The organism is Rhodosalinus sp. K401 (genome assembly GCF_041365735.1).
In the GTDB taxonomy this organism is placed as follows: domain Bacteria; phylum Pseudomonadota; class Alphaproteobacteria; order Rhodobacterales; family Rhodobacteraceae; genus Rhodosalinus.
Window position 1 is genome coordinate 331,351 of the sequence record NZ_JBGFSI010000002.1, and the last position, 52,969, is coordinate 384,319.

Genomic DNA, 52,969 nt, shown 5'->3' on the forward strand with positions numbered 1-52,969 from the left:
CGGGCGGGGTGGAGGCGTTCTGCATCGGGTCGGAACTGCGCGGCCTCACGCAGATCCGGGACGACGCGGGCTTTCCCGCGGTCGCGCGGCTGCGCGCGCTCGCCGCCGAGGTGCGGGCGCTGCTCGGCCCGGAGGTGAAGATCGGCTATGCCGCCGACTGGTCGGAATACTGGGGTTACCAGCCGCCCGACGCGCCGGGCGACAGGCTCTTTCACCTCGATCCGCTCTGGGCCGACGAGGAAATCGATTTCGTGGGTATCGACAACTATCTGCCACTGTCGGACTGGCGCGACGGCACGGAGCACGCCGACGCGGGTGATGCGGGTGGTATTCACGATCTCGACTACCTGCGCGCGAACGTTGCGGGCGGCGAACTCTTCGACTGGTTCTATCACTCCGAGGAGGCGCGCGCCGCCCAGATCCGCACGCCGATCGAGGACGGCGCCCACGGCGAGGCCTGGATCTGGCGGCCCAAGGATATCCGGAGCTGGTGGGAGAACCCGCACCACGAGCGCATCGGGGGCGTGCGGCAGGCCACGCCCACGGGTTGGGTTCCCGGGTCCAAGCCGATCTGGTTCACGGAGTTCGGTTGCGCGGCGGTGGACAAGGGCACGAACCAGCCCAATCGCTTTCTCGACCCGAAATCCTCGGAATCCGGGCTGCCGCACTTCTCGGATGGGCGGCGCGACGAGGTGGTTCAGGCGAATTACTACCGGGCGACGCTCGCCCACTGGTCGGATCCCGCGGCGAATCCGGTCTCGGACATCTATGGCGGGCCGATGATCGACCTGTCCCGCTGTTTCGCGTGGAGCTGGGATGCCCGGCCCTGGCCGTGGTTTCCCGCCGCGCAGGATGTCTGGGCGGACGGGGTGAACTATGCGCGGGGCCATTGGCTCAACGGGCGCGCCTCGGGGCGCGGGCTGGGATCCGTGATCGGCGAGATCTGCGACCGGGCCGGGCTGCACGATTACGACGTGGACGCGGCGCACGGCCATGTGCGCGGCTACCTCGTGCCCGATGCGGGCACCGCGCGCGCCGCGCTTCAGCCGCTGCTTCTGCGCCACGGCATCGACGCCGTGGAACGCGACGGGCGCTTGCGCTTCCAGCCGCGAGACCGGGCGCGTCCGCTGGAGCTCGACCCGGACCGGCTTGCCGTGATCGAGAGCCTGGAGGGCCGCCTCGAGGAAACACGCGCCGCAGAGGCCGAGCAGGCCGGGCGGGTGCGGCTGCGGTTTGTGGCCCATGGCAGCGATTTCGAGATCGCCGCCGCAGAGGCCGTGTTACCCGACGATGCGACCCACGCGGTCAGCGAAAGCGAGATGCCGCTTGCGATGACGCGCGCCGAGGCGACGTCCACGGCGGAGCGCTGGCTTGCAGAGGCACGGGTCGCGCGCGACACGTGCCGCTTCGCCCTGCCGCCGTCGCGCTTTGCGCTCGGTCCGGGCGACGTGGTGCGCCTCGGCGACGGCGGGGGTGGCGCGCTCTGGCGGATCGACCGGACCGAGCAGGGCGCCGCGCTGCTGGTCGAGGCGGTGCGCGTGGAGCCCAGCGTCTACCTGCCGGCCGCGTTCGAGCCGGAGGCCCCCTCGCGCCTCGCGCCCTTCGTCGTCCCGGTGCCGGTGGAGTCGGTCTTCCTCGATCTGCCGCTCATGACCGGCGACGAGGCGCCCCATGTCCCGCATCTGGCGCTTCGCGCCGATCCCTGGCCCGGGACGGTCGCGGTGTGGGACGCGCCGTTCGACGCGGGCTACGCGCTGAATTCCGTCTTCGCGGTCCGCGCCGCGATGGGGGTCACGGAAACGGCGCTGCCCGCCGCGCCGCCCGGGCGGATCGACCGTGGCCCGGCGCTCGCCGTGCGCCTTGACGGCGGCGCGCTGGGCGATGTCACCGAGGAGGCGCTGCTCGCCGGCGCGAACCTCGTGGCGATCGGCGACGGGAGCCCGGCGCGATGGGAGCTCTTCCAGTTCCGCGCGGCGCGCATGCTCGGGCCCGACCGGTGGCTTCTGTCCGAGCGGCTTCGCGGGCAGGCGGGCAGCGACGGCGTGATGCCGCCAAGCTGGCCCGCGGGCTCGCGGATCGTCCTGATGAACGGGGCCGCGCAGCAGATCGCCCTGCCGCCCACCGCGCGCAACGTGGCGCGGCACTACCGCATCGGCCCCGCGCGGCGCGGCTATGACGATCCGAGCTATACCCATGTCGTGGCCGCCTTCGCCGGAGAGGGGCTGCGGCCCTATCGCCCCTGCCACCTGCGCGCCCGGGCCGAGGCCGGCGCATGGCATTTCCGCTGGGTCCGGCGCACGCGCATCGACGGCGACGGCTGGGAGGCGGCCGAGGTGCCGCTCGGGGAAGAGCGCGAACGCTACCTCGTCCGGATCGTCACCGGCACCGGCGTGCAGCGGGAGGTGACGGTGGACGCGCCCGAATGGGTGTATGCCGCCGCCGACATGGCCGCCGACGGGGTCGCGGCGCCCTTCGAGCTGCGCGTGGCGCAGGTCTCGGCGCGCTACGGTCCCGGGCCTTTCGCGGCGCTCACGGTGGGCGGCTGATGCGGGCCGTTCTCGTGGGCGACGTTTGGGCGGCGGCGCGGGCGCTTCGCGCGCTGCCGGGCCCGGCGCGCGCCCGGGCCTGCCGCCTGCTTCTGCAGGAAGCGGACGCGGCGCACCGCTACCACCGGCGCTTCGGCCGCGCGCATCCGCGCTGGGGCACGGGCTCGCTCATGGCACGGGCGGGTCAGGCGGGACCCCTGCCGCCCGCGCCGCCGCTGTCGGATCCCGACTGGTGCGACTGCCTGGCGGTGGTGCTGTCCGAACTCGCCGCGTTTCGCCGCGCCGGTCAGCCCGAGGCGCAGTCCACGCAACGCGCCGCCGCCGGGTCGAGGCGCAGCCGTCCGGCCGGGATCGCCTCGCCGCAGTCCTCGCAATAGCCGAATTCGCCCTCTTCGATCCGGGCGAGCGCGGCCGAAAGCCGCCGCCGTTCCGTGTCGCGGCGGAGCTGCTGGGCCTTGGCCATGGCCTGCGACTGAAGCGCGTCCTGCCGCGAGAGCCGCCCGACGGACTGCTGGTCCAGCGTGACCACCGACTGGCCGCCGGCGCCGAGCGCGTCCTCCGCGTCGAGTTCGGCGAGACGCGCCGCGATCAGGGCGCGGAACTCCTCGGGATCGGGATCCGGCATGGGTGTCGAGCCTCCGTTCAGGACTTTCCGAATGGCGGGCGAGGACCATTTTGTGTATCACGGACCGTATCAAGTGCCGAGGGAGGCCGCCATGGCGGAAACGCGCGCGAAGCTGAAGCAGCTCGACCCTGTCTGGGCCCGCATCACGTCCGAGGCGGAGGCGGCCGTCGCGGACGAGCCGCTTCTGGGCGGGGTGATCCATTCCAGCGTGCTGCACCACCCGACCTTGCCGCGCGCGCTCGCGTACCGGGTCTCGCTCAAGCTCGCCTCTGGCGAGATGTCAGAGCAGATCCTCCGCGAGATCTGCGACGAGGCCCACGCGGCCGAGCCCGCGCTCGCCCAGGCCGCGCGCGCCGACATCGCCGCCGTCTACGACCGCGATCCGGCCTGCCACCGCTTCCTGCAACCGCTTCTCTTCTTCAAGGGGTTCCAAGCCTTGCAATGCTACCGCGTGGCGCATTGGCTCTGGACGCAAGGTCGGCGCGACCTCGCCTATTTCTTCCAGATGCGCGTCTCCGAGGTGTTCTCGGTGGACATCCACCCCGCGGCGCGCGTCGGGCAGGGCATCATGATCGACCACGCCCATTCCATCGTGATCGGCGAGACGGCGATGGTGGGCGACAACGTCTCCATGCTCCATTCGGTGACACTGGGCGGCACCGGCAAGGAAGACCAGGACCGCCACCCGAAGATCGGCTCGGGCGTGCTGATCGGCGCGGGGGCCAAGGTTCTGGGCAACATCCGCGTCGGCGATTGCTGCCGGATCGCCGCGGGGTCCGTGGTGCTCGAAGACATACCGCCGAAGAAGACCGTGGCGGGCGTGCCCGCGCGGATCGTGGGTGAGGCCGGCTGCGCCCAGCCCTCCGTCACCATGGACCAGATCCTGCGCGGCGAGATCTGACCCCGCCGGATCCTTCGGCCCTGAACGCTGATCCCGGGGTGCGGGCTTCGACGTGCTGCGGGGCGCAGCCCCCCGGGCCGGCGTCGCCCATCAGCGGCTGACGCCCGGGGCGTCAGGCAAGCATGGCGAGCGGCGCCTCGAGGTGCCGGACGATGGCCGCCAGCAGCTCCGCGCCGAGCGCGCCGTCGATCACCCGGTGATCCACCGACAGCGTGACGGACATCACCGTCGCGGAGGAGAGGGCGCCGCCCGCGTCCACGACCGGCTTCGTCACGCCGGCGCCCACCGCGAGGATGGCGCCGTGGGGCGGGTTGATGACCGCGTCGAAATTCTCGATCCCGTACATCCCGAGATTGGAGATCGCGAAGCTGCCGCCCTGGTATTCCTGTGGCGCGAGTTTGCGGTCGCGGGCCCGGCCCGCGAGATCCTTCATCGCGGCCGAGAGCGCGGAGAGCGATTTGCTCTCGGCATCCCGGATCACCGGCGTGAAGAGCCCGCCCTCCACGGCGACGGCCACGGCCACGTCCGACGGCTTGAGCCGCAGGATGCGGTCGCCCGCCCAGACGGCGTTGGCTGCCGGCACCTCCTGAAGGGCCAGCGCGCAGGCCTTGATGATGAAGTCGTTGACCGAGAGCTTGACGCCGCGCGCCTCCAGGTCCGCGTTGAGACGCTTGCGCAGGTCGAGAAGGGCGTCTAGCCGGATCTCGCGGCGCAGGTAGAAATGCGGGATGGTCTGCTTGGCCTCGGTGAGGCGCTGGACGACCGTGCGGCGCATACCATCGAGGGCGATTTCCTCCGTCTCGCGGTCGGCATAGATCTTGCGGACCTGGTCGGCGTCGGGGCCTGTCGGCATGGCGGCGGCTGCCGGTTTCGGCGCGGCCTGTGCGGCCTCCGGCGCGGCGGCGTCAGCGGCCGCGGCGGGCTCCGCGCCCTCCACGTCGGCGCGGACGATCCGGCCATGCGGACCCGACCCCTCGATCCGGGTCAGGTCGAGACCCTTCGCCGCGGCGATGCGGCGGGCGAGCGGGGAGGCGAAGACGCGCCGCCCCTCGGCATCCTCGGGCGCGGCCGGGGCGGGCGTGTCGGGCAGCGCGTTCCCGGCGCTTGCCTGAGGGGCAGGGGCAGGGGCAGGGGCGGAACGCGGCGCGCTCTCCGGCTTGCCGGTTTCCGCCGGGGCCTCGGCGCCGCCCGCCTTGCCGCCCTTGCCGGCCGCCGGAGCGGCCTCGCTCAGGTCGTCGGCGCTTTCGCCTTCCTCGAGAAGCACCGCGATGGGCGTGTTGACCTTCACACCCTCGCTGCCCTCGGCCACGAGGATCTTGCCGACGGTGCCCTCGTCGACCGCCTCGAATTCCATGGTGGCCTTGTCGGTCTCGATCTCCGCCAGAAGGTCTCCTGCGGCGACGGTGTCCCCTTCCTTCACGAGCCACCTGGCGAGCGTGCCCTCCTCCATGGTGGGCGAAAGGGCGGGCATCAGGATCTCGGTGGGCATGCGCAGCGCTCCCTCAGCGGTAGGTGACCTGGCGCACCGCCTCGAGCACCTCGTCGGTGGTGACGAGGGCATGGCGCTCGAGGTTGGCGGCATAGGGCATCGGCACGTCCTTTCCGGCGACGGTCAGCACCGGCGCGTCGAGCCAGTCGAAGGCCTCGCGCATCAGCACGGCGGAGACGTGGCTGCCGATGGAGGCGACGGGCCAGCCCTCCTCCACGGTCACGCAGCGGTTGGTCTTCTTCACGCTCTCGATCACCGTGGCGGTGTCCATGGGCCGCAGCGTGCGCAGGTCCACCACCTCGGCGGATACGCCGTCCTCGGCCAGCTTCTCGGCCGCGTCCATGGCGTAGGTCATGCCGATGCCGAAGCTGACGATGGTCACGTCCTTGCCCTCGCGCCAGATCTTCGCCTTGCCGAAGGGGATGGTGAAATCGTCGAGCACCGGGACCTCGAAGCTCTTGCCATAGAGGATCTCGTTCTCGAGGAAGATCACCGGGTTGGGATCGCGGATCGCGGTCTTAAGAAGGCCCTTCGCGTCGGCGGCGGAATAGGGCATCGCGACCTTGAGGCCGGGAACATGCGCGTACCACGCCGCGTAATCCTGGCTGTGCTGGGCGGCGACGCGCGCCGCCGCGCCGTTCGGGCCGCGGAAGACGATGGGGCAGCCCATCTGCCCGCCCGACATGTAGAGCGTCTTGGCGGCCGAGTTGATGATCTGGTCCATCGCCTGCATGGCGAAGTTGAAGGTCATGAACTCCACGACCGGGCGCAGCCCGCCGAAGGCCGCGCCGACGCCGAGGCCGGTGAAGCCGTGCTCGGTGATCGGCGTGTCGATGACGCGTTTCGCGCCGAATTCGTCGAGGATGCCCTGGGTGATCTTGTAGGCGCCCTCGTACTCGGCGACCTCCTCGCCCATGACGAAGACCGACCCGTCGCGGCGCATCTCCTCGGCCATGGCGTCGCGCAGCGCCTCGCGCACGGTCTGCTTCCTGAACTCCGTGCCCTCGGGCACGTCTGGCTCTGCCGCGGGGGCGGGGGCGGACGCCTCGGGGCCCCCGGCCGGGGCCTCGGCGAGCTTCGCGGCAGCGGGCGCCGCCTTCGGCGCCTCCGCGGCCGGTCGGGCCTCGGCCACGTCCTCGGCGCTCTCGCCCTCGTCGAGCAGCACCGCGATGGGCGTGTTGACCTTCACCCCCTCGGTCCCCTCGGCCACGAGGATCCTGCCGACGGTGCCTTCGTCCACCGCCTCGAATTCCATGGTGGCCTTGTCGGTCTCGATCTCGGCGAGGATGTCGCCCGCGGCCACGCTGTCGCCCTCCTTGACGAGCCACTTGGCAAGGGTGCCTTCCTCCATCGTCGGCGAGAGGGCGGGCATCAGGATCTCGGTGCTCATGCGGTCGGGTCTCCCTCAGGCATCCTGCGGCGCGGTGTTGGCATAGATGTCGGTCCAGAGCTCGTCGAGCGCGGGCTCGGGGCTTTCGCGGGCGAAATCCGCCGCGGCGTTGACCACCGACTTGATCTCGCGGTCGATCGCCTTGAGGTCTTCCTCGCTGGCGTGGTCGCCGGACAGCAGCAGCTCGCGCACATGCTCGATGGCGTCGCGTTCCTCGCGCATCTTCTGCACCTCCTCGCGGGTGCGGTACTTCGCGGGATCGGACATGGAGTGGCCGCGGTAGCGGTAGGTCTTGATCTCGAGGATGTAGGGCCCCTTGCCGGACCGGCAGTGCGCCACCGCCTTGTCGCCGCCGGCCTTCACGGCGAGCACGTCCATGCCGTCCACCGCCTCCCCGGGGATGCCGAAGGCGGCGCCGCGGGTGTAGATGTCGGGCGTCGACGTCGCGCGCTTCTGCGAGGTGCCCATGGCGTACTGGTTGTTCTCCACGACGAAGATCACCGGCAGCTCCCAGAGCGCGGCCATGTTGAACGCCTCGTAGACCTGGCCCTGGTTGGCCGCGCCCTCGCCGAAATAGGTGAAGGTGACGCGGTCGGTCTCGTTGTACTTGTCGGCGAAGGCGAGCCCCGCGCCCAGCGGCACCTGCGCGGCGACGATCCCGTGCCCGCCGTAGAAATGTTTCTCTTTCGAGAACATGTGCATGGAGCCGCCCTTGCCCTTGGAATAGCCGCCCTCGCGGCCCGTGAGCTCGGCCATGACGCCCTTGGGGTCCATCCCGCAGGCCAGCATGTGGCCGTGGTCGCGGTAGGAGGTGATGCGCTTGTCGCCTTCCTCGGCGGCGGCCTCGAGGCCGACCACGACGGCCTCCTGCCCGATGTAGAGATGGCAGAAGCCGCCGATCAGGCCCATGCCGTAAAGCTGGCCCGCCTTCTCCTCGAAGCGGCGGATCAGGAGCATGTCGCGGTAGTAGCCTTTCAGCTCCTCGGCCGACACGTTGGGGGCCTTGGCGGTCTTGCGGGTGGCCATGGGGGCGCGCCCTCCCTCAGGCAGATGGTTTAGCACTGAACAAAAGCCATAGCGGATTCCCCCGGCGGGAGTAAGGGGGTTTCTGGCGCGGCGCCGCGGGCCGCTGGTGGGCTATTGTAGCACGACCTCGTCGGCGCGCAGGAGGCCCAGCACGTCGCGGGCCTGCTGGTCCAGCAGATCGAGGTCGAGATAGTCGTCCGACAGACGATGGGTGAGGTTCTCCATCCGCGCCACCTCGGCGCGGAGCCGTGCCAGATCCTCGGCCAGGCGCGCCTTCTCCACCTCGACCTCGGCGCGGCGGAAGAGCCCGTAATCGCCCTGCACCGCGGCATAGGTGAAGTAGAGCCCGAGCCCGAGGGCGCCGGCGAAGAAGAGGATCGCCCCGAAGGCGGGACGGGATCGCGATGTCAGCATGGCTGCGCCTTGCTCTGCCTCGGCCGCGGCCTCTTTCGGGCCGTCGGCCGCCACTATGGCACAGGCGATTCGCCATGGGAATCCCCGAATCCGCGGGCATCGACACGCCGGCGGCCCGGCGCGGCGCATCCGGGACGCGCGGGTCCGGCACGGGTTGAAAACCGGGATGGAGCCTCCACTTCGGGATGAACGCCGGCGCGCATCGGCGCGGCAGGGCCGCGCCGGAGCGCCGAGGAACGTGCACCCGCCCCGGAACGCGGACGGGGCACGGGAACGCGACGGACAGGAAAGGAGGCCCGCATGGCCATGAAGAACGAGACCAGCATCGACAACCTGCAACAGGCGCTCGCGATGGAGCTGACCGCGGCGCACCAGTACCTGCTGCATGCCCATGTCCTCGACGATTGGGGGCTCGACAAGCTCGCCTCGCGGATGCGCGACGAGATGCAGGAGGAACTCGGCCATGCCGGCAAGTTCATCGAGCGCATCATGTTCCTCGGCGGCACGCCGAACCTCACCCCCGCGGCAACGCCGTCGAAGGCGGAGTCGCTACGCGCGCTTTTCGAGTCCGACCGGAAGGACGAGGGCGAGGCGATCCGCTTCTACACCGAGTCCGCGCGCGCCGCCTCGGACAATGACGATATCGGCACGCGCCGGCTTTTCGAGGACATCGTGCTCGACGAAGAGGGCCACTGGGACTGGCTCAACCGGCAGATCGACCTGCTGGAGCGGATGGGCGAGCCCGCCTTCTACAACACCTACATGAGCGGCGATCAGGCCGGGGCCTGACGCGGGCGGGCGCGGCGCACCACCACGCGATCAGCGCTTGAGCGCCGCGACGCCCGGAAGATCCTTGCCCTCCATCCATTCGAGGAAGGCGCCGCCCGCCGTTGAGATGTAGGTGAAATCCTTTGCCGCGTCGGCGCGGTTGAGCGCGGCCACGGTATCGCCGCCGCCCGCGACCGAGACGAGCCGGCCCATGCGCGACAGCTCCGCCGCCTTGGCCGCCGCGGCGGCCGTGGCCGCATCGAAGGGCGGGTACTCGAAAGCACCGAGGGGGCCGTTCCAGAGAAGCGTGCGTGCGCGCTCCAGCGCGTCGCGGATGCGCCGGACGCTCTCGGCGCCCGCGTCGAGGATCATCGCGTCCTCGGGGCAGGCGTCGGCGGGCACGGTCTCGTGCGGCGCGCCCGCGGCGAGGTCGCGCGCCACCACTACGTCTACCGGAAGCAGGACCTCGCAGCCCGCCTTCGCCGCCTTCTCCGTGATCTCGCGCGCGGTGTCTGCCATGTCGTGCTCGGCCAGCGAGCGGCCGATCTCAAGGCCGCGGGCGGCCAGGAAGGTGTTGGCCATGCCGCCGCCGATCACGAGGATGTCGACCCGCTCCACGAGGTTGGCCAGAAGGTCGAGCTTGGTCGAGACCTTGGCCCCGCCCACCACCGCCATCAGCGGCCGCTCCGGCTCGGTCAGCGCGCGCGACAGCGCCGAGAGCTCGGCCGCCATCAGCCGCCCCGCGCAGGAGGGCAGGTGGGACGCGATGCCCGCCGTGGAGGCGTGGGCGCGATGCGCGGCCGAGAAGGCGTCGTTGCAGTAGATGTCGCCGAGTCGCGCCAGCGCCGCGGCGAAATCTGCATCGTTGGCCTCCTCGCCCGGGTAAAAGCGCGTGTTCTCCAGAAGCAGCACCTCGCCCGCGGGCAGCGCGTCCGCCGCGGCTTCGGCGGCGGGCCCCACGCACGCCTCGCAGAAGCGCACCGGCACGCCGAGCGCGTCCTGCATCGGGCGTGCGAGCTGCTCCAGCGACATCTCCGGCACGCGCCTGCCCTTCGGGCGGTCGAAATGGGCCAAGAGGATCGGCCGGCCGCCGGCCTCCAGCACGTCGCGGATGGTGGGCGTGGTGCGGGCGATGCGGCTCGCGTCGGTGACCTCGCCGTCCTGCACCGGCACGTTGATGTCCACGCGGATCAGCACCCGCTTGCCCTCGAGCGCCATGTCGTCGAGCGTCGCCCAGCCCATCGTCCCCTCCTGCCCGGTTGCGGCCCGGGCTCCTCTTCCACGGGCCGCCCCGGCGCGTCAATGCGAAGCTTGCGGGCTGGCCGCACGCGGCCTAGGAGTGTGGCGAACCGAGGCGAAGGAGAGCCGGCCATGGCCGAGATCAAGGACCCCGAGAACACCATCCTGATGGAGCTGAAGGACGGCACCGTCGTGATAGAGCTTCTGCCCGACATCGCGCCGGAACACTGCGCGCGGATGAAGGAGCTGGCCCGCGCCGGCGCCTACGACAACGTGGCCTTCCACCGCGTGATCGACGGGTTCATGGCGCAGACGGGCGACGTGGCGCATGGCAACATGGAAAGCGATTTCAACCTGCGCCGCGCGGGCACCGGCGGCTCGGACCTGCCCGATCTCAAGGCCGAATTCTCGCGCATCCCGCACGATCGCGGCACGCTCGGCGCGGCGCGCAGCCAGAACCCCGACAGCGCGAACTCCCAGTTCTTCATCAATTTCAAGGACAACCACTTCCTGAACGGGCAGTACACGGTCTATGGCCGCGTGATCGACGGGATGGCGCATGTGGATGCGATCACCCGCGGCGAGCCGCCCGCGAACCCGGACCGGATGATCAGCGTCAAGGTGGCCGCCGATGCGTAAACTCGCCGTTATCCTGGCCTTCGCGGCCTCTCCCGCCCTCGCCACCGGCATCGAGATCGAGGTCTCGGGCGAAGCCGAGGGCACCATTGCCATCGACCTTCTCGAAGACGTGGCGCCCGCCCACGCCGAGCGCATCGCGACGCTCGCCGCCGAGGGCGCCTATGACGGGGTCGTCTTCCACCGCGTGATCGACGGCTTCATGGCGCAGACCGGAGACGTGGAGTTCGGCAAGATGGGCGGCGACATGTCCATGGCCGGGCGTGGCGGCTCGGCCATGCCGGACCTGCCGGCCGAGTTCTCCGACATCCCGTTCGAGCGGGGCGTGGTCGGCATGGCCCGGTCCCAGAACCCCGACAGCGCGAATTCGCAGTTCTTCATCATGTTCGCCCCGGGGGCGTTCCTGAACGGCCAGTATACGGTCGTGGGGCGCGTGACCTCCGGCATGGAGGTGGTGGACGCGATCAAGCGCGGCGAGGGGCAGAACGGCGCCGTGATCGGGCAGCCCGACGTCATGGAGCGGGTCACCGTCACCGACTGAGCCGGGGCCTCGCGGCCGGTCACGTTCGCGGCAAGGGGGCTGTGCGGGCGGGCGATTCGCCCGCACCCTGTGCGGAAGTTCCGCATGGGAGACCGCGCCATGACACCCAGAACGATTCTCGCCGCGCTCGGCCTCGCGCTCGCCGCCGCCGGGCCGGTCGCCGCCGACCCCGCGCGCTGGGTCGCCGAGTGGCCCGATACCGATTTCTCGAAAACCACGCTCGAGAGCTGGGACGAGGTGATCTCGGGCGGCCCGCCGAAGGACGGGATCCCGGCGCTCTCGGACCCGGATTTCATCCCCGTCTCAAAGGAGACGCGGCTCGGTGCGCTGGAGCCGGTGATCGCGGTGGAACTTGCCGGCGAGCGGCCGCGCGCCTACCCGATCCGCTACCTCACCTGGCACGAGATCGTGAACGACGAGATCGGCGGGCGGCCCGTCGCCGTGACCTTCTGCCCGCTCTGCAATTCCGGCATCACCTTCGACCGGCGCGCGGGTGGGCGCACGCTCGCGTTCGGCGTCTCCGGCAAGCTCCGCCACTCGGACATGATCATGTACGACCGCCAGACCGAGAGCTGGTGGCAGCAGGCCATCGGCGAGGCGATCGCGGGCGAGATGACGGGCACCACGCTAAAGACGCTGCCCACCTGGATGGAGGGCTGGGCGCAGTTCGCCGCGCGCAATCCCGAGGGGCTCGTGATGGACGAGCCCGACTGGAACCGCGCCTATGGCCGCAACCCCTATCGCGGCTACGACAGCGCGCGCCGGCCCTTCCTCTACTCCGGCGAGATGCCGCCCCACGGCATCCCGCCGCTCGCCCGCGTCGTGCGGGTGGATACCCGGGCCTGGCCGCTCTCGCGGCTCTCCGAGGAAGGCCGCATCGCCGAGGCGGGCGTCACGCTGTCATGGCGGACCGGCCAGGCCTCCGCGCTCGATGCCGGCACGATCGCCGCCGGGCGCGACGTGGGCTCTGTGCGGGTGCGCGACGCGGCGGGCCGGGACGTGGCCCATGACGTCATGTTCGCCTTCGCGTTCCATGCCTTCTGGCCCGAGGGCACCTGGATGCTGGCCGGCGGGGCGCGCTGACGCCCGCATGCGTCACCGTCGCGGGCGAGGGGGCGCTGCCCCCTCTTGGCCTGCGGCCAATTCACCCACGGAGTATTTTCGCCAAGAAGAAGGCTCAGTCGGCCAGGGTGACGAGGGCGTGGCGCTTCTTGCCGGCCGAGAGCTTCACCGGGCGCGCGAGGGCGGCGGCGTCGAGCATGAGCCCGGGATCGGAGACCGGCGCGTCGTCGAGCCGCGCGCCCTGCTCGGCGATGAGGCGCTTGGCGTCCTTGCCCGATTTCGCGAGCCCGGCGCGGACGAAGAGCTGCACGACGGAGATGCCCCCGCCGAGCTCGGCGCGGTCGAGGGCGAGGGTGGGCAGGTCCGCCCCGGCGCCGCCCTGCTCAAAGACTTCCCGCGCGGTGGCCTCGGCCGCCTCGGCCGCGGGGCGGCCGTGAAGGAGCGCGGTGACCTCGTTGGCGAGCACGATCTTGGCCTCGTTGATCTCCGCGCCGCCGAGCGCGCCGAGCCGCGCGCAGTCCTCGACAGGGAGTTCGGTATAGAGACGGAGGAAGCGGCCCACGTCGGCATCGGCGGTGTTGCGCCAGAACTGCCAGAACGCGTAGGGCGAGACGAGTTCCGCGTCGAGCCAGACCGCGCCCTCGGCGGTCTTGCCCATCTTGCGCCCGTCCGCCGTGGTCAGGAGCGGCGAGGTGAGGCCGAAGAGCTCCGCGTCGCTCATGCGCCGGGCGAGGTCGATGCCGTTGACGATGTTGCCCCACTGGTCCGAGCCGCCCATCTGCAGCCGGCAGCCGTGGCGGCGGTAAAGCTCCACGAAATCGTAGGCCTGCAGGATCATGTAGTTGAACTCCAGAAACGAGAGCGACTGCGCGCGGTCGAGGCGGGACTTCACGCTTTCGAACGAGAGCATCCGGTTGACCGAGAAATGGCGGCCCACATCGCGCAGGAAGTCGAGGTAGTTGAGCCCGTCGAGCCACTCGGCGTTGTCGATCATGAGTGCGCCCGAGGGCCCTTCGCCGTAGTCGATGTAGCTCGCGAAGACGCGGCGGATGCCGGCGATGTTCTCGTCGATCTGGTCGGGCGTGAGGAGCGGGCGCTCCTCGGCGCGGAAGGACGGATCGCCCACCTTCGTGGTGCCTCCTCCCATGAGCGTGATCGGCTTGTGGCCGGTCTTCTGCAGCCAGCGCAGCATCATGATCTGGATGAGCGAGCCCACATGAAGCGAGCGTGCCGTGGCGTCGAAGCCGATATAGGCCGGGGTCGGGCCCGCCATCAGCGCCTCGTCGAGCCCTTGCAGGTCGGTGCAGTCGGCGAGATAGCCGCGCTCGAGCATCACCTGGAGGAAGTCGGAGCGGGGGCGGTAGGTGGTCATCGGGCTGGTTCCCTTCCTTGGCGCGGCCCGTCTATAGTGCCCGGGCAAGCGAAGGGGAAGAGCAGGATGGGCGGAGGGTCTGTCTGGGCGCTGGGAGCGATGTCGGGCACCTCGCTCGACGGCGTGGACGCGGCGATGATCCGTACCGACGGCGTGCGGGTGGAGGCGTTCGGCGCCTCTGACTACCGGCCCTATTCGGAAGACGAGCGCGCGGTGCTGCGCGCTGCGCTGGGGCGTTGGCCAGGCGACGACCTCGACCGGGCGGCGGAGGTGATCCGGAGCGCCCATGCCGAGCTGCTGGCGCGCTTCCCCGAGGCGGAGATCGTGGGCTTTCACGGCCAGACGCTGGCCCATGATCCGCGCGGGCGGGGCACCCATCAACTCGGCGACGGCGCGGCGCTGGCCGAGGCGCTCGGTCGGCCCGTGGTCTGGGATTTCCGCACCGCCGACGTGCGGCTGGGCGGCGAGGGCGCGCCGCTCGCGCCCTTCTTCCACTTCGCGCTCGCCAAGCGGATCGGGGCGGAGCGGCCGCTCTGCCTGCTGAACCTGGGCGGCGTGGGCAACCTGACCTGGATCGACCCGCGCCGCGCCGCGCCGGAGGAGGAGGGCGCGCTTCTGGCCTTCGACACGGGGCCCGCCAACGCGCCCATCGACGACCTGATGCGTGCGCGGCTGGGCGCGGCCTGCGACGAGGGCGGGCGGCTGGCGGGAGCGGGCCGGGTCGTGGAAGGCGCGCTCGAGGCGCTGATGGCGGAGCCCTATTTCCTGCGCATGCCGCCGAAGTCGCTCGACCGGGACGCGTTTCCGGGGCTCCTCGCCTCGGTGGAGGCGTTGTCGGACGCCGACGCGGCGGCCACGCTCACCGCCGTGGTCGCGGCGTCGGTCATGCGCGGGCTCGAGCACTGCCCGGTCCCGCCGGAGCGGATTCTCGTCACCGGGGGCGGGCGCAAGAACCCCGTGATGATGCGGATGCTGGCCGCCGCGCTCGACGCCGAGGTCGCGCCGGTGGAGGCCGTGGGGCTCGACGGCGACATGCTGGAGGCGCAGGCCTTCGCCTATCTCGCGGTGCGCGTGATGCGCGGCCTGCCCACCTCGGCGCCGGGAACCACGGGCGTGCGCGCGGCGGTGGGCGGCGGCGTAATCTCGCGCCCGTCCGGGGCGTTGTGATCGGCCTGCGAGATGCTAGTGTGACGCCGATCCGTCCCGGAGGGCCCGGCCATGGTCTCGCGCGTCATACCCGTCGATCCGTTCGACCTCGTGATCGTCGGCGCGACCGGCGATCTTGCGATGCGCAAGATCCTGCCCGCGCTCTACCGCCGGTTCCGCGCCGGCCAGATCCCGCCGGAGGCGCGGGTGATCGGCGCCGCGCGCACCGAGATGGACACCGGCGGCTGGCGCGCCGAGGTGGCGAGCGCGCTGGGCGAGGGCCCGGAACGCGACGCCTTCCTGGCGCGGCTCGACTACGTCGTGCTGGACGCCGAGGGCGAGACGGGATGGGACGCGCTGGCCGCGACCTGCCGGCCCGACGTGCTGCGTGCCTTCTACTTCTCGGTCGATCCGCATCTCTTCGCGCCTCTCGCGAAGCGGGTGGAACGGCACGGGCTTGCCGCGGCCGGCACGCGGGTCGTGGTGGAAAAGCCCTTCGGCCACGACCTCGCCTCGGCACGGGCGCTGAACGCGGCGCTGGCCGAGCATTTCCACGAGGATCAGGTCTACCGGATCGATCACTATCTCGGGAAGGAGACGGTGCAGAACCTGATGGCGGTGCGCTTCGGCAACACGCTGTTCGAGCCGCTTTGGAACGCGCAATACGTCGACCACATCCAGATCACCGTGGCCGAGACCGTGGGCGTGGCGGGGCGGGCGGAGTACTACGACCGCGCGGGCGCCATGCGCGACATGGTGCAGAACCACATCATGCAGCTTCTCTGCCTCATCGCGATGGAGCCGCCCGCGCGGTTCGAGGCGCACGCGGTGCGCGACGAGAAGCTCAAGGTGATCCGCGCGCTCGATCCGGTGGAGCCGGGCAACATCGTGCGCGGGCAGTATCGGGGCGACGGCGCGGTGGCGGGCTATCGCGAGGATGTGGGGCAGCCGCAAAGCCGCACCGAGAGCTTCGTCGCGCTCAAGGCCAACGTGTCGAACTGGCGCTGGGCGGGCACGCCCTTCTACCTGCGCACGGGCAAGCGGCTGCGGGCGCGCTCTTCCGAGATCGCGATCGTCTTCAAGGACGCGCCGCATTCGATCTTCGGGACCGAGGCGGGGCGGCATTCCAACGTGCTCGCGATCCAGCTCCAGCCCAACGAGGGCATGACCCTCGACGTCACCATCAAGGAGCCGGGGCCGGGGGGCATGCGGCTTCTCGACGTGCCGCTCGACATGACCTTCGCCGAGACGCTGGGCCCGGACGCCGAAGAGATCCCCGACGCCTACGAACGGCTCATCATGGACGTGATCCGGGGCAACCAGACGCTCTTCATGCGCGACGACGAGGTCGAGGCCGCCTGGGCCTGGACCGACCCGGTGATCGCCGGGTGGCAGGAACGGGGCAAGGCGCCCGCGCCCTACGACATCGGATCCTCGGGCCCCGAGGATTCGCTCATGCTCATGCACCGCGACGGGCGGCGCTGGCGGGAGATAGACCCATGAAACTTGTGGAATACGCCGATCGCGAGATGATGGCGATGAACCTCGCCCAGAAGCTCGCCGGGGACCTCAACACCGCGCTTCACCGCAGCGACCGGGTGCTCTTCGCGGTGCCGGGGGGCACCACGCCGGGCCCGGTCTTCGACGATCTCTGCGCGGCCGACCTCGACTGGGCGGCGGTGGACCTCATTCTGACCGACGAGCGCTGGGTGCCCGAGGACGACCCCCGCTCCAACACCCGCCTCGTGCGCGACCGGCTGCTGGTGGAGCGCGCGGCGGCGGCGCGGCTGGTGCCGATGGTGACGGCGGACGCCACGCCGGAGGAGGCGATCGCCAAGCTGACCGAGGAGATCGCGCCGCGCCTGCCGGTGGACGTGCTTCTGCTCGGCATGGGGACGGACGGGCACGTGGCCTCGCTCTTCCCGGGCGCCGAGGGGCTCGAGGATGCGCTCGCCGACGACGCGCCGCTTCTCGCCGCGATCAGCGCGCCGGGCGTGCCCGAGCCGCGGCTCACCATGACGGTGCCGGTGCTGGCGGGGGCGCTCGCGAAGCACCTCGTCATCACCGGGGAGGAGAAGCGCGCGATGCTTGACGCCTCGGTGAAGCGCGACCCGCGCGAGGCGCCCGTGGCGGCGGTGATGGACGGAATGACCGTCCACTGGGCGCCGTGAGCGGCGCACCGGGCGCGTCGCAGGGCGCCTGGGACAGGCTGCAGGCGCTCCGGGCGGAGGCCGCGGGGCGGCGCATCCTCGATCTCTTCGCGGCCGATCCCGACCGCGCCGCGCGCTTCTCGGCCCGGGCGGGGGGGATGCTTTTCGACTACTCCAAGACGGCGATCGACGCCGAGGCGCGGGCGGCGCTTCTCGACCTCGCCGCCGGGGCGGGCGTGGCGGCGCGCGCCCGGGCGATGATGGCGGGCGCGCCCGTGAACGCGACCGAGGGGCGCTCCGCGCTCCACACCGCGCTCCGCGATCCCGACGGCCCGCCGCTGATCGTGGACGGGGCGGATGTGCGCCCCGGCATCCGGTCGGTTCTTTCGCGCATGGAACGCTTCGCGGAGGACGTGCGCACGGGCCGGTTCGAGGCCGCGGGCGGGGCGGTGGCGGATGTCGTGAACATCGGCATCGGCGGCTCAGATCTCGGCCCGGCGATGGCGGTGCGCGCGCTGGCGCCCTACCATGACGGGCCGCGCTGCCATTTCGTCTCCAACGTGGACGGGGCGGACATCGCCGACACGCTCGCCCCGCTCGACCCGGCGCGCACGCTCGTCATCGTGGCCTCCAAGACCTTCACCACCGTCGAGACCATGACCAACGCCGAGACGGCGCGCGCCTGGATGGCCGAAGCGGTCGCCGATCCGGCGGCGCAGGTCGCGGCGCTCTCCACCGCGATGGCGCGCACGGCCGCCTTCGGCATCCCCGAGGCGCGCGTCTTCCCCTTCGCCGACTGGGTGGGCGGGCGTTATTCCGTCTGGGGGCCGATCGGGCTCAGCCTGATGATCGCCATCGGCCCCGCGCGGTTCCGGGAGTTCCTCGCCGGCGCGCGCTGGATGGACCGGCATTTCCTCGAGGCCGGGCCCGAGGCGAACATGCCGCTTCTGCTGGCGCTCACCGGCATCTGGCACGCGCAGGTCTGCGGGCACGCGACCCGCGCCGTGCTGCCCTACGACGAGCGTCTGGCCCGGCTGCCCGCCTATCTCCAGCAGCTCGAGATGGAATCGAACGGCAAGCGGGTGGCGATGGACGGATCGGACCTCGCGCGCCCCGCGGGCCCGGTGATCTGGGGCGAGCCCGGCACCAACGGGCAGCACGCCTTCATGCAGTCCGTCCACCAGGGCACCGAGGTCGTGCCCTGCGAGTTCCTGCTGGCGGCCGAGGGGCACGAGCCGGCGCTTGCGCATCACCACCGGCTGCTCGTGGCCAACTGCCTCGCCCAGTCCGAGGCGCTGATGCGCGGCCGAACGCTGGCGGAGGCGCGCGCGCGGCTCGCCGACCGCTTCGAGGGGGACGAGCTCGAACGGCAGGCGCGCCACCGGGTCTTTCCGGGCGACCGACCCTCGGTGACGCTGGCCTACCCGAAGCTCACCCCGGAGATGCTGGGGCGCATCCTCGCGCTCTACGAGCATCGCGTCTTCGCCGAGGGCGTGATCCTCGGCATCAACTCCTTCGACCAGTGGGGCGTGGAACTCGGCAAGGAGCTTGCCACGGCGCTCGGGCCCGTGCTCGAGGCGCGAGAGAGCGCGGAGAGCAAGGACGGCTCCACCCGCCAGCTCGTGGACTACCTCACGGGGCAGGGGCGGGGCTGAGTGGCCCACGCCTCGCGCGCCGGGCCGTCCGCGCTCAGCCCGCCGGCTGCGCGCCGTCCACCTCGCGGAAGCGGGTGATAAGCGCTTGCGGCAATGCGCGCTTGGCCGAGCCGTCGGGCTCCAGCGTGACGATCACGCAGGAAAAGCCCGCGCGCTTCGTCCCGCCCGCCCAGATCTCGTTCAGGAGCGTGAAGCTCGTCCGCCGGAAGCTGCCGCAACGCGCGGTGACGATATAGCTTTCGTCCATCACCATCTCGGCGAAATAGTCGATCTCTGCGCGGCGGATCACGATGCGCGGATCCTCCGCCCGGTACTGCGAGAGGCCCCAGTCCTGGAAATAGCGGATCCGGATCGTCTCGAACCACGCCATGTAGGCGGCGTTGTTGACGTGGCGCAGCATGTCGATCTCGCAGAACCGGACACGGTCGGCCATGGCCAGCGGCCAGGGCTCGGGCAGGCCGTGGGCCGTCTGCTCTTCCGGGCTGAGCGGGGCGTGATAGCGCAGGTCCATGGGCGCAACTCTTGCCGTGCCCGGCCTCGCGCGGCAAGCCCGCCCGCCCCTTGCCCGCCGTTTTCGGGCGCGCCCCGGACGCGCCGGTGCCGCCCCGTGTCCCGCCCGGTGTCGCCGCCTGCGCGGGCATGGGCTGACAGCCGGCGATCGCACGCTAGGTCCCGCCTCAAGCAAGGGAGACCGGACATGGACGACCACGCGCTCAAGGGAAGAATTCTCGCCTTCGCCCGGCATTGCGGCGCGGCGGCGAACGACCCGAAGGACATCGCTCACCGCCGCGGATGGCTCGACGCGGCCGGCGCGCCCACGAAAGACGGCGCCGCGCTGATCGCGGCGCTCGACGGGCAGGAGGCCACGCGCTCCGTCTATCGCGGGGTGCTCTAGCGCCGCCCTTGTCACGCGGGGGGCGTGCACTCCCGCGAATCGAGCGTACGCACCGGATCTTCGGGCGCGCATTCCTCGCCGGACATTGGATAATTGGTCTGTGGCCCTTCGCAGGCTGCCAACAGGGCAAGTGCGACGAACAGGGCAGGCACACGATACATGGTGTCGATCTCCTCCGTTTCGGTATCCGGGGCGCCTTCGGGGGCGCTCGGGGACTTTGACCCGGACGCCGTTTCGGCGACTTGACCGGGATCAAGTCCTGGTGAGGAGACGGGGCTCGCGATCCGGGCGCGTCAAGGGCCTCTAGCCCGGCGGCGAGAGGCGCCGTGCCTCGAGGGTGTGGACCGGATCATCGGGGTCGGGCGCCTGACGCGACAGGGCGTAGCTGTCGGGCGCACCCGAACAGGCGCCCCCCGTTGCAGCGACGAGAAGAACCAGAAGCCTCAGGCGCGAGAGCATGGGATCGCCTTGTGATGAACTGGGGCGGATAAACCTGACCCTACGTCAAGCTAGCAGAAATTCCCCATGGCAAGGCGATATTGCCTGCGACCGATTGCCGCGGGCCGTCGTCACCGCAGGACGGAGCGCCCGGCATATTCCGCGGCCGCGCCCAGCCCCTCCTCGATCCGGATCAGCTGGTTGTATTTCGCCAGCCGGTCGGAGCGCGCGAGGCTGCCCGTCTTGATCTGCCCGCAATTCGTGGCCACGGCGAGATCGGCGATGGTGGTGTCCTCGGTCTCGCCCGAGCGGTGGGACATCACGTTGCGCATGCCCGCGCGGTGCGCCATCTCCACCGCGCGCAGGGTCTCCGTCAGGGTGCCGATCTGGTTCACCTTGACGAGCATCGCGTTGCCCGCGCCGCGCGCGATGCCCATGGCCAGCCGCTCGGGATTGGTGACGAAGAGATCGTCCCCCACGAGCTGCACGCGATCGCCGAGCGCCTCGGTGAGCGCGGACCAGCCCTCCCAGTCGTCCTCGGCGCAGCCATCCTCGATGGAGATGATCGGATAGTCGTCGCAAAGCCCGGAAAGCCAGGTGACGTTCTCTTCCGCCGTCAGGGTTTTTCCCTCACCCGAAAGGATATACCGCCCGTCCTTGAAGTATTCGGTGGCGGCGCAGTCGAGCGCGAGGAAGATGTCCTCGCTGGGCCGGTAGCCGGCGGTCTCGATGGATTTCAGGATGACGTCGAGCGCCGCGCGGGTGGAGGCGAGGTCGGGCGCGAAGCCGCCCTCGTCGCCCACCGAGGTCGAAAGCCCCGCCGCAGCAAGCTCCTTCTTCAGCGTGTGGAACACCTCCGCGCCCCAGCGCACCGCCTCCGACAGGCTGGGCGCGGCCACGGGCATGATCATGAACTCCTGCACGTCGATCGGGTTGTCGGCGTGCTCGCCGCCGTTGACGATGTTCATCATCGGCACCGGCAGGATACGGGCCTGCGTGCCGCCCACGTAGCGGTAGAGCGGCAGGGCGCTGGCATCCGCGGCGGCCTTCGCCGTGGCGAGGGAGACGCCGAGAATCGCGTTGGCGCCAAGCCGGCCCTTGTTCGGCGTGCCGTCGAGTTCGACCATCGCCGTGTCGATCTCGACCTGCTCGGTGGCGTCGCTGCCCACCAGCGCGTCGGCGATCTCGCCGTTCACCGCGGCCACGGCCTCGCGCACGCCCTTGCCGAGATAGCGGCCCTTGTCGCCGTCGCGCCGCTCCACCGCCTCGTGCGCGCCGGTGGACGCGCCCGAAGGCACCGCGGCGCGGCCCAGCGTGCCGTCCTCCAGCGTCACGTCCACCTCCACGGTGGGGTTGCCGCGGCTGTCGAGGATTTCGCGCGCGTGGATGTCGATGATCGTGGTCATGGGCCGTCCCTCGTGGCTGCGTCGCGTCCGCCTTTAGCACCCTTCGCTGCGGCGCGAACAGGGACCGGTTGCGCAAACATCGCCGCCCCGCGTCAGCGCGGCGGGCGGGGCTGGCGGCCCACCGCCTCGGGCGCGGCGGTGAGCGCGCCGCGCCGCCGGCCGAGCCGCGCCTCGCGCAGGAGCGTGTAGAGCCCCGAGCCGATCACCAGCGCGGCGCCGGCAAAGGTCATCGCGTCGGGCCGCTCGCCGAAGACCCAGATGCCGATCACCAGCGCGAAGAGAAGGCGGCTGTAGCGAAAGGGCGTGACGACCGCGATGTCGCCCGAGCGCATGGCCTGCGTGATCGCGTAATAGCCAGCGATCCCGAACCCGATGGCGAGCAACATCTGCCCCATCGCCGCCGCCTGCGGCACCGTGGCCCCGCCCGAAAGGGCCAGGAGCGCCGCGCCCGTGGGCACGAGCATGGCGAATCCCCAGGCCGAGAGCACCAGCGTGGAGACGTCCCGCGGCACCGCGCGGGTGGCGAGGTCGCGGAGCGCGAGCCCCGCCACGCCGAGCACCGCGAAGAGCGAGGCGGGCTCGAACCCCTGAAGGCCGGGCCGGATGATGAGCAGCACGCCGAGAAAGCCCACGCCGATCGCGCTCCAGCGCCGCCAGCCCACCGGCTCGCCGAGGAAGAGCGCCGCGCCCAGCGTCACCGCGAGCGGCATGGCCTGGAGAATCGCCGAGGCCGAGGAGAGGGGCGTGAGCACGATGGCGGTGACGAAGCCCACCGTGCCGAGGATTTCGCCGAGGTTCCGAAGCATCACGGTGCGCGACAGGAAGGCGGGCGAGATCACCCGCTCGCGCCGGTAGGCGGCCATGAGCGCGAATCCCGCCGAACCGCCCAGGCCCAGAAAGACGAGGATTTGCCCGGGCGGCAGCGCCGCGCCCATCTTCTTGATGAGCATGTCCTCGACCGCGAAGGCGGCCATCGCCGCCACCATGAGCGCGATGCCGCGCAGGTTCTCCGTCATGGGCCACCTCCCGCGCGGGCGCTACGCCTTTTCGCGCGCAAGGGGAAGTCCCGGCGGAACCGGGGCTCAGCCCTTGCGCCGCCCGCGGCCGAGCGGCACGCCGTAGAGTTCGAGCTTGTGGCCCTTGAGCCGGTAGCCCAGCCGCTCGGCGATCTTTTCCTGCAAGGCCTCGATCTCGGGGTCCACGAACTCGATCACCTCGCCCGAGTGCATGTCGATGAGGTGGTCGTGATGCGCGCGCTCGGCGTCCTCGTAGCGGGCGCGCCCGTCGCCGAAATCGACCTTCTCGAGGATGCCCGCCTCCTCGAAGAGCTTCACGGTGCGGTAAACCGTGGCAAGCGAGATCGCGCCGTCGCGGTCCGCCGCCCGGGCGTAGAGCTCCTCGACATCGGGGTGATCCTCGGCCTCCTCGAGCACGGCGGCGATGATGCGGCGCTGGCCGGTCATCCGTAGCCCCTGGGCTTCGCATCGGTCGATGATGGAATGGGGCATCGGCGCCTCCGCCTCGGACTCCGGGTGCCAAGCATTTAAGCCGGTGGGCGCGTGGAATAAAGCCCTTCCGCCCGGCCGCGGTCAGAAGCCCGCCGTGCCCCCCTCGGGCGCGTCGGCTTGACGCCGCCCTGCGGGCCGGGTCCTTTGGCGCGCATGGAGCGCAAGGCGGGGATCGACGCGGCCGGGGCCGCGATGCTGGTGGGGTTTTCCCTGCTCCTCGCCGTCAACCAGGTGATCATCAAGCTCACGAACGACGGCTTTCAGCCGGTCTTCGCGGCGGGGCTGCGATCGGTGGGCGCGGTGCTGGTGCTGCTTTTCTGGATGCGGCTTCGGGGCATCCCGCTCTCGCTGCCGCGCGAGAGCTGGGCGGGCGGCGTGCTGGTGGGCGCGCTCTTCGCGGCCGAGTTCACCGCGCTCTTCCTCGCCCTCGATCTCACCACCGTCTCGCGCGCGGGCATCGTCTTCTACAGCATGCCGGTCTGGCTCGCGCTCGCCGCGCATGTCCTCCTGCCGGGGGAGCGGCTGGACGGGCGCCGGCTCGCGGGGCTCGCTCTCGCGCTCGCGGGCGTCGCGCTCGCGCTGGCCGACCGGGGTGGGGGCCGGGCCTCGCTCGCCGGCGACCTGCTCGCGCTCGCGGGCGCGCTCGGCTGGGCGGGCATCGCGCTCACCGTGCGGCTCTCGGCGCTCTCGCGCCAGCGCCCGGAGATGCAGCTCTTCTGGCAGCTCGCGGTCTCGGCACCGCTTCTCCTCGCCCTGGCGCCGCTCTTCGGGCCGCTCCTGCGCGATCCGGGGCCGGAGCACCTGGCGGGCCTCGCCTTCCAGATCCTCGCCATCGCCAGCGCGGGCTTCCTGTTCTGGTTCTGGCTGATCTCGGTCTATCCCGCCTCGGGGGTGGCGTCCTTCAGCTTTCTCGCGCCGGTCTTCTCGGTGCTGCTCGGCTGGGCGCTCATGTCCGAGCCCGTGGGGCCCTCGATCTTGGCCGCCCTCGCGCTGGTGGCGGCGGGGCTCTGGCTCGTGAACCGGCCCCGCAGGCCCGTGGCGGGTTAGGGCCGGGGCGACGCGGCCCCGCCGCCCCTCATTCGGCTTGCGGCGGGCGGCTGCGGGGAGGCCCTGTCGGGCGCGGTGCGGCTGTCGCCCGTCAGGTTCCGCAAAACGTCGCCTGCACCCGTTCCGAGGCCGCGGGCGGGCGGGTGAGGGCCGGATCCTCCGGTGCCTCGTAGGGCCGCGAGAGCGCCTGCATCAGGGCCTCGAAGGGCGCCATGTCGCCGCCGAGGGCCGCATCGATCATCTCCTCGATGCGGTGGTTGCGGGGGATCACGGCCGGGTTCGCGGCCCGCATCACCGCCGCGGGATCCTCCTCCTCCGCCTCGAGGCGCGCCCGCCAGCGCGCGGCCCATGCGTCGAACTCCGCTCGGTCGGTGAACTGGTCGCGCGCGTCGCCCGTCGCGAGGGCCCGGAACGTGTTGGTGAAGTCCGCCCCGTCCCGCGCCATGAGGTCGAGAAGCCCCGAGACGAGGTCCAGATCCCCCTCGGCCTCGGTCGAGAGCCCGATCTTGGGGCGGAAGCGGGCGAGCCATTCCGCCTCGATCCGCGCGGGCATGGCGTGGACCGAGCGCGTGAAGCCCTCGATCGCGGCCTCCTCGTCGGGCATGAGCGGCACGAGCGCTGTGGCGAGCTGCGCCATGTTCCACACGATGATCCGCGGCTGGTTGGCGTAGGCGTAGCGCCCCATCCGGTCGATGGAGGAGAACACCGTGTCGGGGTGGTAGTCGTCCACGAAGGCGCAGGGACCGTAATCGATCGTCTCGCCCGAGAGCGCGCAGTTGTCGGTGTTCATCACGCCGTGGATGAACCCCGCCGACATCCATTGCGCGACGAGCCGCGCCTGGGCGGCGATCACCGCGTCGAGAAGCGCCTGGGGGTCCGCGGCCTCGGGGTAGTGGCGCGCCACGGTGTAGTCGAAGAGGCGGCGGAGCGACGCGATATCCCGCCGGGCGGCGAAGACCTGGAACGTGCCGACGCGGATGTGGCTCGCGGCGACGCGGGTGAGCACGGCGCCGGGCAGCACCCGCTCGCGGACGACGGGCTCTCCGGTGGAGACGGCGGCAAGCGCCCGTGTCGTGGGGATGCCGAGCGCGTGCATCGCCTCGGAGACGACGTATTCGCGCAGCACCGGGCCGAACCAGGCGCGCCCGTCACCCATGCGCGAATAGGGCGTGCGCCCCGACCCCTTGAGCTGGATGTCGCGCCGCCGCCCGGCGCGGTCCACCACCTCGCCCAGCAGGATCGCGCGCCCGTCGCCCAGCTGCGGGTTGTACTGGCCGAACTGGTGGCCCGCGTAAAGCTGGGCGAGCGGGTCGGCGCCTTCGGGCACGGCGTTGCCGCCGAACACGCGGGCAAGCTCCTCGGCGTCGTCCCAGGCGATGCCGAGCTCCTGGGCCAGCGGGCGGTTGAAGGCCAGAAGATGGGGCGCGCGCACCGGCTCGGGCGCGAGGCGCGCGTGGAACTGGGCGGGCAGCCGGGCGTAGCTGTTGTCGAAGGGGATCGAAAGCGTCATGCCCCGAACCTAGGCTCGCGCCGGCCCGTGCGCCAGCCCGGCCCGCCCCCGACGCGCCTGTTTGGTCCTGCGCGCCCGTGCCCTAGACTCGGGTGCCAAGAGATGGACGCAAAGGAGAACTCCATGAGCGCGACGACCCATGCGCGGATGCAATTGCAAGACAGGCCCGAGTTCGCCTCGAAATCGCGGCCGCTCACCTTTCCCGAAAGCGCAAGCGTGGCGGAGGCCGTGGCGGCCATGTGCGACCGGAATTTCGGCTCTGTCATGGTCATCGGCGAGGACGGCAAGCTGACCGGCGTGGTGACCGAACGCGACGTCATGCGCCGTGTCGTCAACGAGCGCCGGGACGCGCAGGCCACGACGCTCGCCGAGGTGATGACCCGCGAGCCGCGTGTCGCGCGGGCCACCGACGACGTGGTCGACTGGCTTCGGATCATGTCGAACGAACGGTTCCGGCGCCTGCCCGTCGTCGACGACGAGGGCCGCGTGGTGGCGGTGTTCACCCAGGGGGATTTCGTCTCCTACACGTGGCCCGACCTCATCTACCAGGCGCGGGAACTCACCAAGGCGAGCTTTGCGCGCAATCATGCGCTGTGGCTGATCGGCGGGGGCATCATGCTCTACTCGGTGCTGATGGTGATCGTGGTCGGCAGCCTCTAGGCGGGCGAAGCGGTTTCGAAACCGCTTCGCGCCAGGCCGTGAGGACGGCGCGGGCAGGGCAGTTCCGCCGCCCGCCGTAAAAGGGCGCGTCGTACGCCCGGTCCTGCGAGACGTGCGGGTGTGTGCCCGAGGCGGTTTCGAAACCGCCTTGCGTCAGAGCCGCCGTGTCATGCGCATGCTCGGCTCGCGCGCCTCGAAACGGCACCGACCATAGAGGCGGCGCGCGGCCTCGTCCTGCCGGTCCACCTCGATGTGGATCGCCTTGAGGCCGGCGGCCTTCAGCGCGCGGCAGATCGCGCCCAGCACCTCCGAGGCGATGCCGCGCCCGCGCACGCCGGGACGGATGAAGATCTCGTCCACGGACCCGTCCAGGCCGCCGAACGCCACGGACCATCCGAAGGTCACGACGAGATAGCCGATGGGCGCGCGCTGCGGCCCGATGAGGTAGACGGCGCCATGGGGCGAGCCCTCGAGCAGCGGGGCGAGCGCGGCGCGGCGCGCCTCGTCGGTCTGCGTGATGCCCAACTCGGCGTGCATCGCCGCGACCAGCGGCAGCACCCGCTCGAGATCTTCGGGCCGGGCGAGATGAAGCGCCGCGCCGTTCACAGCCGCGCCAGCCGTTCGGTCAGGAGAGCGAAGAAGCCCGGGGCGTCCAGCGCGCCCATGAAGGTCGCGTTGGGCGCGCGGTCGGTGACGCCCCACCAGTCGGCCACCGTCATGCCCATGGTCAGCTCCGAGACGGTCTCGACCTCCACGTTGACGAACCGCCCGGAGAAGAGATCGGGCCGGATCAGGTAGGCGGTGACGCAGGGATCGTGCAGCGGCGCGCCCTCGGAGCCGTATTTCTCCTTGTCGAAGCGCTCGAAGAAGTCGGTCATCTCGGCCACGGCGCGCCCGACCGGCGTGCCGATGGCGCGGAAGGCCTCGTTCCGCGGCCGGGTCACGAGCGCCTTATGCGTGACGTCGAGCGGCATCACCGTGAGCGGAGCGCCGGATCGAAACACGATATCAGCGGCTTCGGGGTCGACGTAGATGTTGAACTCGGCCGCCGGCGTGATGTTGCCCACCTCGAAATAGGCCCCGCCCATGAGAATGATCCCGGCCACCCGGTCCACGATGTCGGGGGCCTGCCGGAACGCGGTGGCGATGTTGGTGAGCGGTCCGAGAGGGCAGAGCGTGACGGCGCCCGGGGCCTCCGCGCGCAGCGTCTCGACGATGAAATCGACTGCATGGGCGTCCTGCAGCGGCATGGTGGGCTCCGGCAGCACCGGCCCGTCGAGCCCCGTCCTGCCGTGCACGTGCTCGGCGGTGACGAGCGGGCGCTCGAGCGGGCGCTCGCAGCCCGCGAAGACCGGAATGTCCCGCCGCCCGGCAAGCTCGCAGACGACGCGCGCGTTCCGCGCGGTGAGCGGCAGCGGCACGTTTCCCGCCACCGCCGTGATCCCCAGCACCTCGATCTCTTCCGGGCTCGCCAGCGCGAGCAGGATCGCCACGGCGTCGTCCTGGCCCGGATCGGTGTCGATGATGATGCGGCGGGGCGGCATGACGCGGACCTTCGTGTCGCTGACGCGGCCTTAGTGTCAGAGCCGCGGCCGGCCCGCAACGGGCCTCGCGGCCGATGGGCGGCTCAGCGCCGTTCGAGGGCCTTGGCCCGGTCCCAGAGCGCGTCCATCTCGTCGAGAGTGGAGTCCTCCGGGCGTCGGCCTTGGGCGGCCAGCGCCGCCTCGATGGCGCGGAAGCGGCGCGTGAACTTGGCGTTGGCGCGGCGGAGCGCCGCCTCCGGGTCCACCTCGAGGTGGCGGGCGAGATTCGCCATCACGAAGAGCAGATCGCCCATCTCCGCCTCGATCTCGTCGGGTCCGAGGGTGTCGCGCGCCTCCACGAGTTCGCGCGCCTCCTCGGCGATCTTGTCGAGGACCTGGCCCGTTTCCGGCCAGTCGAAGCCCACCCGCGCCGCGCGCTTCTGGAGCTTCACCGCGCGCAGGAGCGCGGGCAGCCCCACCGCCACGTCGTCGAGCACGCCATGGGCGTTCTTCGCCGCGCGCTCGGCGGCCTTGATCGCCTCCCAGTCGCGGGTCTGCTGCTCGGCGGACTTGTCGCGGCTCTCGTCCCCGAAGACGTGGGGGTGGCGCGCGACCATCTTCTCCGAGATCCGGTCGGCCACGGAGTCGAAATCGAAAAGCCCTTTTTCGTCCGCCATTTGCGCGTGAAAGATCACCTGAAGCAGAAGGTCACCGAGCTCGCCCTCCAGCTCGTCCCAGGCGCCGCGCTCGATGGCGTCGGCGACCTCGTAGGCCTCCTCGATCGTGTAGGGCGCGATGGAGGCGAAATCCTGCTCCACGTCCCACGGGCAGCCCCGCTCCGGGTCGCGGAGGCGGGCCATGATCGCCTTGAGGCGCGGCACGCCGCCCCGGGGATCGTGGATGAGCGCGTCGTTCGGGTCGTGGGGCATTGCGGCTCTGTCCGGTTTGAGGTTGAGTGGACCCTGACCCGAGAGAGGTGGGGAGTCCAGCGCATGCCCGTGATCAACCGCATCGCCGGCCTGGCCGAGGACATGACGGCCTGGCGGCGCTACCTGCACGCCCGGCCCGAGATAGGATTCGACTGCCACGACACCGCCGGTTTCGTGGCAGCGACGCTGCGCGGGATCGGCGTGGACGAGCTGCACGAGGGCATCGCGGAAACCGGCGTCGTGGCGGTGATCCGGGGCCGCGCCGAGGGGCCCGGCGTGGGCCTGCGCGCGGACATGGACGCGCTGCCCATGGACGAGACGAGCGGTGCGGCCTGGGCGTCGGAGACGCCGGGGCGGATGCACGCCTGCGGCCATGACGGGCACACCTCGATGCTGCTCGGCGCGGCGCGCTACCTCGCCGAGACGCGCAACTTCGCAGGACGCGCCGTGCTGATCTTCCAGCCCGCCGAGGAGGATGGCGGCGGCGGCGGCGTGATGGTCGAAGACGGCGTGCTCGACCGGTTCGACGTGCGCGAGGTCTACGCGCTGCACAACCGCCCGGGCCTGCCCGAGGGCCATGTCGCCACCCGTGCGGGGCCGATCATGGCGGCGGTGGACGACTACGTGGTGACGCTGAAGGGCAAGGGCGGGCACGCCGCACGGCCCCACGAGACGGTGGACCCGATTCCGCCGCTCACCGCGATCGCGCAGGCGCTGCGCAGCCTCGCCGCGACGGAGGCCGACCCGAGCGCCGAACTCGTCGTCGCGGTGACCCGGCTGCAGGCCGGCACGGCGACGAACGTGGTGCCCGAGACGGCGGCGCTCGCCGGGACGGTGCGCAGTTTCGACCCCGCGCTGCGCGACTGGGCGGAGCGGCGGGTGCGCGAGGTCGTCACGGGGACCGCCGCGGCCTATGGCGTGACGCCGGAGATCGACTACCAGCGCTGGTATCCCGCAACCGTGAACCATGCCCGCGAGGCCGCCTTCGCCGCGGACGTCGCGCGCGAGATCGTCGGGGAGGAGGCGGTGGAGACCGACACGCCCGCCAGCATGGGGGCGGAGGATTTCGCCTACATGCTCGAGGCGCGGCCGGGGGCCTACCTGCTGGTCGGGCAGGGCGACACGCCGATGTGCCACCACCCGGCCTATGATTTCAACGATCGCATCGCGCCGGTCGGGGCCTCGCTGCTGGCCCGGATCGTCGAGCGCGCGCTTCCGCTGGGGTGAGACATGGCGCTCGAGGACGCGAAACGGCAGGTGGACCACGCCTTCACCCGGGAGGAGCTGAAAGGCAACAGCTTCGAGAACACCTTCGGTGGCGCGGTGTCCTTCCTGCGGCGCCGCTACACGAAGGATCTTTCGGGCGTGGATGTGGCGGTGACGGGCGTGCCCTTCGACCAGTCGGTGACGAACCGCCCCGGAACCCGCCTCGGGCCGCGCGCGATCCGCGAGGCGAGCTGTCTCCAGCCCTACGATCCGCCCTGGGGCTGGGGCGGCTACGACCCGATGCAGGACCTCGCCATCGCGGATTACGGCGATCTCGCCTTCGACTATGCCCGCGTGGCGGAGTTTCCCGACGCGCTGACCGCCCATATCCGCACCATCCTCGAGGCTGGCGCGGCGAGCGTGGCGCTGGGCGGCGACCACTATATTTCCTTCCCGATTCTGAAGGCTTACGCCGCGAAGTTTGGGCCGATGTCGCTTCTGCATTTCGACGCCCACACCGACACCTGGGCCGATGACGACATGGACCGCATCGACCACGGCACGATGTTCTACAAGGCGGTGAAGGCGGGCTGCATCGACCCGGCGCGCTCGGTCCAGATCGGCATCCGCACCTACAACCCGGACACGCTGGGCATCCCGATCATCGACGCGCGCGAGGTCCACGAGAACCCCGTCGCCGACACGGTCGCGAAAGTGCGGCGCATCCTGGGCGACGCGCCGGTCTATCTCAGCTTCGACATCGACGCGCTCGACCCGGCCTTCGCGCCCGGCACCGGCACGCCCGTCTGGGGCGGGCTGGCGAGCTGGCAGGCCGCGGCGATCCTGCGCGACCTCGCGGGGATCGACCTTCGGGGCGGCGACGTCGTCGAGGTCTCGCCGCCCTTCGACACCACCGGCGCGACGGCGGTGGCGGGCGCGCATGTGGCGACCGAGATGCTCTGCCTGATCGGGCAGGCTCGCTCGAAAGGGCGGTGAGGGCCTTGCGCCGCGTGCTCCCGGCGCGGCAGACGGGGTGGGAATGATGAAGCGGGGCGGAGGCCGGCGATGACAGGCGTTCTGAAGATCTTGTTCTGGTTCGCGGTGCTGGTGCTGCTCGTCGTGGTGAATGTCGCGGCGTGGGTGCGCTTCGCGCCCACCGACGTCGCGCGGTGGCACGCGGTGCCGCAGGTGGACGGGAACGAGGATCTGCCGGGCGGCGTGAAGCGGCGCGTCGCGGGCGCGGGCGCGGAAGGGCTCGCCGCCTTCGACCGGGTGGCACGCGCCGCGCCGCGCACGCGGGTGCTGGCCGGATCGCCGCAGGAGGGACGGATCACCTACGTCTCGCGCTCGCGGGTCTTCGGCTTTCCCGACTACACGACCGCGGCCCTCGACGGCGAGGATCTCGTCGTCCACGGGCGGCTTCGCTTCGGGCAATCCGATCTCGGGGTCAACAAGGCGCGGGTGGACGGATGGCTGTCAAAGGCCGGCCTCGCCTCCTAGGAGGACGGGGCACACCCTTCCGATATCTCGCGCCACATCGGATTGTTGAGCGACATCTGGCACTGGGCGATGAAGCTGCGGCCGTCCACGGTCAGGCAGATGCTCTCGCCCAGCTCGACCCGCCCGCCGGTGCTGTCGGTGCAGTAGCAGTCCGTGGCGGCAGAGGGGGTTGGCGCGCCGGGCGCGTCGGTGGGCCCCTCGGCGAGCGACGGGCCGGCGGCGAGCCAGCAGACGGGAAGCACGAGCGCGCGCATGGCGGCGAGTGTAGCAAATCGCGCGGTCTTGACCAGACCCGCGCGATGGGGGACAGAGCGGCATGATCCCCACCGACAGGCTCGAGCAGATCTTGCAGCGCTTCCAGTACCTGGAGGCGCGCATGGCGGAGGGCGGCGGCGACCTTGCGCGCCTAGGCCGGGAATATGCCGAGCTGCGCCCGATCGTGGCCGAGATCGAGGCGTGGCGAAAGCTTCGCGCGGACCTGGCGGAGGCGCAGGCGCTTCTGGACGACCCCGACATGGCCGGGCTCGCGCGCGAGGAGATCGCGCGCCTCGAGGCGGACCTGCCCGAGGCGGAGCAGGCGCTCCGGCTTGCGCTCCTGCCGCGCGACGCGGCCGACGCGCGCCCCGCCATGCTGGAGATCCGGCCCGGCACCGGGGGCGAGGAGGCGGCGCTCTTCGCGGCCGATCTCATGCGCATGTACCAGCGCTACGCAGAGGCGAAGGGCTGGAGCTTCGAGGTCGTCGAGCAGCAGGAAAGCGAGCTCGGCGGCATCCGCGAGCTGGTGGCGCAGGTGAAGGGGGAGGGCGTCTTCGCCCGGCTCAAGTACGAATCCGGCGTCCACCGCGTGCAGCGCGTGCCGGCGACGGAATCCGGCGGGCGCATCCACACCTCGGCGGCGACCGTCGCGGTGCTGCCGCAGGCCGAGGATGTGGACGTTTCCATCGACCCGGCCGAGCTGCGCATCGACACCATGCGCAGCTCCGGCGCGGGCGGGCAGCACGTGAACACGACCGATTCGGCGGTTCGGGTCACCCATCTGCCCACGGGCATCGTGGTCACGAGTTCGGAGAAGTCCCAGCACCGCAACCGCGAGATCGCCATGCAGGTGCTCAAGGCGCGGCTCTTCGATATCGAGCGCCGTCGCGCAGCGGACGCGCGCGCCAGCGCGCGCAAGGCGCAGGTCGGCTCGGGCGACCGGTCGGAACGCATCCGCACCTACAACTTCCCCCAGGGGCGGATGACCGACCACCGCATCAACCTGACGCTCTACAAGCTCGACCAGATCCTCGCCGGGGACCTCGACGAGGTGATCGACGCGCTGATCGCCGACGCGCAGGCGGCGGAGCTGGCCGAGATGGAGGGATGACCGTCACCGAGGCGCTGGCGCGCGGCACGGCGCAGCTCCGCCTGGCGGGGATCGAGGGCGCGGCGCGCGACGCGCGGCGGCTTCTGGCGGGCGCCCTCGGCGTCGAGGCGGGGCGGGTCGGCGCGATGGGGCCGGACCCGGTGCCGCCGGAGACGCAAGAGCGGTTCCTGAAGATGCTGAACGCCCGCGCGGCCCGCCGCCCGGTGGCACGCATCCTCGGGCGGCGCGTGTTCTGGGGCCGCGATTTCAAGGTCGGCGACGCCGTGCTCGATCCGCGTCCCGAGACCGAGACGCTGCTTGCCATCGCGCTGATGTCGCCCGCCCGGCGGATCCTCGACCTGGGCACCGGCAGCGGCATCCTCGCCGTCTCTCTCCTCGCGGAATGGCCCGGCGCGCGGGGCGTGGCGACCGACATCAGCGCCGCGGCGCTCGCCATCGCGCGGGCCAACGCGACGCGGCACGGGGTGGCCGACCGGCTCCGGCTCGTCGAAAGCGACTGGTTCGCCGATGTGACCGGCCGCTTCGACCTGGTCGTGTCGAACCCGCCCTACATCGCCGAGGCGGAGCTTGCCGATCTCGCGCCCGAGGTGCGGCTCCACGATCCGCCGCAGGCACTCTGCCCGGGCGGCGACGGGCTCGACGCCTACCGCGCCATCGCCGCGGGCGCCCCGGGGCACCTCGCGGCGGGCGGGCGCCTGGCCGTGGAGATCGGACCGACGCAGGGCGACGCGGTCGCGGGTCTTTTCGCGGCGGCGGGTCTTGAAGACATCACCGTGCATGCCGATCTCGATGACAGGGATCGCGTCGTGTCGGCGCGTTGCCCGGCGTGATTTCTGCCTGAAAACCGGCGTAAATCCGCAGGCGGGCCGGATTTCCCCCTTGTCTCGACCGCGCCGACATGGTTACACAAGGCGTAGTCGCGGCAGTGGACACCCAAGGGGCTCGTCCCGGTCGCACGCCAAGCCAGACAATCCGCTCTTCCGATCCATGAAGCGGCGCGGCACATCCGCATGACGGCGCGAAGCGGCAAAACCGAAACAGGCTGGACAAGAGCTACATGAGATCTTCCAAAGCAAGGTCGCGGTCGAAGTCGAACCGCTCCCGTTCCGTGGGCAACGTGGTCAACCGCGTGTTCGACAGTTCGGGACCAGAGGGCAAGGTGCGCGGCACCCCCCAGCAGATCATCGACAAGTACAACCAGCTCGCCCGCGACGCGCAGCTGTCCAACGACCGTGTCGCGACCGAGAACTTCCAGCAGCACGCGGAACATTACCTGCGCCTGCTCTCCGAAGCGCAGCGCGAGCAGGAAGCCCGCCGCGAGCAGCAGGAGCGCGAGAATCGCGAACGCCAGGCGCAGCGCGACCGCGAGCGTGCCGAGCGCGAGGCCGCGCAGGGCGGCGGCGAGGGTGGTGGCGAAACCCCCTCGCAGGACAAGCCGCAGACCGGCGGAGAGGGTGAGAGCGGCCTCGTCGAGACGCCCGAGAGCCGCCCGAAGCCGCGCCGCAGCCGCAAGCCGCGCTCCGAACAGCGCTCCGAAGGATCGCAGGATGGCGGCTCGTCGGGCCGCGACGGCGGCGGTGGCGGCTCGCAGGAGGCCGCGGAGTAGCGCCTCAGCCCCGGTCCCGCGCGGCCACGGCGTGCGCCAGCGCGCAGAACGCCTCCAACCCGATATCCTCGGCCCGCGCCGTCGGCGCGATGCCTGCCGCCGAGAGCAGATCGCCCACGTCCGGGCCAAGCCCCTTGAGCGCGGAGCGCAGCATCTTGCGGCGCTGCCCGAACGCCATCGCCACGACGCGGCTCAGCACCGCCGGGTCGGCGGGGTACCGCGGCGCCGGCAGCGCCTCGAGCCGCACCACTGCCGAGGAGACCTTGGGCGGGGGCGTGAACGCCGCCGGTGGAAGCTGCATGACGATCCGCGCCTCGGCACGCCACTGCGCCAGCACCGCGAGCCGCCCGTAGGTCCTGGAGCCTGGAGGCGCCACGATGCGCTCTGCGACCTCGCGCTGGAACATCAGGGTCAGGCTGTCCCAGAAGGGCGGCCAGACCTTCGGCGTGAGCCAGCGCACCAGAAGCTCGGTGCCCACGTTGTAGGGCAGGTTCGCGACCACCTTCACCGGCCTCGAGAGATGGGCGAGGGGATCCACCTCCAGCGCGTCGCCGTGAATGACGGTCAGCCGGCCCGGATAGGCGGCGGCGATCTCTTCCAGGGCGGGCAGGCAGCGGGCGTCCTTTTCGACGGCCAGCACGCGCCGCGCGCCCTCGGCCAGAAGCCCGCGCGTGAGCCCGCCGGGGCCGGGCCCCACCTCGAGCACATCCGCGCCCGACAGATCGCCCGCCGCGCGCGCGATCCTGGCGGTGAGGTTCAGATCCAGAAGGAAGTTCTGGCCGAGCGCCTTGCGCGCCGAGAGCCCGTGGCGGGCGATCACCTCGCGCAGCGGGGGCAGGTCGTCGATGGCGCTCATGCCGCTTGCGCCGCCCGCGTCCGGCACGTGCCCGCGCCGGTCATGCCGCCCCGCCGGACAGGCGCCAGGCGAGGTCGAGCGCGGCGAGTGTGGAGGCGGGGTTCGCGCGGCCCGTGCCCGCGATGTCGAGCGCCGTGCCGTGATCGGGCGAGGTGCGCAGGAAGGGCAGGCCCAGCGTCAGGTTCACGCCGCGGTCGAAGTCGAGCGTCTTGACCGGGATCAGCGCCTGGTCGTGATACATCGCCACCGCCGCGTCGTAGTCCGCCCGCGCGGCGGCGTGGAACATCGTGTCGGCCGGGCGCGGCCCCGAAAGATCGAGCCCCTCCTCGCGCAGGCGCTCGAGCAGGGGGGAGATCCACGCGATCTCCTCGCGGCCCATGCGCCCCGCCTCGCCGGCGTGGGGGTTGAGGCCCGTGACCGCGATACGGGGGTGCGCGATACCGAAAAGGCGCACCAGCCCGTCATGGGTCAGCCGGATCGCGCTTTCCAGCACCTCGGGCGTGAGGGCGCGGGGCACCTCGGAAAGCGGGATATGGATCGTGGCGGGCACCACCCGCAACTCTGGCGAGACCAGCATCATCGCCACGCAATCCACCTCGCCCAGCGCGGCGAGATACTCGGTGTGGCCGGGAAAGGCGAAGCCCGCGCCCTCGGCCAGCACGGATTTCTGGATCGGCAGCGTGCAGAGCGCGCGGGCGCGGCCGCCCCGCACCAGCCGGACGCCCAGGGCGATGGCCTCGATCACCGCGGCGGCGTTGGCGGGATCGGGCCGGCCGGGGCGCGCCGGGGCCGGGAAGGGCAGGCGCAGCACCGGCAGACCGTGCCGCGACGCCTCCGCTGCCTCTTCCGGCGCGTCGATCTCGGTTGTGGGCGTGCCTGGCGGCAGATGCCCCGGATCGCCGATCAGGAAGAAGGGGCGCGTGGCGCCCAGCGCCTGCCATGCCCGGGCCGCAAGTTCGGGCCCGATTCCTGCGGGCTCGCCGCAGCTGACGGCCACGGGCGGCGCGGTCATGGCTCGACGATGCGCGCCTCGGAGCGCAGCTGCTGCAGCAGGCTGTCGGCGTAGGAGGCGAGGCGCCGGTTCCTGAGCCCGATCTCGATCTCCTCGCGCGAGACGTCCTCCGCGATCTCCGGCGTGCGGCCGCAGAGCATCAGCAGAACGAGGTTCGCGTTGCCCGCGGCGTCGCGCCGGGTCAGCGCGGTCGAGATCTCGCCGTCGTCGAGCCGCGAGAGTTCCAGCGCGACGTCGCGCGGCACCTCGTCGGGCGGCAGGCTGACGCGTTCGAGCCGCTCGTCGGGCTGGCCGAGATTGACGCCGTAAAGGTCGTCGCAGCGGTCGACCGCGGCGCGGACGCGTGCGGCTTCGGCCAGCGCGGCCTCGGTGCGGCCGCCCGGGATGAGGTAGCTGGCGTATTCGATCGCCGCGTAGTCGGGCGCGGTATACTCCGTCTCCTCGATGTCGCGCAGCTGGAAGAGGGCGATCGCGCCGTCCAGCGGGATCGGGTCCGAGACATCGCCCGGCCCGAGCGCCAGGATCAGCGGCCGCAGCCCCGGCGGCAGCCGCGTGAGCTCCTGCCAGGGAAGCTGTCCGCCGGAGCGGGCGGAGGGCGCGGCCGAGAAGCGGCGCGCCGCCTCGGAGAACTGGGCCTCGGTGGTGTATCGGGAAATCTCGCCGGCGCGGGCGCGGATCTCGTCCTGGCGGGCCGGGTCCAGCGGAAGGATGATCTCGGCCAGCCTGACGCGGACGTTGCCCGCCCCGTCGCCGCCGATGGCGCGGTCGATCTCGCCCTCGCTCACCTCGGCGCGCCCGGCGAAGCGGGCCCGCACGAGATTGCGCCAGCCGATGCCCGCGCGCACGAAATCCACCAGCGTCTCCTGGGCCACGCCGCTCGCTTCGAGGGCCTGCACCAGCTCGTCGGGCGAGAGGTTCGCGCGGCCGGCGAATTCCGTCACGCCCTCGGCGATCTGTTCCTCGGTGGGCAGAAGGCCCGCGCGGCGCACCTCTGCCAGCTTGAGACGGTCGTCGATCAGCTGCTCGCGGGCCTGCTCGGCCGGGTTGCCGGGGGCGTTGAGCAGGACGAGGAACCGCTCGCGCTGCTGGAGTTCGTAACGCGTGATCACCTGGTCGTCGACGATGATGGCGGGCGCGAAGAGTCCCTGCGCCGCGAGCGGAGCGGCGAGGGCGACCGCGGCTGCCAGCGCGAGTGCCATCCGCCGCGCCGGTTCGATGAGCGATTTCAGTTGCATCTGCGTCGGTACTCCTTGGCGCTGCCACCCGTGCTATAACCTTTGAGCGCGATCGTCAGCCCGAAATCCGTATCGGGTTCGAGACTAGCGGAGCTGGCATAGTTCCGCGAGGCGGAAAGCGCGACCTCCAGACACTCGTTGCGGTAGGCAAGGCCCAGTTTCGCGCGCGCGGGGCGTCTTCCGGCGATGTCGTAGCGCCACTCCGCGCTGCCCGTCCAGTGCCGGCTGAGGCGATAGTCGGCGTCGAAGCTCCATTCCGATATCGCGCTGGGGCGCGCCTCGGCCGCATCGGCCGGCAGCAGCAGGTAGCTCGCGCCGAGCCCCAGCCGGTCGGTGCTCCAGGTGCCGCGCGCTTCGGCCTTGTTGACGTCTCCCAGCGTGGCGAAGAGACCGCGCGCCTGCAGGGAAAGTCCCTCGGCCAGCTCGAGCTGGCCCGCGACCAGCCAGTCCGAGGCGCCGCTGTCGAGGCCGGAGGCCGCGGTGAAGGCCGCGTCGGGATCGTCGCGCCAGACGCGCCCGAGCACGAGGCCCGCGCTCCACCCGTCCGGGTCCTCGCGGACCCAGCGCAGCCCGGCGGCCCCGCGCAGGCCGCGCTCGCGCCGGTCCGCGGCCGGAAAGCGGGAGAGCGCCAGCAGGTTCGCCTCGTCGAATTCGGGCAGGGTGCTCTCTTCGGGGGCGATGTCCGCGCGATCCCCGCCCGACCAGGCGATCATCGCCACGGGTTCGAGAAGCTGGCGCGCCCCGCCGCTCTCGGTCCGCACCAGCGGCCAGCGAAGCTCTGCGCCGAGCGCGGGCGTCACGACCGTGTCGGCCCCGGCCCCGGTGCTGTCCTGCGCGACATCGAGGTGATCGACCGCGAGGCCGGCGCGCAGCCCCGCGCGCAGGCCGGCCGGCCCGGTCCAGCGCCGTTCCCAGTCGATTTCGGCGGTCAGGCGCGCCATGTCGCGGCCCAGCACGTCGGCGTCCGACGTGCGGAAATGGCCGTGCGCGGACAGGCCGAGCCGCGCCAGCCCGCCGATCGCGGCGGGCCGCATCAGCCGCTCATAGAGAATGTTGGCGGTACGGGTGGGCTGGGTGGAGTTGCTTTCGCCGTCGCGCAGGGTCTGGTAGTAGCTGAAGCCGGCCTCCAGATAGTCCCGGTCGCGCACGCGCGACAGCGTGAGCCCGCTGCGCAGCCGGTCCTTGTCGGCATAGCCGTAATCGTTGAGGTAGGCGCGGTCGCTGACCGCCTCGATGGCGAAGCGCAGCCGGTAGCCGCGCGGCAGGCCGGTCTCGCCCGCGCCGATGACATAGCCGCGCAAGCCGTCCCGGCCGAGGCTGTCGCGGCTCGCCGCCGCGTCGATCTGCATGTCGCCATCCGCGAAGGCGCGGCGGTAGCGCAGCTCCAGCGTGCGCGTCTCCGACGACAGGTAGGGCGTGAGCGTCACGTCCTGGTGCGGGCCGACGGGAATGAAATAGGGTATCTTCAGCCCGAAGCCCAGCCGCTCGGTGTTGCGCACCCGGGGAAAGAGAAAACCGCGCGCCCGCTCCAGCGTCGGATCGGGCAGGCGCAGCCGCGGCAGGTAGAGCACCGGCACGTCCAGCACCCGCAACTGCGCGTCGTCGAAGTAGATCTGGCGGGCCTTTTCGTCATGGATCACGCGCCGCGCGCGGATCTGCCAGAGCGGCGGCTCGTCGCCGCAGACCTGGCAGGAGGTCACGGCCGTGCGCGTCATCATCGAGTAGCGGCCGCGCACGCGGGTCAACTGCGCGCTGGCGAGCTGGAGCTGGCGGTCGAGGACCAGCCGCGCGCCGGCGATCAGCCCGTCGCGCAGCCCTTCGTCCAGATCGGCCGCGTCGGCGAGGATCACCGCGCCGCTCTCGGGATCCTCGATCCGGATCGGGCCTTCCACGACCAGCCGCCCGGCGGCGCCGTCATAGCGCAGCCGCGAGGCGCTGAGCCGGACGTCGCCCTGAAGCGCCTCGACGTCGCCCTCGGCGACGAGCGTGTCGTTGTCCTGCAGGAAGACCCGGTCGGCGACCAGGAACACGGGCTCGTCCTGCGCCGCCGCCGGGCCGGCGAGAAACGCCGCGGCGAGGAACACGCGCGCATGCCGCCAGACCGCGGCCCGCATCAGCCTTCCTCCATGTTCAGCAGCACGCCCATCGCCAGCAAGACAGAGGCCAAGGGCGGCGTCCAGGCCGCGAGCCAGGGTGCAAGCTGCCCGCTTTCGCCGAGGATCTGCGCGAAATTGCGGATGTAGTAGAGTCCGAAGCCCAGCATCACCGCGGCCAGCACGAAAAGCCCCGTGCGGCCCGCGCGGGCGTGGCGCATGGTGAAGGCCGCCCCCACCATCATCATCGAGATCAGGAAGAGCGGGCGCGAGAGTTCCATCTGGAACCACACCGCGTGGCGCCGCGCCGAGAAGCCCGCCTCTTCCAGCGTCGAGATGAAGGCGGGCAGGTGCCAGATCGAGACCGAGGCGGGCTGGCCGAAGCTGTCCCGGATGCCTTCGCGGGTGAGCGTGGAGGGCAGGGTGAGGCGGTCGTGCACCGTCGCCGCCGCCTCCGGGTTGGTGCCGGTGGCGAGCGGCCAGTCCTTCGCCTGCGAAAGCTCCCAGGCCCCGTCGCCGAGCTCGGCGCGGGCGGCCTCGATCCGGCGGACCGGCCCGCCGCCTGGCGCGTAGGAGACGAAGCTCACGTCGTAAAGCACGGTGGCGTCGGCATTGGCGCGGTCGGCGCGGATCACCGTCTGCCCGCTGGCGCCGCCCTGGCGCAGCCAGAGGCCCTCGCGCCCGATCGAGATGACCGACCCGCCGCCGCCGTATCTTTCGCGCAACTCGGCGTAGCGCTCCGAAGTGGCCGCGACGAGCGGATTGCCCAGGGTCAGCGTCGCGGCGCCGATCAGGGCGGCCACGACGAGCGGACCCAGAAGCGCGGTGAGGCCGGAGCGTCCCGCCGCACGGGTGACCACCAGCTCCGAGGACCGCGAGAGACCCAGGAAGAGGCCGATGGCCGACAGGATCATCACCAGCGGCAGGAACTGGTAAAGCACCTGCGGCATGTTCAGCAGCGTGATCTTCATGATCTCGCCGAATCCGGCCTCCTCGAAGCGGCGCAGCTGCTCCACCATGTCGATGAGGCCCAGAAACAGGAAGAAGACGAGCAGGAGCCCGCCGAAAAGCTGCGCGAAGCGCCGCGCGAAGTAGAGATGCAGGATCATGCCGCCGCGCCCTCCGCCGGGTCGGGCGCGCGGACCCTGCGCCGCCGCCGGGGCCGCGCCGCCTGCCAGAGCATCCACGCCGAGATCGCGAAACCCAGCGCCGCAGGCAGATAGACCGCGGGCCAGAGCGCGGGATTGTTCCGGACCGGGGTCACGACGGCGCCCTTGGCGACCTCCACCAGCACCAGAAGAAAGATGGCGAGCGCGATCCGCCGGCCCATGCCGAGCCGGCTGAAACCGCCGGCCACGAGGGTCGAGAAGCCGATGAGCGCGGCCACCGCCACGAGCAGCGGCTCGGTGAAGCGCAGATGCGCCTCCTGCAGCACGCGGCCCACGTCCTGGCCGGTGATCCCGGCGGCGCGCCCTGGGTCGCCGAGCAGCGCGAGGGTCGAAAGGGTGCGCACGTTGGGACGCGGCGGCCCGCGCGCGGCGACGAGGCTGCTGACATCGTAGGCCAGCTCGTCGAAGCTCGTGGTGGACAGGCGCCTGTCGGCCCGGAAGAGCGTCTGCGCCATGCCGTCGACCATCACCAGCCGCGTGGCCGCGTCCTCGCGCAGCAGGAAGGCGCGCTCGGCGGTGTAGGTCACCGGCCGGTCGGCGCGCCGGCGGTCCGAGAGGTATACGTCGCGCAGCTCGCCCGCGGGCGTGATCTCGCGGATGTAGAAGGTCACGCCCTCGGACGGGTTGAGGAAGACGCCCTCGCGGAAAAGCTTGGCCGAGAGGGATTCGGCGATCTCGGCCTCGCGCTGGGCGAACTGCGCGCCGCTGGCCGGGATCAGCACGTGGCTCAGCGCCGCGGTCATCGCCGCGAGGATGAGGCCGTAGACCGCCACGGGCCGGGCGAGGCGCCAGGGCGAGTAGCCCGTGGCCTGCACCACCGTCAGCTCGCTCTCGTTGGAAAGCCGGTTGGTGACGTAGACCGCGGCCGCGAAGGCCGAAAGCGGCATCACCTGTCCGACCACCTTGGGCAGGCTGAGCAGCGTGAACTCCAGCACCACGGTCGCGGAATGACCCGCCGCGATCAGCCGGTCGAAAAGCTGCACCGCCTGGTTCACCCAGTAGACGGAGACCAGAACGAGCGCGAAGAAGCCGAACAGCACCATGAGCTGCGACAGCATGTAACGGTCGAAACGGGCCAAGCGTCCCCCCAGACGGCAACCGCACCGCGCTCAGTCCTATCGGAAAGGCCCGCGGCCTGAAACTGCTATCTGGCAGAGCCGGCGCACCCGCGCTAGGACGTGGGGCACGATCCGGACAGAAAATGCAGGGAGCCGCCGATGACCCGACCCGTCGCCGTGACATTCGCCGAAACCGATCTCGACACGCTGGCAGACCGCGAGGGGCGCGTCGCCGTCCTCGTCGAGGAGAGCGGGCGGCTCGACGCCGGCGCGCGCCGGGTGAACCGGCTGACCAAGGGCGCGGTGGCGCGCGCGGTCGAGTCGCCGCGCTTTGCCAAGCTGAAGCCGGGCGAGGCGATCACCCTGGCCTGGCCCACCGGCATGGCCGCCGAGGCGGTGGAGATCGTCAGCCTGCCGCGCCGGCCCTCGGTGGCTGAGGCGCGCAAGGCCGGCGCGCGGGTGGCGCGCGGCGAGGGGGCGCTCACGGTGCTGGCGGGCAATCGCCGCAATGCCGCGGAACTCGCCCTGGGCGCGGCGCTGCGCGCCTACGCGTTCACCGAGCACAAGGGCGAAGAGGCCCCCGCGCCCGGCCCGGTCACGGTGATGGTGTCCGACCCGAGCGCGGCCGAGGCCGCCTGGGTGCCCTGCGCCGCCCGCGTCGAGGGCGTCTATCTCACCCGCGACCTCGTGAGCGAGCCCGCCAACATCCTCAACACGATCCAGTTCGCCGAACGGCTCGAGGGGCTGCGCGACGCCGGCGTGGAGGTGGAGGTTCTGGAAGAGCCCGACCTCGAGAAGCTCGGCATGGGCAGCCTGCTGTCGGTGGGGCAGGGCTCTGCCGCGCCCTCCAAGGTGGTGGTGATGCAATGGAAGGGCGGCGCGAAGGATGCCGCGCCGCTCGCGCTTGTCGGCAAGGGCGTGGTCTTCGACACCGGGGGCATCTCGCTCAAGCCGGCGCTGGGCATGGAGGACATGACGATGGACATGGGCGGCGCGGCGGTCGTGTCCGGCGTGATGCGGACAGTGGCGCTGCGCAAGGCGAAGGCCAACGTGGTGGGTATCGTGGGCCTCGTCGAGAACATGCCCTCGGGCACGGCCATGCGGCCGGGCGACGTGGTGACCTCGATGAAGGGCGACACGATCGAGGTGATCAACACCGATGCCGAGGGCCGTCTCGTGCTGGCGGACGCGATGTGGTACGCTCAGGAGCGTTTCAAGCCTGCCGGGATGATCGACCTGGCCACGCTCACGGGCGCGATGATCATCGCGCTCGGCCACGAGAAGGCGGGCGTGTTCTCGAACGACGACAAGCTGGCGGCGGCGTTCCTGAAGGCGGCCGAGGCGGAGGACGAGGGCGCGTGGCGCCTGCCCATGGGCGATGCCTATGACGAGCTGATCAAGAGCGATATCGCGGACATGAAGAACGTGGGCGGCCGCACCGCGGGCTCGATCACCGCGGCGCAGTTCTTGGGCCGGTTCGTCAAGGAAGAGACCCCCTGGATTCACCTCGACATCGCGGGCGTGGCGCGGGTCGGCAAGGACACCGCGCTCGCGCCGAAGGGGGCCACGGGCTGGGGCGTGCTCGCGCTCGACCGGCTGGTGGCCGACCGTTTCGAGGACTGATGGGCGCGGCCTACTTCTACCACCTCACCCGCCGCCCGCTCGAGGAGGCGCTGCCGCAGCTTCTCGAGCGGGCGCTGGCGCAGGGCTGGCGGGTGGCGGTGCGCGGCACGGATCCCGAGCGGATCGACTGGCTCGACCAGAAGCTCTGGCTCGGGCCGGAGGAGCGTTTCCTGCCGCACGGGCAGGCGGGCGGCCCGCATGACGCCCTCCAGCCGGTTCTGCTGACGACCTCGCACGAGGCCCCGAACGCCGCGGCCTGCGTGATGGCCGTGGACGGCGCACGCGTCTCGCCCGAGGAGACCGCGGCCCTCGAACGGGTGTGCATCCTTTTCGACGGCAACGACAGCGCGGCGGTGGAGGCGGCCCGCGACCAGTGGCGCACGCTCACCGGCGCGGGCTGCACCGCGCAATACTGGTCGGAGGCGTCGGGCCGCTGGGAGAAGAAGGCCGAGGCCTGAACCCGCTCAAGTGGCGCGCATGAGCGCGGCGAGCAGGCCTGGCAGCCTTGCGCGGCCGACGAGGTCGCCAAGCCCCTCGGGCGTCTCGGGAAGGCCTCGCCGCGCGGCCTCCGAAAGGGTGCGGCTGTCGGCGTAAGGGTAGAGCTCGTCCCACGCCACCTGCGCCTCGCGGCAGAAGATGTCGGCGCCGAGATCTCCGATCCCCTTGAATTCCCGGAGCAGGCGATGCTCCTCGTCCGGGTCGCGCCCCGCGGCCTGGCGCAGGCGGCGCAGGTCGCCGCCGTAGTCGTCGAGGAGCTTTTCGGCCAGCTCTCCCAGCATGGTCGCCGTCTTCTCGTCGAAGCGCGCGTAGCCCGCGCCGTTCAGGACCTCCACCCGCTCCTGCCAGGTGCTGTCGGCCAGTTTCGCGGGGGTGGTCCAGCCCGCCTCTGCAAGCGCGGCGGCGGCGCGCATGGCGAGATCCGAGGAGATCCGCGCGCTGAGCAGAAGCGCCGCGCACAGGAACCGGAAGAGTGGCGCAGGCGTGTTCTGCGAAAGCTCGAGGCCGAGCTCCCCGGCGAGCGAGGGGCCGTGGCGCGCCATCAGATCGGCCGCGATGTCCTTCTGCGTCGTGCCGGTCACGTCGTCCTCCTTCGGGCAGAGCTTCGCCCGCAATGCCCGCCCCCGGCAATGACGCGCGTCAACCGGTGCCTGCGCGCGTCCGGCCTCAGCCCCGGTGCCGCACCGCCTCGAAGCCCGAGACCACGTCGAGAAGCTCTCGCGTGATCGTCTCCTGGCGTTTCAGGCGGTAGCGGCCCTCAAGCTCCTCGCGCCGGTCGTCGATGTTGCGCTCGGCGCTCTGCATCGCGGCGAGCCGGGAGGCGTGCTCGCTCGCCAGCGATTCGGCGAAGCCGCGGTAGATCGCCACGAAGACATGCTGGCGGACGAGCCAGGAAAAGAGCGCGGACCGCTCCATCCGGTAGGTCGGGCGCGACGGCCCGGACCAGGGCCGCGCGGCCAGTTCCCGCAGATACCGCTCCGGCACGGGCACGAGGCGCCGGTCCATCGGCTGGGCGAGCGCGTCCTGCGTCCGGCGGTTGTAGGCCAGCGTCACCGACCGCACCTCGCCCGCCGAGACGCGCCGCTCGATCTCCACCGAGAGGGCGTTGACCGCCTGCGCCAGTCCCGAGATTGAGCCGGGCAGCGTGAAGACCCCGTCGGCCGGCGCGCCCAGCGCCTCGAGCCGCGCGGCGGCGCGGATGCCCACCACGCCCACCAGCCGGGTATGGCCGTCCCGCACGGTCTCCAGCCAGGTCGATGCGTGCTGCGCGATCCGGTCGTTGAAACGCCCGCACAGCCCGCGATCCGAGCCGAGGACCACTAGACCGTCGGGCCCTTTCGACGACGCGCCGCGGCGCTCCAGCGGCGGGCCGTCGCGCAGCACGACCTGCAACCCCATTTCCACCGAGCGCTCGTATTCGCCCACCGCCTCCACCGCGCGCTCGTAGCCGCGGATGCTGGCCGAGGAGAGCGATTTCATCGTCCGCACGATGGCGCGGATATCGCCGGTGGTGTCGAGCTTCTCGCCGAGCGACTCAAGCGTTTCCATCGCCGCGCTCCCCGCCCGAACCGCCCCCGCGCATGTCGTCGAGCGCGCCCTCCATCGCCTTCAGAAGCGCGTCGCGGTCCGCGTCCTCCAGCGCGCCGCCCTCCGCAAGGCGGGTGGTGATCTCCTCGCAATTCTTTCGCGCGGCGTCCATCGCGCGCCGCTCCGCCCGGGCGATGTTCTCCACGGGGATGTCGTCGAAAAGGCCCGACGTGGCGGCGAGCAGGGCGGCGATCTGGTCGGGCACCGAGAGGTGCAGGCCTTCGGACTGGCGCAGTATCTCGCGCACCCGCCGCCCGCGGGCGAGCTTGGTGCGCGTCTCCTCGTCCATCTGGGTGCCGAAGCGCGCGAAGGTCTCGAGCTCCTCGAACTGGGTGTAGAAAAGCCGCAGGTCGCCGGCCACGGCGCGGTAGGCGGGCAGCTGCGCCTTGCCGCCCACGCGGCTCACCGACTTGCCCACGTCGATGGCGGGAAGCTGTCCCTTCTCGAAAAGCTTGGGCGACAGGTAGATCTGCCCGTCGGTGATCGAGATGAGGTTGGTGGGGATGTAGGCGGAGATGTTCTGCGCCTGCGTCTCGATCACCGGCAGCGCCGTGAGCGAGCCGCCGCCATGGGCGTCGCGCAGATGGGTTGCGCGTTCCAGCAGCCTTGAGTGAATGTAGAAGATGTCGCCCGGGTAGGCCTCGCGCCCCGGCGGGCGGCGCAGCAGCAGCGAGATCTCGCGATAGGCGCGGGCGTGGCGCGTGAGGTCGTCGTAGACGATCAGGACGTCGCGGCCCTCGGCCATGAACGCCTCGGCGATGCTGGTGGCGGCGTAGGGCGCGATGAACTGCAGCCCCGGCGCGTCCTCGCCGCTCGCCGCGACGACGACCGTGCGCTCCAGCGCGCCCTCGTCCCGCAGCCGCTGGATCACCCGCGCCACCGCCGAGGCGCGCTGGCCCACGGCGCAATAGACCGAGACGACGCCGCTGTCGGCCTGGTTGAGGATCGTGTCGACCGCGATGGCGGTCTTGCCGGTCTGCCGGTCGCCGAGGATGAGCTGGCGCTGACCCAGGCCCACGGGGACCGCCGCATCCACCGCCTTGATCCCGGTCTGAAGCGGCACCTCCACCGGCGCGCGATGCATGATGGGCGGCGCGGTGCGTTCCACCGGGGCGCGGTCCTCGGCCTCGAGCCGCCCCGCCTCGTCGAGGGGCCGGCCGAGCGCGTCCACCACGCGGCCCAGAAGCGCGCGACCCACGGGCACGTCCACCACCCGGTGCGTGCGGCGCACCCGGTCGCCGGGCCGGATGCTTTCGGTTGGCCCCAGAACCATCACGCCGGTTTCCCGCTCGCCCAGGCTGGAGGCGATCCCCATGAGCCCCGCGCCGAAGCTGACGAGTTCGTCGGCGTGCAGGTCGGTGAAGCCCACGACCCGCGCGACCCCGTTGCCCACGCTCGTCACATGGGCCAGGTCGGCCACCTCGAGCTCGGGCCGGGTGTCCTCCAGAAGCGTCTCCAGCGGCTCGAAGAACGCCGCGCGCCCGATCTCGTCGCGCAGCGTCATGCGTCCGCCGCCTTGCGCGCCCCGCCATCCCGCGCGGTGTCGGTCCGGGCCTCGATCGCCTCGCGCACCGTGTCCTCCAGCCGGTCGAGGTGCCGCTCGCCCGACCAGCGCACCGTCTGGTCGCCCGCGGTGAGGCTGAGGCCGATCAGGAGATCGGGGTCGGTGTCGAAGCGGATCCGGGCGTCCTCGTCGTCGAGGATCCCGCGGATGGCGTGCGCCACATGCGCGCGCGCCTCCTCGGGCAGGTCGAGCCCGCTTTCGACGACGAGCGGCCCCTCCGCATCGGCGGCCGCGCCCGAGAGCCGCGCGCGCGCGTCCTCGTCCAGCGCCTCGAGCCGGCGCGCGAATTCCCGCGCGGTCTGCGCGGCCAGCTCGGTGTCGGCGAAGTCGCGCAGAAGCCGGCGCACGGTCTCGAGGATGAAACGGTAGACTCGCTCCTGCAGGCTTCCGACGATCTGGTGGCGCTCGTCCTCGAGATGGCCGAGCCAGGCGCGGCGCTTCCGGTCCACCTCTTCGCGCGCCTGCGTTTCCAGCTCGCCGCGAAGCTCCTCGGCGTCCTTGCGCGCCTCGGCGAGGATGTCCTCGCGCCGGCTTTCGAGATCCTCGCGCTCTTCGCGCAGGCGCGTCTTCTCGTCCTCGGCGGTACGGCGCGCGTCGCGGGCCTCGGCCATCCGGTCGGCGATGCGCGCCTCGCGCCGCGCCATGGCCGCGGTGATCGGGCCGTAGAGGAAGCGTTGGAGCAGCCAGATCAGGATGAGGAAGTTGACCAGCTGCGCCGCGAAGGTGATCCAGTCGACCTCCACCGCCTAGCCTCCCGCGGCCTGTGTCGCGACCTCCGTGAACGGGTTGGCGAAGAGCAGGATCATCGCCACGACGAAGCAGTAGATCGCGGTCGACTCGATCATCGCGAGGCTCACGAAGAGGGTGCGCGTGATCGTGTTGGAGGCGTCCGGCTGCTGCGCGATCGCGCTGAGCGCGCTTGCCGCCGCGCGCCCTTCGGCGAGCGCGGGCGCGATCGCGCCGACGGTGATCGTCAGCCCCGCCGTGACGATCGAGGCGATCGCGACCAGTGTGGACGTGTCCATTCTCAGTCTCCCTTGCTAGAGCGGTCCTGCGCGTCGGTCTCGCGTTCGCGCCGGCTGCGCGTGGCCGAGGCAATGTAGACCATCGCCAGGACGGCGAAGATATAGGCCTGGATGAGCCCGGTGAGCAGCCCCAGAAGGCGCATCACGACGGGAAAGAAGAACGGCGCGATGCTGATCAGGATGCCCACGATCACCGTGCCGCTCATCACGTTGCCGTAAAGCCGCACGGCGAGCGAGATCGTGCGCGAGATCTCGCTGATGATGTTGAAGGGCAGCATGAAGGGCGTGGGCCGGATGTAGGTGCGCAGGTAGCCCAGGATCCCGCGCTCGGTGATCGAGAAGAGCGGCACCGCGATCAGCACCGCCACCGCCAGCGCCGCCGTCGTCGACAGCGAGCCGGTGGGCGGGACATAGCCCGGCACCACCGTCAGCAGGTTCGACACCGCGATGAACAGGAAAAGCGTGCCGATGAAGGGCAGGTAGCGCCCCGGCCGGTCGGCGCCGATCTCGGCGATCTGGTCGCGGATGCCGGTGACGACGACCTCGAGCATCACCTGCCAGCGCGAGACCGTCTCGCCCTCCGACAGGCGCGAGGTGATCGCCCAGGAGACGGCGACCAGAAGCGCCATCACCGCCCAGGTGAAGACGATCGTGGCGTTGAGCGCGATACCCCGCCATTCGTGCAGGACCCACGCGTCGGGGCTGATCTCCATCGCCTAGCCCTCCCGCGTGGGGCGCCGCGCGGCCCGCGTGGCCCAGAGCCGCGCGGCGAGAAACCCCAGCGCCGCAAGGCCGATCCCGGCCGCACCGACGCCCGTGGCGATCGCCGCGGCGAGCGCGCCCAGCACCAGCGCCGCGCGCGCCGCGGCGCCTGCCGCGAAGCGCCCCCAGCCGCCCGTGCCGAGCGCGCGAACCGAGCGCCAGAGCAGCCCGAAATAGGCCGCGCCGAGCGCCGCGCCGGCCAGGAAGGCCCCGAGAAGCGGCAGCGCGGCCTCAGTCATCCCGGCCCTCCTTCTGCACCCAGTACCAGGCGTTCAGGCAGCCCAGTACGACGCCCGCGAAGAGGAAGGTGAGCGTCCACGAGATCTCGCCCCCGGTGCGCGCGTCGAGCCAGACGCCGAGCGCGATGCCCAGCACGGTGGGCACCGCCACCGCCCAGCCGACCAGCCCGAACATGGCGAGGCCGAAGAACGGGTTGTCCTTGCCCTCGCGCAGCGCCTTCTGCTTGCGCGTGGCCTTGCGCGCGATCTCGCGCGCGTCCTTGTCGGCGGGCCCCTCGTCCGTGTCGGTCTTCTTCGTCATGCCGAGATGTCGAGCTCCCTGAACTGGCGCATGAGTTCGAGTTCCAGCCGCGCGAGGGCGGCGCGCTCCGCGCGCTCGGTCTCCTCCAGCCGGCGGAACGCCTCCTCGACGCGATCGCGCACGGTCGCCGGATCCTCGCCCAGCACCGCCTCGCGCGTTGACACGAGCACGTCCTCGCCCCGCTTGACGAGCGTGCCCTGCGTGACGCCGGCATAGCGCTCGCGCCCCTCCGCGTCCTCGTAGAAGACAAGCCCGGCCGCGAGCTGCGAGACGAAATCGATGTGGTTGGGCCACATGCCGAACGCGCCGTCGGGCGCCTCGGCCACGATGCGCCGCACCCCGGTGTCGAGGCGGATCTCGCGCGGGGTGACGATCCTAAGCCGCATCCGGGGCCCCTTCGTCGTGCGCGCCGCGGTCGATCTCGTCCACCGTGCCGATCATGTAGAAGGCGCTTTCGCCGGTTCCGGAGAATTCGTCTGCGAGGATGCGCTCGCAGGAGGTCAGCGTGTCCTCGAGCTGCACGAACGTCCCCGCGCGGCCCGTCATCGCCTCGGTGCTGAAGAAGGGCTGGGTCAGGAACCGCTCCAGCCGGCGGGCGCGGCGCACGGTGGCGCGGTCGCCCTCGGAGAGCTCCTCGAGGCCCAGCATCGCTATGATGTCCTTGAGGTCCTCGTACTCCGCAAGCGCGTTGCGCACGGCGCGCGCCACGCGGTAGTGGCGCTCGCTCACCGTTCCGGGCGTCAGCATCTTCGAGAAGGACTTCAGCGGATCGATCGCGGGGTAGAGACCCTCGGCCGCGCGCTTGCGGGACAGCACGATGGATGCGGACAGATGCGAGAAGGTGTGCGTGGCCGCCGGGTCGGTGAAGTCGTCAGCGGGCACGTAGACCGCCTGCACGGAGGTCATGGCGCCGCGATCGGTGGAGCAGATCCGCTCTTCCAGCGCGGCCAGCTCGGTGCCCAGCGTGGGCTGGTAGCCCACCCGCGACGGGATGCGCCCGAGCAGGCCCGAGATTTCCGAGCCGGCCTGCACGAACCGGAAGATGTTGTCGATAAGCAGCAGCACGTCGCGGCGCGCGTCGTCGCGGAAATACTCCGCCATGGTCAGCGCCGCGTGGCCCACGCGGAAGCGCACGCCCGGGCTTTCGTTCATCTGCCCGAAGATCATCACCGTGCGCTCCAGCACCCCGGCCTCGCCCATCTCGCGGTAGAGTTCCTCCGCCTCGCGGCAGCGCTCCCCGATGCCGCAGAAAAGGCTGACGCCCTCGTACTCGGCCACCATGTTGTGGATCATCTCGGTGATGAGCACGGTCTTGCCCACGCCCGCGCCGCCGAAAAGCCCCGCCTTGCCGCCGCGCTCCAGCGGGCAGAGCAGGTCGATGGCCTTGATGCCGGTCTCGAAGGTCTCGTTCTCCACCCGGCGGCGTGACAGCGCCACCGGCTCGCCGTGGATCGAGCGGCGGGGCAGGTCGGGCAGCGGGTCGCCGTCGTCGATGGTGTCGCCGAAAAGGTTGAACACCCGCCCGAGCAGCGCCTCTCCCACGGGCACCGCGAGCGGCCCGCCGGTGTCGCGCACGGCAAGGCCCAGCCGCAGCACCGGCGCTGGGTCCAGGATCAGGCCGCGCGCGGTGTCGTGGGACGGCAGATCCGCCACCTCGATCGTCACGGACGGATCGGACAGCGTGACGAGCCGCGTGCCGATCTCGGGCAGCGCCCCCTCGAAGCGGATATCGGCCACCCCGCCCTCGAGGGCCACGATCTTGCCGGTCCGGCCTTCGTCCGTCACCTGTCCCGCTCCGTGCGTTTGCACCCGGGCGCTTTCGCGCACGGCCCTCGGATCCTTCTAGGAAGCGCCGAGGCGGCCCACCTTAACCTCGATCAAATGCCCCGCCGCTCCCCTGGGGCGGGGGGATGCGCGGCGTGTCCCGGCGGCCCTCGGGCGCGCCGGCGCAGAACAGCCGGCGGCACCGCGCCACGGAGGCCGGCGTCATCCCGTAGTAACGGGCGATTTCCGCGTCGGCGAGCCCGTAATCCCGCATCGCGCGAAGCGAGGCCGCGGGCATCGGGCCGAGCTTGCGGGCAAGAAGCCCCCGGTCCCGGCCGGCCGGCGATGATGGTCCTGCACGATCGGGCATGTCGCCTCCTTCATGCGCGCATGGGCGCACCCCACGACGTGATCCCTGCGGCGGCGCCCGGGCGCATTGATCGCGCTCATTGAGCGGTGCCGCGCCGCGAAGGATAGCACACCGTCCGGCGGCGCGTATCGCCCCGACTTCGCCGCGATGCGGCAAGCCGGGCCCGCCCGGGGATTTCCCGGACGTCCGTTGACAGAGATTAATGCGCGTGCGGCGCCGACGCGTCATGCAGCCCCCGACGCGACGGACATCCGAGGAGGACAGACATGGCCAGTTCGAAATCCACCGAGACGACGACCGGCGGAATTCCCGAGATGATGCAGCAGGTTCAGCGTGCCTTCGGATCCAGTCCGCTCGCCGCGCCGCAGATGGAGGAATTCTGGAAGGCGCAGGAACAGCTTCTCGACGAGGCGGAGGCGTTTTCGCGCCACTGGTTCGAGCGTCGCCACGTCGCCGCGCGCACCGCGATGGAGACCGCGCGCGAGCTGCGCGAGGGCGGCGTGAGCGATCCGGGCTCGGCGATGAAGGCCATGGGCGACTGGCAGGCCGAATCGGTCCAGCGCATGGTGGCCGACTGGCAGGAATGGCTTGAACTGTGCCAGCGCTGTGCCGGGCACATGTCGGCCGGCGGCATGGACGCGCAGAGCGAAAACACTGCGAGCGCGCGGAAGACCTCGGGCACCCGGAAGGCGCCGGCCTCGTCGGGGAATTCCTGACCTCCTGACGCGCGCGGTCTGCGCGGGCGGCCGCGCCTGCCTTGATCTGGGTTAAGGCGGGACGCCGGTCCCCGCAGCATCGTCGCCGCGCCTGCGTGCATCCGCGCGGCGTGGAGCGGAGGCGCCCTTGGCACGTCCCCTGGAAGACGCACATGCGCGCCCGGCCGCGGACGTGGCCGAAGAGCTGGATGTCACGCCAGAGAAGGGGCTTTCCGTCCGCGAGGCCGAAAGACGGCTCGAGGAGCACGGCGAGAACAAGCTGCGCCGGACGGAGCGCAAGAGCGTCGTCGAGATCCTCGTCCACCAGTTCCAGAGCGTCATCGTCTGGCTTCTCGCGGCGGCGGCCGTGCTGTCCTTCGCGCTTGGCGACCTGGCCGAGGGCCTCGCCATCGTGGCGGTTCTGGTCATCAACGGCTCCATCGGTTTCGTGACCGAGCTGCGCGCCGCCCGCTCGATGGAGGCGCTTCTCGACATCGCGGAGGTCCGCACCCGCGTCCGCCGCGACGGCAAGGAGCGGCGCATCGACGCCCACGATATCGTGCC

58 protein-coding genes (2 of these 58 running past the window's edge) are annotated in these 52,969 nt (G+C 71.4%); 24 read left to right on the plus strand and 34 right to left on the minus strand.

Annotated elements, in window-relative coordinates; translation table 11 throughout:
* Together AB6A66_RS04130 and AB6A66_RS04135 are read left to right on the plus strand one after the other, a co-directional pair.
* Positions 1 to 2,546, plus strand: the 3' portion of a protein-coding gene (locus tag AB6A66_RS04130) for a glycoside hydrolase/phage tail family protein (RefSeq protein WP_371054888.1). It extends 1,381 nt beyond the left edge of the window; the window shows 2,546 of its 3,927 coding nt (coding positions 1,382-3,927); its start codon lies off the left edge, out of view; the stop codon is at positions 2,544 to 2,546.
* The gene (locus AB6A66_RS04135; protein ID WP_371054889.1) at positions 2,546 to 2,923 is read left to right on the plus strand and encodes a hypothetical protein; all 378 of its coding nucleotides are present in this window, start codon (positions 2,546 to 2,548) and stop codon (positions 2,921 to 2,923) included. Before AB6A66_RS04130 ends, AB6A66_RS04135 begins: the two co-directional genes overlap by 1 nt.
* Here AB6A66_RS04135 and AB6A66_RS04140 read toward each other — a convergent pair.
* Complete coding sequence (locus AB6A66_RS04140; RefSeq protein WP_371036467.1) at positions 2,833 to 3,171, minus strand: TraR/DksA family transcriptional regulator; 339 nt, start codon at positions 3,169 to 3,171, stop codon at positions 2,833 to 2,835. The genes AB6A66_RS04135 and AB6A66_RS04140 overlap by 91 nt on opposite strands.
* A gap of 91 nt (positions 3,172 to 3,262) precedes the next feature.
* Here AB6A66_RS04140 and cysE point away from each other — a divergent pair, with 91 nt between their 5' ends.
* Positions 3,263 to 4,072, plus strand: a complete 810-nt coding sequence (gene cysE, locus AB6A66_RS04145; protein WP_371036466.1) for a serine O-acetyltransferase — start codon at positions 3,263 to 3,265, stop codon at positions 4,070 to 4,072.
* A 112-nt stretch (positions 4,073 to 4,184) separates the two neighbouring features.
* On the opposite strand, the gene AB6A66_RS04150 is transcribed toward cysE, so the two are convergent.
* From AB6A66_RS04150 to AB6A66_RS04165, 4 genes are all read right to left on the minus strand, one after another.
* Complete coding sequence (locus AB6A66_RS04150) at positions 4,185 to 5,561, minus strand: pyruvate dehydrogenase complex dihydrolipoamide acetyltransferase (RefSeq protein ID WP_371054890.1); 1,377 nt, start codon at positions 5,559 to 5,561, stop codon at positions 4,185 to 4,187.
* A gap of 13 nt (positions 5,562 to 5,574) precedes the next feature.
* The gene (locus tag AB6A66_RS04155) at positions 5,575 to 6,951 is read right to left on the minus strand and encodes a pyruvate dehydrogenase complex E1 component subunit beta (protein WP_371054891.1); all 1,377 of its coding nucleotides are present in this window, start codon (positions 6,949 to 6,951) and stop codon (positions 5,575 to 5,577) included.
* A 15-nt stretch (positions 6,952 to 6,966) separates the two neighbouring features.
* Entirely contained in the window at positions 6,967 to 7,977 is a 1,011-nt protein-coding gene (gene pdhA / locus AB6A66_RS04160; protein WP_371036463.1) for a pyruvate dehydrogenase (acetyl-transferring) E1 component subunit alpha, read from the minus strand.
* 111 nt (positions 7,978 to 8,088) lie between these two features.
* Positions 8,089 to 8,388: a septum formation initiator family protein gene (locus tag AB6A66_RS04165; RefSeq protein WP_371054945.1), complete on the minus strand. Its 300-nt coding sequence runs from the start codon at positions 8,386 to 8,388 to the stop codon at positions 8,089 to 8,091.
* Between the two features lie 303 nt (positions 8,389 to 8,691).
* On the opposite strand from AB6A66_RS04165, the gene AB6A66_RS04170 reads away from it, so the two are divergent.
* Positions 8,692 to 9,180, plus strand: coding sequence for a bacterioferritin (locus AB6A66_RS04170; RefSeq protein WP_371036462.1), 489 nt, complete (start codon positions 8,692 to 8,694; stop codon positions 9,178 to 9,180).
* A 30-nt stretch (positions 9,181 to 9,210) separates the two neighbouring features.
* On the opposite strand, the gene pgk is transcribed toward AB6A66_RS04170, so the two are convergent.
* The gene (gene pgk, locus AB6A66_RS04175) at positions 9,211 to 10,401 is read right to left on the minus strand and encodes a phosphoglycerate kinase (protein WP_371054892.1); all 1,191 of its coding nucleotides are present in this window, start codon (positions 10,399 to 10,401) and stop codon (positions 9,211 to 9,213) included.
* A 129-nt stretch (positions 10,402 to 10,530) separates the two neighbouring features.
* Here pgk and AB6A66_RS04180 point away from each other — a divergent pair, with 129 nt between their 5' ends.
* From AB6A66_RS04180 to AB6A66_RS04190, 3 genes are all read left to right on the plus strand, one after another.
* Positions 10,531 to 11,037: a peptidylprolyl isomerase gene (locus AB6A66_RS04180; RefSeq protein ID WP_371054893.1), complete on the plus strand. Its 507-nt coding sequence runs from the start codon at positions 10,531 to 10,533 to the stop codon at positions 11,035 to 11,037.
* Positions 11,030 to 11,575 carry a peptidylprolyl isomerase gene (locus AB6A66_RS04185; RefSeq protein WP_371036459.1) on the plus strand — a complete coding sequence of 182 codons (546 nt, stop codon included), beginning with the start codon at positions 11,030 to 11,032 and terminating at the stop codon, positions 11,573 to 11,575. Before AB6A66_RS04180 ends, AB6A66_RS04185 begins: the two co-directional genes overlap by 8 nt.
* A 99-nt stretch (positions 11,576 to 11,674) precedes the next feature.
* Positions 11,675 to 12,658, plus strand: a complete 984-nt coding sequence (locus AB6A66_RS04190) for a DUF3179 domain-containing protein (protein WP_371054894.1) — start codon at positions 11,675 to 11,677, stop codon at positions 12,656 to 12,658.
* Positions 12,659 to 12,752: 94 nt separating this feature from the next.
* Here AB6A66_RS04190 and tyrS read toward each other — a convergent pair whose 3' ends face one another.
* A complete protein-coding gene (gene tyrS / locus AB6A66_RS04195; RefSeq protein ID WP_371054895.1) occupies positions 12,753 to 14,009 on the minus strand; it encodes a tyrosine--tRNA ligase in 1,257 nt (418 codons plus the stop codon).
* Between the two features lie 66 nt (positions 14,010 to 14,075).
* On the opposite strand from tyrS, the gene AB6A66_RS04200 reads away from it, so the two are divergent.
* The 4 genes from AB6A66_RS04200 to pgi are packed head-to-tail and all read left to right on the plus strand — an operon-like array spanning position 14,076 to position 18,960.
* Complete coding sequence (locus tag AB6A66_RS04200) at positions 14,076 to 15,176, plus strand: anhydro-N-acetylmuramic acid kinase (protein WP_371054896.1); 1,101 nt, start codon at positions 14,076 to 14,078, stop codon at positions 15,174 to 15,176.
* A 51-nt stretch (positions 15,177 to 15,227) separates the two neighbouring features.
* Positions 15,228 to 16,658, plus strand: coding sequence for a glucose-6-phosphate dehydrogenase (gene zwf, locus AB6A66_RS04205; RefSeq protein ID WP_371054897.1), 1,431 nt, complete (start codon positions 15,228 to 15,230; stop codon positions 16,656 to 16,658).
* Positions 16,655 to 17,326, plus strand: a complete 672-nt coding sequence (gene pgl / locus AB6A66_RS04210; RefSeq protein ID WP_371054898.1) for a 6-phosphogluconolactonase — start codon at positions 16,655 to 16,657, stop codon at positions 17,324 to 17,326. Before zwf ends, pgl begins: the two co-directional genes overlap by 4 nt.
* Positions 17,323 to 18,960 carry a glucose-6-phosphate isomerase gene (gene pgi / locus AB6A66_RS04215; protein WP_371054899.1) on the plus strand — a complete coding sequence of 546 codons (1,638 nt, stop codon included), beginning with the start codon at positions 17,323 to 17,325 and terminating at the stop codon, positions 18,958 to 18,960. Before pgl ends, pgi begins: the two co-directional genes overlap by 4 nt.
* Before the next feature lie 34 nt (positions 18,961 to 18,994).
* On the opposite strand, the gene AB6A66_RS04220 is transcribed toward pgi, so the two are convergent.
* Positions 18,995 to 19,471 carry an acyl-CoA thioesterase gene (locus AB6A66_RS04220; RefSeq protein WP_371054900.1) on the minus strand — a complete coding sequence of 159 codons (477 nt, stop codon included), beginning with the start codon at positions 19,469 to 19,471 and terminating at the stop codon, positions 18,995 to 18,997.
* A gap of 186 nt (positions 19,472 to 19,657) precedes the next feature.
* Between AB6A66_RS04220 and AB6A66_RS04225 the strand changes: the two genes are divergently transcribed.
* Complete coding sequence (locus AB6A66_RS04225; RefSeq protein ID WP_371036451.1) at positions 19,658 to 19,855, plus strand: hypothetical protein; 198 nt, start codon at positions 19,658 to 19,660, stop codon at positions 19,853 to 19,855.
* 303 nt (positions 19,856 to 20,158) lie between these two features.
* Here the strand turns inward: AB6A66_RS04225 and AB6A66_RS04230 are convergent, their stop codons facing one another.
* From AB6A66_RS04230 to AB6A66_RS04245, 4 genes are all read right to left on the minus strand, one after another.
* On the minus strand, positions 20,159 to 20,314 hold the full coding sequence (locus AB6A66_RS04230) for a hypothetical protein (RefSeq protein ID WP_371036450.1): 156 nt from the start codon (positions 20,312 to 20,314) through the stop codon (positions 20,159 to 20,161).
* A 110-nt stretch (positions 20,315 to 20,424) separates the two neighbouring features.
* Positions 20,425 to 21,699, minus strand: a complete 1,275-nt coding sequence (gene eno / locus AB6A66_RS04235; RefSeq protein WP_371054901.1) for a phosphopyruvate hydratase — start codon at positions 21,697 to 21,699, stop codon at positions 20,425 to 20,427.
* A 92-nt stretch (positions 21,700 to 21,791) separates the two neighbouring features.
* Positions 21,792 to 22,715, minus strand: a complete 924-nt coding sequence (locus AB6A66_RS04240) for a DMT family transporter (RefSeq protein WP_371036448.1) — start codon at positions 22,713 to 22,715, stop codon at positions 21,792 to 21,794.
* Between the two features lie 66 nt (positions 22,716 to 22,781).
* Positions 22,782 to 23,207 carry a Fur family transcriptional regulator gene (locus tag AB6A66_RS04245; RefSeq protein WP_371036447.1) on the minus strand — a complete coding sequence of 142 codons (426 nt, stop codon included), beginning with the start codon at positions 23,205 to 23,207 and terminating at the stop codon, positions 22,782 to 22,784.
* Positions 23,208 to 23,360: 153 nt separating this feature from the next.
* Here AB6A66_RS04245 and AB6A66_RS04250 point away from each other — a divergent pair, with 153 nt between their 5' ends.
* Positions 23,361 to 24,254, plus strand: coding sequence for a DMT family transporter (locus tag AB6A66_RS04250; protein ID WP_371054902.1), 894 nt, complete (start codon positions 23,361 to 23,363; stop codon positions 24,252 to 24,254).
* Between the two features lie 91 nt (positions 24,255 to 24,345).
* On the opposite strand, the gene AB6A66_RS04255 is transcribed toward AB6A66_RS04250, so the two are convergent.
* Positions 24,346 to 25,764, minus strand: a complete 1,419-nt coding sequence (locus AB6A66_RS04255; protein WP_371054903.1) for a YdiU family protein — start codon at positions 25,762 to 25,764, stop codon at positions 24,346 to 24,348.
* Between the two features lie 123 nt (positions 25,765 to 25,887).
* On the opposite strand from AB6A66_RS04255, the gene AB6A66_RS04260 reads away from it, so the two are divergent.
* Entirely contained in the window at positions 25,888 to 26,424 is a 537-nt protein-coding gene (locus AB6A66_RS04260) for a CBS domain-containing protein (RefSeq protein ID WP_371054904.1), read from the plus strand.
* A gap of 153 nt (positions 26,425 to 26,577) precedes the next feature.
* On the opposite strand, the gene AB6A66_RS04265 is transcribed toward AB6A66_RS04260, so the two are convergent.
* The 3 genes from AB6A66_RS04265 to mazG form a co-directional block, all read right to left on the minus strand.
* Entirely contained in the window at positions 26,578 to 27,030 is a 453-nt protein-coding gene (locus AB6A66_RS04265; RefSeq protein ID WP_371054905.1) for an N-acetyltransferase family protein, read from the minus strand.
* The gene (locus tag AB6A66_RS04270) at positions 27,027 to 27,968 is read right to left on the minus strand and encodes a nucleoside hydrolase (RefSeq protein ID WP_371054906.1); all 942 of its coding nucleotides are present in this window, start codon (positions 27,966 to 27,968) and stop codon (positions 27,027 to 27,029) included. Before AB6A66_RS04270 ends, AB6A66_RS04265 begins: the two co-directional genes overlap by 4 nt.
* Positions 27,969 to 28,051: 83 nt before the next feature.
* A complete protein-coding gene (gene mazG / locus AB6A66_RS04275; RefSeq protein WP_371054907.1) occupies positions 28,052 to 28,876 on the minus strand; it encodes a nucleoside triphosphate pyrophosphohydrolase in 825 nt (274 codons plus the stop codon).
* 63 nt (positions 28,877 to 28,939) lie between these two features.
* Here mazG and AB6A66_RS04280 point away from each other — a divergent pair, with 63 nt between their 5' ends.
* The 3 genes from AB6A66_RS04280 to AB6A66_RS04290 all read left to right on the plus strand — a co-directional run bounded on the left by AB6A66_RS04280 (position 28,940) and on the right by AB6A66_RS04290 (position 31,582).
* Entirely contained in the window at positions 28,940 to 30,103 is a 1,164-nt protein-coding gene (locus AB6A66_RS04280) for a M20 aminoacylase family protein (RefSeq protein ID WP_371054908.1), read from the plus strand.
* Between the two features lie 3 nt (positions 30,104 to 30,106).
* Positions 30,107 to 31,078, plus strand: coding sequence for an agmatinase (speB, locus tag AB6A66_RS04285; RefSeq protein WP_371054909.1), 972 nt, complete (start codon positions 30,107 to 30,109; stop codon positions 31,076 to 31,078).
* 69 nt (positions 31,079 to 31,147) lie between these two features.
* Entirely contained in the window at positions 31,148 to 31,582 is a 435-nt protein-coding gene (locus AB6A66_RS04290) for a DUF1499 domain-containing protein (protein ID WP_371036438.1), read from the plus strand.
* Here AB6A66_RS04290 and AB6A66_RS04295 read toward each other — a convergent pair.
* The gene (locus AB6A66_RS04295) at positions 31,579 to 31,836 is read right to left on the minus strand and encodes a hypothetical protein (protein WP_371054910.1); all 258 of its coding nucleotides are present in this window, start codon (positions 31,834 to 31,836) and stop codon (positions 31,579 to 31,581) included. The two genes, AB6A66_RS04290 and AB6A66_RS04295, sit on opposite strands and share 4 nt — an antisense overlap.
* Before the next feature lie 62 nt (positions 31,837 to 31,898).
* Between AB6A66_RS04295 and prfA the strand changes: the two genes are divergently transcribed.
* The 3 genes from prfA (at position 31,899) to AB6A66_RS04310 (ending at position 34,554) form a co-directional block, all read left to right on the plus strand.
* Positions 31,899 to 32,948, plus strand: coding sequence for a peptide chain release factor 1 (gene prfA, locus AB6A66_RS04300; protein ID WP_371054911.1), 1,050 nt, complete (start codon positions 31,899 to 31,901; stop codon positions 32,946 to 32,948).
* Positions 32,945 to 33,778 (plus strand): peptide chain release factor N(5)-glutamine methyltransferase, encoded by an 834-nt coding sequence (gene prmC / locus AB6A66_RS04305; protein WP_371054912.1) that lies wholly within the window; start codon positions 32,945 to 32,947, stop codon positions 33,776 to 33,778. The genes prfA and prmC overlap by 4 nt, the downstream gene beginning before the upstream one ends.
* Positions 33,779 to 34,005: 227 nt before the next feature.
* The gene (locus AB6A66_RS04310; RefSeq protein WP_371054913.1) at positions 34,006 to 34,554 is read left to right on the plus strand and encodes a DUF4167 domain-containing protein; all 549 of its coding nucleotides are present in this window, start codon (positions 34,006 to 34,008) and stop codon (positions 34,552 to 34,554) included.
* 4 nt (positions 34,555 to 34,558) lie between these two features.
* Here the strand turns inward: AB6A66_RS04310 and rsmA are convergent, their stop codons facing one another.
* The 6 genes from rsmA to lptF are packed head-to-tail and all read right to left on the minus strand — an operon-like array spanning position 34,559 to position 41,998.
* A complete protein-coding gene (rsmA, locus tag AB6A66_RS04315; RefSeq protein ID WP_371054914.1) occupies positions 34,559 to 35,410 on the minus strand; it encodes a 16S rRNA (adenine(1518)-N(6)/adenine(1519)-N(6))-dimethyltransferase RsmA in 852 nt (283 codons plus the stop codon).
* A 40-nt stretch (positions 35,411 to 35,450) separates the two neighbouring features.
* On the minus strand, positions 35,451 to 36,422 hold the full coding sequence (pdxA, locus tag AB6A66_RS04320) for a 4-hydroxythreonine-4-phosphate dehydrogenase PdxA (protein ID WP_371054915.1): 972 nt from the start codon (positions 36,420 to 36,422) through the stop codon (positions 35,451 to 35,453).
* Entirely contained in the window at positions 36,419 to 37,657 is a 1,239-nt protein-coding gene (locus AB6A66_RS04325) for a peptidylprolyl isomerase (RefSeq protein ID WP_371054916.1), read from the minus strand. Before AB6A66_RS04325 ends, pdxA begins: the two co-directional genes overlap by 4 nt.
* Positions 37,648 to 39,771: an LPS-assembly protein LptD gene (locus AB6A66_RS04330; RefSeq protein WP_371054917.1), complete on the minus strand. Its 2,124-nt coding sequence runs from the start codon at positions 39,769 to 39,771 to the stop codon at positions 37,648 to 37,650. The genes AB6A66_RS04325 and AB6A66_RS04330 overlap by 10 nt, the downstream gene beginning before the upstream one ends.
* Positions 39,771 to 40,859, minus strand: coding sequence for an LPS export ABC transporter permease LptG (gene lptG / locus AB6A66_RS04335; protein ID WP_371054918.1), 1,089 nt, complete (start codon positions 40,857 to 40,859; stop codon positions 39,771 to 39,773). Before lptG ends, AB6A66_RS04330 begins: the two co-directional genes overlap by 1 nt.
* A complete protein-coding gene (gene lptF / locus AB6A66_RS04340; protein ID WP_371054919.1) occupies positions 40,856 to 41,998 on the minus strand; it encodes an LPS export ABC transporter permease LptF in 1,143 nt (380 codons plus the stop codon). Before lptF ends, lptG begins: the two co-directional genes overlap by 4 nt.
* 138 nt (positions 41,999 to 42,136) lie before the next feature.
* Between lptF and AB6A66_RS04345 the strand changes: the two genes are divergently transcribed.
* Together AB6A66_RS04345 and AB6A66_RS04350 are read left to right on the plus strand one after the other, a co-directional pair.
* Complete coding sequence (locus tag AB6A66_RS04345; protein ID WP_371054920.1) at positions 42,137 to 43,600, plus strand: leucyl aminopeptidase; 1,464 nt, start codon at positions 42,137 to 42,139, stop codon at positions 43,598 to 43,600.
* Entirely contained in the window at positions 43,600 to 44,058 is a 459-nt protein-coding gene (locus AB6A66_RS04350; protein ID WP_371036426.1) for a DNA polymerase III subunit chi, read from the plus strand. Before AB6A66_RS04345 ends, AB6A66_RS04350 begins: the two co-directional genes overlap by 1 nt.
* Before the next feature lie 6 nt (positions 44,059 to 44,064).
* On the opposite strand, the gene AB6A66_RS04355 is transcribed toward AB6A66_RS04350, so the two are convergent.
* The 11 genes from AB6A66_RS04355 to AB6A66_RS04405 form a co-directional block, all read right to left on the minus strand.
* Positions 44,065 to 44,679 (minus strand): endonuclease, encoded by a 615-nt coding sequence (locus AB6A66_RS04355; protein WP_371054921.1) that lies wholly within the window; start codon positions 44,677 to 44,679, stop codon positions 44,065 to 44,067.
* A gap of 85 nt (positions 44,680 to 44,764) precedes the next feature.
* The gene (locus AB6A66_RS04360; RefSeq protein ID WP_371054922.1) at positions 44,765 to 45,646 is read right to left on the minus strand and encodes a F0F1 ATP synthase subunit gamma; all 882 of its coding nucleotides are present in this window, start codon (positions 45,644 to 45,646) and stop codon (positions 44,765 to 44,767) included.
* Positions 45,633 to 47,189: an alternate F1F0 ATPase, F1 subunit alpha gene (locus tag AB6A66_RS04365; protein WP_371054923.1), complete on the minus strand. Its 1,557-nt coding sequence runs from the start codon at positions 47,187 to 47,189 to the stop codon at positions 45,633 to 45,635. The genes AB6A66_RS04360 and AB6A66_RS04365 overlap by 14 nt, the downstream gene beginning before the upstream one ends.
* Positions 47,186 to 47,992: a hypothetical protein gene (locus AB6A66_RS04370; protein WP_371036422.1), complete on the minus strand. Its 807-nt coding sequence runs from the start codon at positions 47,990 to 47,992 to the stop codon at positions 47,186 to 47,188. The genes AB6A66_RS04365 and AB6A66_RS04370 overlap by 4 nt, the downstream gene beginning before the upstream one ends.
* A gap of 3 nt (positions 47,993 to 47,995) precedes the next feature.
* The gene (locus AB6A66_RS04375; RefSeq protein WP_371036421.1) at positions 47,996 to 48,274 is read right to left on the minus strand and encodes a F0F1 ATP synthase subunit C; all 279 of its coding nucleotides are present in this window, start codon (positions 48,272 to 48,274) and stop codon (positions 47,996 to 47,998) included.
* 2 nt (positions 48,275 to 48,276) lie between these two features.
* Entirely contained in the window at positions 48,277 to 48,987 is a 711-nt protein-coding gene (locus tag AB6A66_RS04380; protein ID WP_371054924.1) for a F0F1 ATP synthase subunit A, read from the minus strand.
* A 3-nt stretch (positions 48,988 to 48,990) separates the two neighbouring features.
* Positions 48,991 to 49,275, minus strand: a complete 285-nt coding sequence (locus AB6A66_RS04385) for an ATP synthase subunit I (protein ID WP_371054925.1) — start codon at positions 49,273 to 49,275, stop codon at positions 48,991 to 48,993.
* Entirely contained in the window at positions 49,268 to 49,576 is a 309-nt protein-coding gene (locus AB6A66_RS04390) for an AtpZ/AtpI family protein (protein WP_371036418.1), read from the minus strand. The genes AB6A66_RS04385 and AB6A66_RS04390 overlap by 8 nt, the downstream gene beginning before the upstream one ends.
* Positions 49,573 to 49,962, minus strand: coding sequence for an ATPase (locus AB6A66_RS04395; protein ID WP_371036417.1), 390 nt, complete (start codon positions 49,960 to 49,962; stop codon positions 49,573 to 49,575). Before AB6A66_RS04395 ends, AB6A66_RS04390 begins: the two co-directional genes overlap by 4 nt.
* Positions 49,952 to 51,361 (minus strand): F0F1 ATP synthase subunit beta, encoded by a 1,410-nt coding sequence (atpD, locus tag AB6A66_RS04400; RefSeq protein WP_371054926.1) that lies wholly within the window; start codon positions 51,359 to 51,361, stop codon positions 49,952 to 49,954. Before atpD ends, AB6A66_RS04395 begins: the two co-directional genes overlap by 11 nt.
* 82 nt (positions 51,362 to 51,443) lie before the next feature.
* Positions 51,444 to 51,710 (minus strand): hypothetical protein, encoded by a 267-nt coding sequence (locus AB6A66_RS04405; RefSeq protein WP_371054927.1) that lies wholly within the window; start codon positions 51,708 to 51,710, stop codon positions 51,444 to 51,446.
* 266 nt (positions 51,711 to 51,976) lie between these two features.
* Between AB6A66_RS04405 and AB6A66_RS04410 the strand changes: the two genes are divergently transcribed.
* Entirely contained in the window at positions 51,977 to 52,426 is a 450-nt protein-coding gene (locus tag AB6A66_RS04410; protein ID WP_371036415.1) for a hypothetical protein, read from the plus strand.
* Positions 52,427 to 52,553: 127 nt separating this feature from the next.
* Positions 52,554 to 52,969: the 5' portion of a cation-translocating P-type ATPase gene (locus tag AB6A66_RS04415; RefSeq protein ID WP_371054928.1), read on the plus strand. Its footprint extends 2,335 nt past the window's final position; the window shows 416 of its 2,751 coding nt (coding positions 1-416); its start codon is at positions 52,554 to 52,556; its stop codon lies off the right edge, out of view.

Excerpts from the sequence above, each read along its gene's own strand:
- AB6A66_RS04330 (WP_371054917.1), bottom strand. The coding sequence starts at position 39,771 with ATGCGGGCCGCGGTCTGGCGGCATGCGCGCGTGTTCCTCGCCGCGGCG.
- pdhA (WP_371036463.1), bottom strand. The coding sequence starts at position 7,977 with ATGGCCACCCGCAAGACCGCCAAGGCCCCCAACGTGTCGGCCGAGGAG.
- prfA (WP_371054911.1), top strand. The coding sequence starts at position 31,899 with ATGATCCCCACCGACAGGCTCGAGCAGATCTTGCAGCGCTTCCAGTAC.
- AB6A66_RS04200 (WP_371054896.1), top strand. The coding sequence starts at position 14,076 with ATGGGCGGAGGGTCTGTCTGGGCGCTGGGAGCGATGTCGGGCACCTCG.
- AB6A66_RS04190 (WP_371054894.1), top strand. The coding sequence starts at position 11,675 with ATGACACCCAGAACGATTCTCGCCGCGCTCGGCCTCGCGCTCGCCGCC.
- AB6A66_RS04325 (WP_371054916.1), bottom strand. The coding sequence starts at position 37,657 with ATGCAACTGAAATCGCTCATCGAACCGGCGCGGCGGATGGCACTCGCG.
- AB6A66_RS04410 (WP_371036415.1), top strand. The coding sequence starts at position 51,977 with ATGGCCAGTTCGAAATCCACCGAGACGACGACCGGCGGAATTCCCGAG.
- AB6A66_RS04350 (WP_371036426.1), top strand. The coding sequence starts at position 43,600 with ATGGGCGCGGCCTACTTCTACCACCTCACCCGCCGCCCGCTCGAGGAG.
- AB6A66_RS04280 (WP_371054908.1), top strand. The coding sequence starts at position 28,940 with ATGCCCGTGATCAACCGCATCGCCGGCCTGGCCGAGGACATGACGGCC.
- pgl (WP_371054898.1), top strand. The coding sequence starts at position 16,655 with ATGAAACTTGTGGAATACGCCGATCGCGAGATGATGGCGATGAACCTC.
- AB6A66_RS04405 (WP_371054927.1), bottom strand. The coding sequence starts at position 51,710 with ATGCCCGATCGTGCAGGACCATCATCGCCGGCCGGCCGGGACCGGGGG.
- prmC (WP_371054912.1), top strand. The coding sequence starts at position 32,945 with ATGACCGTCACCGAGGCGCTGGCGCGCGGCACGGCGCAGCTCCGCCTG.
- AB6A66_RS04135 (WP_371054889.1), top strand. The coding sequence starts at position 2,546 with ATGCGGGCCGTTCTCGTGGGCGACGTTTGGGCGGCGGCGCGGGCGCTT.
- pgk (WP_371054892.1), bottom strand. The coding sequence starts at position 10,401 with ATGGGCTGGGCGACGCTCGACGACATGGCGCTCGAGGGCAAGCGGGTG.
- AB6A66_RS04150 (WP_371054890.1), bottom strand. The coding sequence starts at position 5,561 with ATGCCCACCGAGATCCTGATGCCCGCCCTTTCGCCCACCATGGAGGAG.
- AB6A66_RS04290 (WP_371036438.1), top strand. The coding sequence starts at position 31,148 with ATGACAGGCGTTCTGAAGATCTTGTTCTGGTTCGCGGTGCTGGTGCTG.
- AB6A66_RS04395 (WP_371036417.1), bottom strand. The coding sequence starts at position 49,962 with ATGCGGCTTAGGATCGTCACCCCGCGCGAGATCCGCCTCGACACCGGG.
- AB6A66_RS04180 (WP_371054893.1), top strand. The coding sequence starts at position 10,531 with ATGGCCGAGATCAAGGACCCCGAGAACACCATCCTGATGGAGCTGAAG.
- cysE (WP_371036466.1), top strand. The coding sequence starts at position 3,263 with ATGGCGGAAACGCGCGCGAAGCTGAAGCAGCTCGACCCTGTCTGGGCC.
- tyrS (WP_371054895.1), bottom strand. The coding sequence starts at position 14,009 with ATGACCACCTACCGCCCCCGCTCCGACTTCCTCCAGGTGATGCTCGAG.
- AB6A66_RS04245 (WP_371036447.1), bottom strand. The coding sequence starts at position 23,207 with ATGCCCCATTCCATCATCGACCGATGCGAAGCCCAGGGGCTACGGATG.
- AB6A66_RS04240 (WP_371036448.1), bottom strand. The coding sequence starts at position 22,715 with ATGACGGAGAACCTGCGCGGCATCGCGCTCATGGTGGCGGCGATGGCC.
- AB6A66_RS04170 (WP_371036462.1), top strand. The coding sequence starts at position 8,692 with ATGGCCATGAAGAACGAGACCAGCATCGACAACCTGCAACAGGCGCTC.
- AB6A66_RS04345 (WP_371054920.1), top strand. The coding sequence starts at position 42,137 with ATGACCCGACCCGTCGCCGTGACATTCGCCGAAACCGATCTCGACACG.
- AB6A66_RS04155 (WP_371054891.1), bottom strand. The coding sequence starts at position 6,951 with ATGAGCACCGAGATCCTGATGCCCGCCCTCTCGCCGACGATGGAGGAA.
- AB6A66_RS04250 (WP_371054902.1), top strand. The coding sequence starts at position 23,361 with ATGGAGCGCAAGGCGGGGATCGACGCGGCCGGGGCCGCGATGCTGGTG.
- AB6A66_RS04270 (WP_371054906.1), bottom strand. The coding sequence starts at position 27,968 with ATGCCGCCCCGCCGCATCATCATCGACACCGATCCGGGCCAGGACGAC.
- AB6A66_RS04385 (WP_371054925.1), bottom strand. The coding sequence starts at position 49,275 with ATGACTGAGGCCGCGCTGCCGCTTCTCGGGGCCTTCCTGGCCGGCGCG.
- AB6A66_RS04140 (WP_371036467.1), bottom strand. The coding sequence starts at position 3,171 with ATGCCGGATCCCGATCCCGAGGAGTTCCGCGCCCTGATCGCGGCGCGT.
- mazG (WP_371054907.1), bottom strand. The coding sequence starts at position 28,876 with ATGCCCCACGACCCGAACGACGCGCTCATCCACGATCCCCGGGGCGGC.
- AB6A66_RS04295 (WP_371054910.1), bottom strand. The coding sequence starts at position 31,836 with ATGCGCGCGCTCGTGCTTCCCGTCTGCTGGCTCGCCGCCGGCCCGTCG.
- eno (WP_371054901.1), bottom strand. The coding sequence starts at position 21,699 with ATGACCACGATCATCGACATCCACGCGCGCGAAATCCTCGACAGCCGC.
- AB6A66_RS04365 (WP_371054923.1), bottom strand. The coding sequence starts at position 47,189 with ATGACGCTGCGCGACGAGATCGGGCGCGCGGCGTTCTTCGAGCCGCTG.
- AB6A66_RS04390 (WP_371036418.1), bottom strand. The coding sequence starts at position 49,576 with ATGACGAAGAAGACCGACACGGACGAGGGGCCCGCCGACAAGGACGCG.
- AB6A66_RS04380 (WP_371054924.1), bottom strand. The coding sequence starts at position 48,987 with ATGGAGATCAGCCCCGACGCGTGGGTCCTGCACGAATGGCGGGGTATC.
- rsmA (WP_371054914.1), bottom strand. The coding sequence starts at position 35,410 with ATGAGCGCCATCGACGACCTGCCCCCGCTGCGCGAGGTGATCGCCCGC.
- zwf (WP_371054897.1), top strand. The coding sequence starts at position 15,228 with ATGGTCTCGCGCGTCATACCCGTCGATCCGTTCGACCTCGTGATCGTC.
- AB6A66_RS04260 (WP_371054904.1), top strand. The coding sequence starts at position 25,888 with ATGAGCGCGACGACCCATGCGCGGATGCAATTGCAAGACAGGCCCGAG.
- AB6A66_RS04255 (WP_371054903.1), bottom strand. The coding sequence starts at position 25,764 with ATGACGCTTTCGATCCCCTTCGACAACAGCTACGCCCGGCTGCCCGCC.
- lptG (WP_371054918.1), bottom strand. The coding sequence starts at position 40,859 with ATGATCCTGCATCTCTACTTCGCGCGGCGCTTCGCGCAGCTTTTCGGC.
- AB6A66_RS04360 (WP_371054922.1), bottom strand. The coding sequence starts at position 45,646 with ATGGAAACGCTTGAGTCGCTCGGCGAGAAGCTCGACACCACCGGCGAT.
- AB6A66_RS04220 (WP_371054900.1), bottom strand. The coding sequence starts at position 19,471 with ATGGACCTGCGCTATCACGCCCCGCTCAGCCCGGAAGAGCAGACGGCC.
- AB6A66_RS04185 (WP_371036459.1), top strand. The coding sequence starts at position 11,030 with ATGCGTAAACTCGCCGTTATCCTGGCCTTCGCGGCCTCTCCCGCCCTC.
- speB (WP_371054909.1), top strand. The coding sequence starts at position 30,107 with ATGGCGCTCGAGGACGCGAAACGGCAGGTGGACCACGCCTTCACCCGG.
- AB6A66_RS04225 (WP_371036451.1), top strand. The coding sequence starts at position 19,658 with ATGGACGACCACGCGCTCAAGGGAAGAATTCTCGCCTTCGCCCGGCAT.
- AB6A66_RS04230 (WP_371036450.1), bottom strand. The coding sequence starts at position 20,314 with ATGCTCTCGCGCCTGAGGCTTCTGGTTCTTCTCGTCGCTGCAACGGGG.
- AB6A66_RS04310 (WP_371054913.1), top strand. The coding sequence starts at position 34,006 with ATGAGATCTTCCAAAGCAAGGTCGCGGTCGAAGTCGAACCGCTCCCGT.
- pdxA (WP_371054915.1), bottom strand. The coding sequence starts at position 36,422 with ATGACCGCGCCGCCCGTGGCCGTCAGCTGCGGCGAGCCCGCAGGAATC.
- AB6A66_RS04375 (WP_371036421.1), bottom strand. The coding sequence starts at position 48,274 with ATGGACACGTCCACACTGGTCGCGATCGCCTCGATCGTCACGGCGGGG.